This is a genomic window from Amycolatopsis sp. NPDC004079 (assembly GCF_040610415.1).
GTDB classification, from domain to species: Bacteria; Actinomycetota; Actinomycetes; order Mycobacteriales; family Pseudonocardiaceae; genus Amycolatopsis; species Amycolatopsis halotolerans.
Genome location: NZ_JBEXMH010000022.1, coordinates 56044 through 113714, shown reverse-complemented (window position 1 = coordinate 113714; position 57671 = coordinate 56044). Strand labels below are relative to the sequence as shown.

At 71.1% G+C, this 57671-nt stretch carries 49 protein-coding genes (2 of these 49 only partly in view); 41 read left to right on the top strand and 8 right to left on the bottom strand.

Annotated elements, in window-relative coordinates; genetic code table 11:
* The 8 genes from ABZX37_RS23300 to ABZX37_RS23265 form a co-directional block, all read left to right on the top strand.
* On the top strand, positions 1-599 hold the 3' portion of the coding sequence (locus ABZX37_RS23300; protein ID WP_354742707.1) for a CBS domain-containing protein. It extends 73 nt beyond the left edge of the window; 599 of the gene's 672 nt are visible here — the last part of the coding sequence; the start codon falls outside the window, past its left edge; it ends in the stop codon at positions 597-599.
* Between the two features lie 282 nt (positions 600-881).
* Positions 882-1688 carry a universal stress protein gene (locus ABZX37_RS23295; protein ID WP_354742705.1) on the top strand — a complete coding sequence of 269 codons (807 nt, stop codon included), beginning with the start codon at positions 882-884 and terminating at the stop codon, positions 1686-1688.
* Positions 1685-2269 carry a CBS domain-containing protein gene (locus ABZX37_RS23290; protein WP_354742703.1) on the top strand — a complete coding sequence of 195 codons (585 nt, stop codon included), beginning with the start codon at positions 1685-1687 and terminating at the stop codon, positions 2267-2269. Before ABZX37_RS23295 ends, ABZX37_RS23290 begins: the two co-directional genes overlap by 4 nt.
* A gap of 24 nt (positions 2270-2293) precedes the next feature.
* Entirely contained in the window at positions 2294-2584 is a 291-nt protein-coding gene (locus ABZX37_RS23285) for a DUF1918 domain-containing protein (protein WP_354742701.1), read from the top strand.
* Positions 2585-2654: 70 nt separating this feature from the next.
* Positions 2655-3263, top strand: a complete 609-nt coding sequence (locus tag ABZX37_RS23280; RefSeq protein WP_354742699.1) for a CBS domain-containing protein — start codon at positions 2655-2657, stop codon at positions 3261-3263.
* Positions 3260-4144 (top strand): universal stress protein, encoded by an 885-nt coding sequence (locus tag ABZX37_RS23275; protein WP_354742697.1) that lies wholly within the window; start codon positions 3260-3262, stop codon positions 4142-4144. Before ABZX37_RS23280 ends, ABZX37_RS23275 begins: the two co-directional genes overlap by 4 nt.
* 445 nt (positions 4145-4589) lie before the next feature.
* Positions 4590-6305 (top strand): GAF domain-containing protein, encoded by a 1716-nt coding sequence (locus tag ABZX37_RS23270; RefSeq protein WP_354742695.1) that lies wholly within the window; start codon positions 4590-4592, stop codon positions 6303-6305.
* An 87-nt stretch (positions 6306-6392) separates the two neighbouring features.
* Positions 6393-7043, top strand: a complete 651-nt coding sequence (locus ABZX37_RS23265; protein ID WP_354742693.1) for a response regulator transcription factor — start codon at positions 6393-6395, stop codon at positions 7041-7043.
* Here the strand turns inward: ABZX37_RS23265 and ABZX37_RS23260 are convergent.
* Entirely contained in the window at positions 7040-8020 is a 981-nt protein-coding gene (locus ABZX37_RS23260) for a hypothetical protein (protein WP_354742691.1), read from the bottom strand. The two genes, ABZX37_RS23265 and ABZX37_RS23260, sit on opposite strands and share 4 nt — an antisense overlap.
* A gap of 135 nt (positions 8021-8155) precedes the next feature.
* On the opposite strand from ABZX37_RS23260, the gene ABZX37_RS23255 reads away from it, so the two are divergent.
* On the top strand, positions 8156-9862 hold the full coding sequence (locus ABZX37_RS23255) for a GAF domain-containing protein (protein ID WP_354742689.1): 1707 nt from the start codon (positions 8156-8158) through the stop codon (positions 9860-9862).
* A 71-nt stretch (positions 9863-9933) separates the two neighbouring features.
* Here ABZX37_RS23255 and ABZX37_RS23250 read toward each other — a convergent pair whose 3' ends face one another.
* Complete coding sequence (locus tag ABZX37_RS23250) at positions 9934-10248, bottom strand: dsRBD fold-containing protein (protein ID WP_354742687.1); 315 nt, start codon at positions 10246-10248, stop codon at positions 9934-9936.
* A gap of 391 nt (positions 10249-10639) precedes the next feature.
* Here ABZX37_RS23250 and ABZX37_RS23245 point away from each other — a divergent pair, with 391 nt between their 5' ends.
* From ABZX37_RS23245 to ABZX37_RS23225, 5 genes are all read left to right on the top strand, one after another.
* The gene (locus ABZX37_RS23245; RefSeq protein ID WP_354742685.1) at positions 10640-11389 is read left to right on the top strand and encodes a GAF and ANTAR domain-containing protein; all 750 of its coding nucleotides are present in this window, start codon (positions 10640-10642) and stop codon (positions 11387-11389) included.
* A 79-nt stretch (positions 11390-11468) separates the two neighbouring features.
* On the top strand, positions 11469-12233 hold the full coding sequence (locus ABZX37_RS23240; protein ID WP_354742683.1) for a GAF and ANTAR domain-containing protein: 765 nt from the start codon (positions 11469-11471) through the stop codon (positions 12231-12233).
* Between the two features lie 272 nt (positions 12234-12505).
* Complete coding sequence (locus ABZX37_RS23235; RefSeq protein ID WP_354742681.1) at positions 12506-12904, top strand: hypothetical protein; 399 nt, start codon at positions 12506-12508, stop codon at positions 12902-12904.
* A gap of 906 nt (positions 12905-13810) precedes the next feature.
* Positions 13811-15442 (top strand): carboxylesterase family protein, encoded by a 1632-nt coding sequence (locus ABZX37_RS23230; protein ID WP_354742679.1) that lies wholly within the window; start codon positions 13811-13813, stop codon positions 15440-15442.
* A 399-nt stretch (positions 15443-15841) separates the two neighbouring features.
* The gene (locus ABZX37_RS23225; protein WP_354742677.1) at positions 15842-16246 is read left to right on the top strand and encodes a hypothetical protein; all 405 of its coding nucleotides are present in this window, start codon (positions 15842-15844) and stop codon (positions 16244-16246) included.
* A 390-nt stretch (positions 16247-16636) separates the two neighbouring features.
* Here the strand turns inward: ABZX37_RS23225 and ABZX37_RS23220 are convergent, their stop codons facing one another.
* Entirely contained in the window at positions 16637-17293 is a 657-nt protein-coding gene (locus ABZX37_RS23220) for an SDR family oxidoreductase (protein ID WP_354742675.1), read from the bottom strand.
* Positions 17294-17379: 86 nt separating this feature from the next.
* On the opposite strand from ABZX37_RS23220, the gene ABZX37_RS23215 reads away from it, so the two are divergent.
* The 3 genes from ABZX37_RS23215 to ABZX37_RS23205 all read left to right on the top strand — a co-directional run bounded on the left by ABZX37_RS23215 (position 17380) and on the right by ABZX37_RS23205 (position 20604).
* On the top strand, positions 17380-17748 hold the full coding sequence (locus ABZX37_RS23215) for a helix-turn-helix domain-containing protein (protein WP_354742749.1): 369 nt from the start codon (positions 17380-17382) through the stop codon (positions 17746-17748).
* A gap of 86 nt (positions 17749-17834) precedes the next feature.
* The gene (locus tag ABZX37_RS23210) at positions 17835-20396 is read left to right on the top strand and encodes a type 2 lanthipeptide synthetase LanM family protein (RefSeq protein ID WP_354742673.1); all 2562 of its coding nucleotides are present in this window, start codon (positions 17835-17837) and stop codon (positions 20394-20396) included.
* Positions 20397-20424: 28 nt separating this feature from the next.
* Positions 20425-20604, top strand: coding sequence for a hypothetical protein (locus ABZX37_RS23205; RefSeq protein ID WP_354742671.1), 180 nt, complete (start codon positions 20425-20427; stop codon positions 20602-20604).
* Positions 20605-21029: 425 nt separating this feature from the next.
* On the opposite strand, the gene ABZX37_RS23200 is transcribed toward ABZX37_RS23205, so the two are convergent.
* Positions 21030-21419 (bottom strand): DUF302 domain-containing protein, encoded by a 390-nt coding sequence (locus tag ABZX37_RS23200; protein WP_354742669.1) that lies wholly within the window; start codon positions 21417-21419, stop codon positions 21030-21032.
* Between the two features lie 14 nt (positions 21420-21433).
* The gene (locus tag ABZX37_RS23195) at positions 21434-24343 is read right to left on the bottom strand and encodes an AAA family ATPase (RefSeq protein WP_354742667.1); all 2910 of its coding nucleotides are present in this window, start codon (positions 24341-24343) and stop codon (positions 21434-21436) included.
* Positions 24344-24724: 381 nt separating this feature from the next.
* Here ABZX37_RS23195 and ABZX37_RS23190 point away from each other — a divergent pair, with 381 nt between their 5' ends.
* From ABZX37_RS23190 to ABZX37_RS23085, 22 genes are all read left to right on the top strand, one after another.
* Positions 24725-26443 carry a prenyltransferase/squalene oxidase repeat-containing protein gene (locus tag ABZX37_RS23190; protein WP_354742665.1) on the top strand — a complete coding sequence of 573 codons (1719 nt, stop codon included), beginning with the start codon at positions 24725-24727 and terminating at the stop codon, positions 26441-26443.
* Positions 26444-26513: 70 nt separating this feature from the next.
* Positions 26514-29771 (top strand): amino acid adenylation domain-containing protein, encoded by a 3258-nt coding sequence (locus tag ABZX37_RS23185; protein WP_354742663.1) that lies wholly within the window; start codon positions 26514-26516, stop codon positions 29769-29771.
* A gap of 33 nt (positions 29772-29804) precedes the next feature.
* Positions 29805-32378: an alpha/beta fold hydrolase gene (locus ABZX37_RS23180; protein WP_354742661.1), complete on the top strand. Its 2574-nt coding sequence runs from the start codon at positions 29805-29807 to the stop codon at positions 32376-32378.
* 23 nt (positions 32379-32401) lie between these two features.
* A complete protein-coding gene (locus tag ABZX37_RS23175) occupies positions 32402-33631 on the top strand; it encodes a cytochrome P450 (RefSeq protein ID WP_354742659.1) in 1230 nt (409 codons plus the stop codon).
* 40 nt (positions 33632-33671) lie between these two features.
* Positions 33672-34250: a GNAT family N-acetyltransferase gene (locus ABZX37_RS23170; protein ID WP_354742657.1), complete on the top strand. Its 579-nt coding sequence runs from the start codon at positions 33672-33674 to the stop codon at positions 34248-34250.
* Complete coding sequence (locus tag ABZX37_RS23165; RefSeq protein WP_354742655.1) at positions 34247-34792, top strand: hypothetical protein; 546 nt, start codon at positions 34247-34249, stop codon at positions 34790-34792. The genes ABZX37_RS23170 and ABZX37_RS23165 overlap by 4 nt, the downstream gene beginning before the upstream one ends.
* A 35-nt stretch (positions 34793-34827) precedes the next feature.
* The gene (locus ABZX37_RS23160; protein WP_354742653.1) at positions 34828-35874 is read left to right on the top strand and encodes a BtrH N-terminal domain-containing protein; all 1047 of its coding nucleotides are present in this window, start codon (positions 34828-34830) and stop codon (positions 35872-35874) included.
* Complete coding sequence (locus ABZX37_RS23155; RefSeq protein WP_354742651.1) at positions 35871-37121, top strand: DegT/DnrJ/EryC1/StrS family aminotransferase; 1251 nt, start codon at positions 35871-35873, stop codon at positions 37119-37121. The genes ABZX37_RS23160 and ABZX37_RS23155 overlap by 4 nt, the downstream gene beginning before the upstream one ends.
* Positions 37118-37960, top strand: a complete 843-nt coding sequence (locus ABZX37_RS23150; protein ID WP_354742649.1) for a transketolase — start codon at positions 37118-37120, stop codon at positions 37958-37960. The genes ABZX37_RS23155 and ABZX37_RS23150 overlap by 4 nt, the downstream gene beginning before the upstream one ends.
* Positions 37953-39068: a transketolase C-terminal domain-containing protein gene (locus ABZX37_RS23145; protein ID WP_354742647.1), complete on the top strand. Its 1116-nt coding sequence runs from the start codon at positions 37953-37955 to the stop codon at positions 39066-39068. Before ABZX37_RS23150 ends, ABZX37_RS23145 begins: the two co-directional genes overlap by 8 nt.
* Positions 39065-39934: a RimK family alpha-L-glutamate ligase gene (locus ABZX37_RS23140; RefSeq protein ID WP_354742645.1), complete on the top strand. Its 870-nt coding sequence runs from the start codon at positions 39065-39067 to the stop codon at positions 39932-39934. Before ABZX37_RS23145 ends, ABZX37_RS23140 begins: the two co-directional genes overlap by 4 nt.
* Positions 39931-40932: an N-acetyl-gamma-glutamyl-phosphate reductase gene (gene argC / locus ABZX37_RS23135; RefSeq protein WP_354742643.1), complete on the top strand. Its 1002-nt coding sequence runs from the start codon at positions 39931-39933 to the stop codon at positions 40930-40932. The genes ABZX37_RS23140 and argC overlap by 4 nt, the downstream gene beginning before the upstream one ends.
* A 5-nt stretch (positions 40933-40937) precedes the next feature.
* Complete coding sequence (locus tag ABZX37_RS23130) at positions 40938-41759, top strand: [LysW]-aminoadipate kinase (RefSeq protein WP_354742641.1); 822 nt, start codon at positions 40938-40940, stop codon at positions 41757-41759.
* Complete coding sequence (locus ABZX37_RS23125) at positions 41756-42844, top strand: M20/M25/M40 family metallo-hydrolase (RefSeq protein WP_354742639.1); 1089 nt, start codon at positions 41756-41758, stop codon at positions 42842-42844. The genes ABZX37_RS23130 and ABZX37_RS23125 overlap by 4 nt, the downstream gene beginning before the upstream one ends.
* The gene (locus ABZX37_RS23120; protein ID WP_354742637.1) at positions 42841-43611 is read left to right on the top strand and encodes a hypothetical protein; all 771 of its coding nucleotides are present in this window, start codon (positions 42841-42843) and stop codon (positions 43609-43611) included. The genes ABZX37_RS23125 and ABZX37_RS23120 overlap by 4 nt, the downstream gene beginning before the upstream one ends.
* Entirely contained in the window at positions 43595-44863 is a 1269-nt protein-coding gene (locus tag ABZX37_RS23115; protein WP_354742635.1) for an MFS transporter, read from the top strand. The genes ABZX37_RS23120 and ABZX37_RS23115 overlap by 17 nt, the downstream gene beginning before the upstream one ends.
* Positions 44864-44905: 42 nt before the next feature.
* Complete coding sequence (locus ABZX37_RS23110; protein ID WP_354742633.1) at positions 44906-45181, top strand: phosphopantetheine-binding protein; 276 nt, start codon at positions 44906-44908, stop codon at positions 45179-45181.
* Entirely contained in the window at positions 45178-46626 is a 1449-nt protein-coding gene (locus ABZX37_RS23105; RefSeq protein WP_354742631.1) for an AMP-binding protein, read from the top strand. Before ABZX37_RS23110 ends, ABZX37_RS23105 begins: the two co-directional genes overlap by 4 nt.
* Positions 46623-47909, top strand: a complete 1287-nt coding sequence (locus ABZX37_RS23100; protein WP_354742629.1) for a condensation domain-containing protein — start codon at positions 46623-46625, stop codon at positions 47907-47909. The genes ABZX37_RS23105 and ABZX37_RS23100 overlap by 4 nt, the downstream gene beginning before the upstream one ends.
* The gene (gene cysD / locus ABZX37_RS23095) at positions 47906-48817 is read left to right on the top strand and encodes a sulfate adenylyltransferase subunit CysD (protein WP_354742627.1); all 912 of its coding nucleotides are present in this window, start codon (positions 47906-47908) and stop codon (positions 48815-48817) included. The genes ABZX37_RS23100 and cysD overlap by 4 nt, the downstream gene beginning before the upstream one ends.
* A complete protein-coding gene (gene cysC / locus ABZX37_RS23090) occupies positions 48817-50655 on the top strand; it encodes an adenylyl-sulfate kinase (protein WP_354742625.1) in 1839 nt (612 codons plus the stop codon). Before cysD ends, cysC begins: the two co-directional genes overlap by 1 nt.
* Positions 50656-50841: 186 nt before the next feature.
* The gene (locus ABZX37_RS23085) at positions 50842-51339 is read left to right on the top strand and encodes a hypothetical protein (RefSeq protein ID WP_354742623.1); all 498 of its coding nucleotides are present in this window, start codon (positions 50842-50844) and stop codon (positions 51337-51339) included.
* Here the strand turns inward: ABZX37_RS23085 and ABZX37_RS23080 are convergent.
* Positions 51299-53380, bottom strand: coding sequence for an ATP-binding domain-containing protein (locus ABZX37_RS23080; protein WP_354742621.1), 2082 nt, complete (start codon positions 53378-53380; stop codon positions 51299-51301). The genes ABZX37_RS23085 and ABZX37_RS23080 overlap by 41 nt on opposite strands.
* Before the next feature lie 100 nt (positions 53381-53480).
* A complete protein-coding gene (locus ABZX37_RS23075; RefSeq protein ID WP_354742619.1) occupies positions 53481-54212 on the bottom strand; it encodes a helix-turn-helix domain-containing protein in 732 nt (243 codons plus the stop codon).
* 301 nt (positions 54213-54513) lie between these two features.
* Between ABZX37_RS23075 and ligA the strand changes: the two genes are divergently transcribed.
* Both ligA and ABZX37_RS23065 read left to right on the top strand, forming a co-directional pair.
* On the top strand, positions 54514-56505 hold the full coding sequence (gene ligA, locus ABZX37_RS23070; RefSeq protein WP_354742617.1) for an NAD-dependent DNA ligase LigA: 1992 nt from the start codon (positions 54514-54516) through the stop codon (positions 56503-56505).
* A gap of 113 nt (positions 56506-56618) precedes the next feature.
* Entirely contained in the window at positions 56619-57005 is a 387-nt protein-coding gene (locus ABZX37_RS23065) for a hypothetical protein (protein WP_354742615.1), read from the top strand.
* A 324-nt stretch (positions 57006-57329) separates the two neighbouring features.
* On the opposite strand, the gene ABZX37_RS23060 is transcribed toward ABZX37_RS23065, so the two are convergent.
* On the bottom strand, positions 57330-57671 hold the 3' end of the coding sequence (locus tag ABZX37_RS23060) for an ABC transporter ATP-binding protein (RefSeq protein WP_354742613.1). Its footprint extends 1380 nt past the window's final position; only the last 342 of its 1722 coding nucleotides appear in the window; its start codon lies beyond the right edge, outside the window; it ends in the stop codon at positions 57330-57332.

Sequence of the window (57671 nt, the reverse complement as noted above, 5' to 3'; positions counted from 1 at the left end):
AATCCGCCGTCGCCGTGCTGGAGCGGCGGGGCGTGCGCGGCGCGCCGGTGGTCGGCGAGGACGGCCGGGTTCTCGGCGTCGTCACGCGCGGCGATTTGGCGAGGCGGCGGTCCGGGCGTTGCTTCGGACGCCTCGCCTGGCGCGGAGCCGGTGCGGTGGCCGAGGTGATGTCGACGCCGCCGGTGACCGTCGGCGTGGACGACGACGTCGTGTGCGCGGTCCGGCGGATGAACGCCAGCCGGGTGCGCCGGCTGCCCGTGCTCGGCGTCGGCCGGAGGCTGGCCGGGATCGTCTCGCACGGCGACCTCGGGCGGGTTTTCCTGCGACCGGACGACGAGATCCGGGACGAGGTGCGCGACGAGGTCCTGGACCGGGAGCTGTGCGTCGACCCGGCGTCGCTGGACGTCGCGGTGCGCGACGGCGTCGTGTCGCTCACCGGCACGGTGGAGCGCCGCAGCGTCGTGCCGGTGATCCCGGTGCTGCTGGCGCTCGTCGGCCGCGTGGACGGCGTGGTGGCGGTGAAAGAGCATTTGCGGGTGGGAGTGGACGCCCGGATCGTCCTGGCCGACGAACCGGCCGCGGGCGCAGTGCCCGGGTGACCCCCGTTCCCCGTCGCCCGACGGGAAGAGCGGCCACTGTCCTTTGCGGACGGTGGCCGCTTCCCGTTCCGGGCGGCGATCGGCGACCGCGTCCGTCCGCCGCGGCACGGGGAACGGTCCGGCCCCCGCTCGGGACCCGGACCGGAGAGCACCCGCCTGACCGCTTCGCCGGAGATGCGCTTTCGTCCCTGTGGGAAGGGACTTCGGCCCCTGCTGGACCGCTCCCGGATAGGCCACCGTGGACCCGGTTGCCGGAACCGGCGGCGGGAAGGGGAGGCGGCGGTGTCCCGGAAGAAGCCCGGCAGCGCGGTGCTGGTCGGGGTCGACGAGTCGGAGGCCTCGCTCGCGGCGGTCCGCTGGGCAGCCGCCGAAGCGCTGCGCCGCGACTGCCTGCTGCAGCTGTTCCAAGCGGGAACCGCGGCGGCGGACCAGGAAGCGCGCGAACGGTTCGCCCGCGCGCACCGCTGGCTGAGCCGCGCCGCGCAGGTCGCGCAGGAGTCGGCGCCGGGAGTGGCGACCCAGCCGCTCGTCCGGGCCGGGCTGGCGGTCGATTTGCTCGTCGAGAGGTCGCGTTCGGTGTCGCTGGTGGTGCTCGGTTCGCACGGGCTCGGCGGGTTGCGCGGGGCGGCGATCGGCTCGGTCGCGTTGCGGGCGGCGGCGAGCACGCATTGCCCGGTGGTCGTCGTGCGCGGGCGCGCGGTGCGGGGCGGCGCGGTCGTGGTCGGGGTGGACACCGACGAGCGCGTCGGGGAATTCGCCTTCGAGGCCGCCGCGAACAGACAGGTGCCGCTCATCGCGGTGCACGCCTGGCGGTCCGAGGGGCCCGGCCGGGCCGCCGCGGAGGATCGCGCGCTGCGGGAGTGCACCGCGGCGTGGGCGGACAAGTACCCGGAGGTCTCGGTGCGGATCCGGGCGGTGCGCGAGCGTTCGCCGGGGCGGGCGCTGCTGGCCGTGGAGGGCGCGCAGTTGCTCGTGATCGGCAGCCGCGGCCGGGGTCCGGTCGCCGGCGGGCTGCTCGGGTCCACGGGGAACCGGCTGCTCGCGCACGCGGCGTGCCCGGTCGCCGTCGTCCGAGGGGCGTTCCGATGAGAGAACGAGGGAAAGCCTTGCGAGCACAGGACATCATGACCTGGCCGGTGGTCAGCGTCGGCCCGGGTTTCCCGGTCCAGGACGCCGTCGCGCTGCTGGCCGAACACGCCTTCGCGGCGCTGCCGGTAGTCGACCACGACAACCGGGTGCTCGGCCTTTTCACCGAAACGGACGCGTTGGCCGGCATCCGGACGGGCGATCCGGGACTGCGCGTGCGCACCGTCATGACCGCCCCGGTCGACCCGATAGACCTCGAAGCCGACCTCGCGACCATCGCCGTCCGCATGCTGGCCGACCGGATCCGCAGCGTCCCGGTGACCGACCGCGGCGAGCTGGCCGGGATCGTGAGCCGCCGGGACCTGCTCGCCCCGCTCGTCCGCCGGGACGACGCCATCGCGTCGCGGCTGCGCACGCTGCTGAGCGACTACGCCGGGCACCGGAACCACTGGGAGGTCTCGGTCGCGGGCGGGGCCGTCACGATCCGCGGCACGTTCTCCGACGAGGCCGAGCGGCGGCTCGTCAAAGCTCTCGCCCTGACCGCGGAAGGCGTTGTCGCGGTGGAACTTTCCCCGTCGCGGTGATCCGCCCGGACCGAGGAGGAAGCGATGCGCGCACAGCCCGGCGACTGGCTGGTGGTGAAGAGCGTCCGGGCGGAATTCCCGGACCAGCACGGCCGCATCGTCGCGGTCGGGACCCCGGACGGCGGCCCGCCGTTCACCGTCGCGTGGTTCCTCGGCGGCTACGTCTCGACGATCTACCCCGGCCCGGACGCGGTCGTGCTCACCGAGGCCGAGCGGAACGCCCCTGCGCCGAACGGCGGAGCGGCCCCGCGTCCCCGCCGCGCCGGGAACCGTCCCCGGCGCGGCACTGAGGACGTTGGTCCTTCGCGCCGGTGACTCCGGACCGGCGTGCCCGGTCCGCTCCGTCGCCTACTTTCGAGCCAGTACCAGGGAAAGGACGGGTCTGATGCGCGCACGCGATCTGATGTCCTCGCCTGCGGAGACGGTGCGTCCGTGGACCTCCGCCGACGAGGCCGCCGGGATTCTGGCCGAACGCGGCTTCCCCGCCTTGCCGGTCGTGGACGACGACGGACGGCTCGTCGGCATCGTCACCGAAGCCGACCTCGGCCGCGGCCGGGCCCAGGGACCGCCGCCGGCGGAACGGCGCCGTCCGTACCACCCCGGCGCGATCGAGACGACCGTCGGCGCGGTGATGACCTCGCCCGCCGCCGGGATGCCGCCGGGGGCCGACCTCGCCGACGTCTGCCGGGAGCTGGTGGACGCGCAGAGCCAGGCGATGCCGATCGTCGAGTCCTCCCGGGTCGTCGGGATCGTGACGCGCGGCGACGTGGTCCGCGTGCTCGCCCGCGCCGACACCGCGATCGCGGCGGACGTGCGGCACCGGCTCGAGGTCTACGGCGGGACCGGCCGCTGGAAAGTCGAGGTGCACGAAGGGATCGTGCGCATCACCGATCGGTACGACGACGAAACCGACCGCGACGTCGCGACGCTGCTGGCGCTCGCGGTGCCCGGCGTGGTGGGCGCGGGCCCGGCGAGCGACGGGACGGGCAGATGACCGGCCGGAACCGCACGGTCCTCGTCGGGATCGGCGGATGGGACGGCGCGGCCGAAGCGGTCCGGTGGGCCGCCCGGCTCGCCGCGGGCCGCGACCTCGAACTGGAGCTCGTGCACTGCCTGCAGACCGCGGTGCCCGCCGGATTCGCCGGGCCCGGCCCGCTTTTCGAGGACGCGCCGTCCGACGGCGGGCTCCTCGCGCCCGTCGGGGAGGACCTGGCGGCCGACGCGCTCCGCGTCCGCAACGAGGTCTACACCGATTCCGCGCCCGCTCTGCTGATCGACCGGTCCCGGGACGCCCGGATGGTCGTGCTCGGCCGCACCGGGACCGACGGGTTCACCGGCATGCTGGCCGGCGCGGCGACCGCGGCGGTCGTGAGCAACGCGGGCTGCCCGGTGGCGGTGGTCCGCGGCCGCCGCGGCGACGGCCCGGTCCCGCCCGACGGGCCGGTCGCGGTCGGCGTCGACACCAGCCCGAACAGCGAGGCGGCGATCGCGGCGGCGTTCGAGGAGGCCAGTTTCCGGCGGGTCCCGCTGGTCGCGGTGCACGCCTGGGCCGACGTCGTCTGCGACGCGATCGAGCGCACCGCGCGTCCGGTGCCGGAACGGGAAACCCGCCGCCAGCCGGTCGAGGAGCGGCTGCTCGCGCACCGGCTCGACGGCTGGCAGGAGAAGTACCCCGACGTCGAGGTGCACCGGAAGCTGGTCCGCGACCGGCCGCGGCAGGTGCTGCTCGACGAGTCGGAGCGGGCCCAGCTGATGGTCGTCGGCAGCCGCGGCCGGGGCGGGTTCGCCGGGATGCAGCTCGGGTCGACCGCCCAGGCGCTGATCCACCACGCCTCGTGCCCGGTCCTCGTGGTGCGGCCGGAGGCGCGGCGCTGACCGGCCCGCCGGCCTCCCGGACGCCTGGCGAAAGGACAACAGCCGCGCGAATCCGAAAAATGCCCGGACGGAGCAACCGGGGAATTCCGCCTCGGCCGCTTCGATGATCAGGACTTCCGCCGGAGGAACCATTCCGCCGCTGTTCGCGCCCGCCCGCCAGTGCGGGCCGACCACGCCGTTCGACCTTGTGGCGCACCGCCGGATGCACCGCGGCCGCCGGGCGGGCACGGCGATCGCGAAGGCCCGGCCCGGCACGTTCACGACGCTTTTCCCGCACGATTTCCCCGTGAACAGAGAACCTGGCACGCCCGTTTTCCCGTGCAGCGCCGGAAATCGCCGCCGGTCCCTTTTCGCGCGCTTGACGGCCCCTCGCACGAGCCGCAAGACTGATTTCCCAGTGGCGCCGCGCGGACGGGACGGCGGCGCCGGACGGGCAGGAGCCGGGGTGAACCAGCGGGACACACCCGAAGAACCGAGGCTGACGTTCCCCGATCAGCCGAGGATGGAACTGGACCAGCTCCTCGGCGAGCTGGTGGAGCGCGCACAGGAGGTCATCAGCACGCAGGGCAGGCTGCGCGGGCTGCTGCGCGCGACCCAGTCCATCACCGGCAGCCTCGCGCTGCCCGCGCTGCTGCGCCGGCTCGTGGAGTCCGCGTGCGAACTGGTCGGGGCGCGGTACGCGGCGCTGGGGGTGATCGGGCCGGACGGGCGGCTGTCGGAATTCGTGCACACCGGGATGGACGCCGAGGCGGTCGCGCGGATCGGCCGGCTGCCGGAGGGAAAGGGCCTGCTCGGCGCGGTCGTCGAGGACCCGCGCCCGGTGCGGCTGGACCGGCTGCAGGACGATCCCCGCTCGACCGGGTTCCCCGAGGGGCATCCGCCGATGACGAGCTTCCTCGGCGTCCCGGTCCGGGTGCGCGGCGAGGTTTTCGGCGACCTCTACCTCGCCGACGCCGAACAGGGCCGGTTCAGCGAGGAGGACGAGCAGCTGGCGCTCGCGCTCGCCGCGGCGGCGGGCAGCGCGATCGAGAACGCGCGGCTGTACGAGACCGCGCGGAACCAGCAGGAATGGCTGCGCGCGTCCGCGGCGGTCACCCGGGAACTGCTGTCGGCGGACCTCGGCGATCCGCTGGGCCGTGTCGTGGACTACGCGCGGGCGCTCGCGTCCGCGGACCTGGTTTCGGTCACCCGCAGGGCGGAGCGGGAGGGCTACCTCTTCGTCGAACGCGCGGTCGGGGCGGGCGCGGAGCAGCTGGCGGGCCGGGAACTGCTCACCGAGTCCACTGTGGCCGGCACGGTTTTCGCCAGCGGCGAGCCGAGGATCGGTTCGTGGCCGGACGAGCTGTCGCGGCTGTCGGTGCCGTCCGTGCTGAGCCTGAACCTCGATTCGGTGATGCTGGTGCCGCTCGCCGGGAACGGGACGGTGGCCGGGGTGCTGACCGTCTCCCGCCTGGCCGGGCGCCCGGCGTTCACCGCCGACGACCTGGAGATCGCGGCCTGGTTCGCCGACCAGGCGGCGGTGGCGCTCGAACTGGCGCAGGCGCGGGCCGAACGCGAGGACGCCGCGCTGCACGACGAACGGGACCGGATCGCGGCGCGGCTGCACAGCGAGATCCTGAACCGGCTCTACGCCACCGGACTGTCGCTGCAGACCACGGCCGGGCTCGCCAAGTCGGCGGTGGTCGCGACCCGGCTGCGCGAGACGATCGCCGACCTGGACGACGTGATCAATCACGTGCAGCAGACCGTTTTCCGGCTCGACGACGTCGTGGCGCCCGGCCCGGAGCCGATCCGCGACCAGGTGCTGCGGGTGCTCGCGCAGGCACGGGAGGAACTGGGGCTGGCGGTGTCCACGCAGCTGACCGGGAAACTCGACCCGGTGCCCTCGGACGTCGTGGTACCGCTGCTCGCCGACGCGTTGCGGCTGGTCGCCCGGCACGCCTCGGCCGACTCGGTGGAGGTCGAAATCCAGGCGGAAGAGGCGCGGACGACGGTGACCGTCCGGTACGAGGGCTCGGGCGACCTCGCCGTGTCCGCCGCGCCCGGGCTGGCCGCGCTGGCGGAGCAGGCCAGCCGCCGCGGCGGGACGCTGACCGTGGCGGGCGGTTCCCGGCTGAGCTGGTCCGTGCCGGTGAAAACCCAGTCGCCGCCGGGGGAATGAGGACTTCCGGCGCCGCCGGGGCGCGGCCGGCCGCCGTACCCTCGACACTCTCGACGCACGAACCAGCCCTAGGTGGGAGAAGGACCGATGCTGCGGGTATTCCTGGTGGACGATCACGAGGTGGTCCGGCGCGGGGTCGCCGACCTGCTGGAGGAGGACCCGGAGATCGCCGTGGTCGGCCAGGCGGGCGACGTTTCGCAGGCGCTGGCGCGGATTCCGGCGCTGCGCCCGGACGTCGCGGTGCTCGACGTGCGGCTGCCCGACGGCAACGGCATCGAGCTGGCCCGCGAACTGCGGTCGTGGTCGCCGGACCTGAAATGCCTGATGCTGACCTCCTACACCGACGAACAGGCGATGCTCGACGCGGTGCTGGCCGGAGCGGCCGGGTACGTGATCAAGGACATCAAGGGCCTGGACCTGATCTCGGCGGTCCGGGACGTCGGCGCGGGAAAGTCGCTGCTGGACGCGCACGCGGCGGCCGCGCTGATGGCGAAACTGCGCGACAGCGCGGAAAAACAGCGGGGCCCGTTGTCGCAACTGTCCGAACAGGAGCGCACCCTGCTGGGGCTGATCGGCGAGGGGCTGACGAACCGGCAGATCTCCGAACGGATGTTCCTGGCGGAGAAAACGGTGAAAAACTACGTGTCGCGGCTGTTGACGAAGCTCGGCATGGAGCGGCGCACGCAGGCGGCGGTGCTGGCGACGGAACTGCGGGGACGTCCGCGTCGGCCGGGTTAGACGCTGAGCGGGGACGGCGTGACGAGAACGTCCTCCAGCGCCCGTCGCGGAGTCCGCGGCACCGGGGCGCCGTAGCCGAGCCGGAGGACGATCTGCGGCCAGAGCCCGCCGCCGAGCAAATCGCGGAGTCTGGTGCGGATCGCGGGCACTTCGACCGGCTGGGAGATGAACGAGGCGTCGATTCCGCGGGCGGTGGCGGTCAGCAGGACGCGTTGCATCGCCTGCCCGGCGCGAAGCCGGTCGATCGCCAGGTCCGCGAACGTCCCGATCACGACGACCAGCGGAGCCGCGCCCGGGGCGCGCGAGCCGCCGCCGTAGTCGCGCAGGACCCAGGTGTCGTCGGCGGTCACGGCGCCTCCCGCGGCGAACGGGACGCCGTCGCGCCGGTTGCGGCCGCGGCCGGTCCAGCGCTGCCATTCGGACCGGAAGGCCGGGTCCTCCGTCTGGAGCCGGTGGCTTTCGCGGATCAGTTCCTTGAGCCCGGCGAGCTGGTCCGCGTCGAGCCGCGGCAGCCAGGCGTGTTCGACCTCGGCCGCGTGCCGCAGCGCGCCCAGCGCCCCGCCAGGCACGGGTTTCGCGGTGAACGGCGTGCGGTTGGTGTGCCGCAGCGGGATGGCCTCGGCCAGGGACGCGAGCTTGCGGTCGGTCGCGGCGGCGGCCCGCGGGCGCACGAGGGCGAGCAGGTCGGGATCGCCGCGGCGGGGGAGGTAGCTGATGGCCGGGTGCACCCCGGTCGCGTGGATCGCGGCGCGCAGGTTGAACAGCGCCGCCCCGCAGGAAAGCAGCAGTTCGCGCCGGTCCGGGTCGGCGACGGGCAGCGTGCGGTCGGCGTCGGCGTGCACCTCGATGCCCGTCGGGCCGACGCTGAACAGCCAGGGCTGGGTGTTGTGCGTGGACGGGGCGAGAGTCGCGCTGCGCAGCACCGACACCACCTGTTCGGCGCTGAGCAGGCCGGACGGCGCCACCTGAAGGGTCATCCTTCTCCCCGGGACCGCGAAACGCGGGACACTGTGTCGTGCGTGGTTCTTCGCTTCAGCATGCGTGCGCCGGGCGGGGGCGCACAGGGGCGAAAGTCATCTGTCTGAGAACGCCGAGCGCCGAAAGCGGGTCTGATGCCGGAAACCGGAAAGCTGTCCGGAACCCTGTCGCAGTTGCGGCTGCGGGAGACGCTGCGCGATCTTCAGGAGCGCATCGAGCTCTTGATCGGCACCCGCGACAAAATGGACGGCCTGCTCGAGGCGGTGCTGGCGGTCGCGTCGGGGCTGGAACTGGACGCGACGCTGCGCCGGATCGTGCGGGCCGCGGTGGAACTCGGCGAGGCGCACTACGGCGCGCTGGGCGTGCTCGGCGACGACGGCGCGCTGGCCGAGTTCGTGTACCGGGGCATCGACGCCGAGACACGGGAGCGGATCGGGCACCTTCCGGAGGGGCACGGGCTGCTCGGGCTCGTGATCGACGACGCGAAACCGTTGCGGCTGACCGAGATCTCGGCACATCCCGCGTCGGTCGGCTTCCCGGCGAACCATCCGCCGATGCACTCGTTCCTCGGCGTCCCGGTGCGCGTGCGCGACGAGGTGTTCGGCAATCTCTACCTCACCGAGAAGAAAGACGGGGCGGAATTCACCGACGACGACGAGGTGATCGTGCAGGCGCTGGCCGCCGCGGCCGGGATCGCGATCGAGAACGCGCACCTCTACGAGCAGACCCGGCTGCGGCAGCGCTGGCTCGGCGCGACCAGCGAGGTGACCACGGAACTGCTCGGCGGCACGGATCCGGTCGACGCGCTGGAGCTGATCGCGGGCCGCGCGCTGGAGCTGACCGGCTCCGACATCACGATGCTCGCGCTGCCCGGCACGGGTCGGCTCGACGTCGACGAGGACCGGGACGCCGAGCCCGCCGAGCTGACCGTCACCGTGTGCGCGGGCGGCGGCGCCGACCTGACCGGGAGCCGGATGCCCGTCGCCGGGACGGTGCCGGGCGCGGTGTTCCAGGACCGGACCCCGCGCCGGATGGCCGAGCTGAAGCTGTTCGCCGACCGCGGCCGGGGTCCGGCGCTGGTGGTGCCGCTGCGCGCGGGCGACCACACCTCCGGAGTGCTGATCGCCCTGCGGGACCCGGGATCCGCCCTGTTCGAGACCGCGCAGCTGCCGGTGCTCGCGTCGTTCGCCGACCAGGCCGCGCTGGCGCTGCAGCTCGCGTCGCAGCAGCGGGCGGCGCGGGAGCGCGACGTGCTGTCCGACCGCGACCGGATCGCCAGGGACCTGCACGACCACGTGATCCAGCGGCTGTTCGCGGTCGGGCTCGCGATGCAGAGCACGCAGCGCCGGACGAAAACGCCGGAGCTGCAGCGGCGGCTGCAGGAGAGCATCGACCAGATGCACGAGATCGTGCGCGAGATCCGCACCGCGATCTTCGACCTCCACGGCGGGGCGGCGGGCAACGTCCGGCTGCGGCACCGGCTGCACGACGCGATCGCGGAACTCACCGACGACGCGCCGCTGCACCCGACGGTCAGCATGGCGGGCCCGCTCGACGCGATTCCCGCCCAGCTCGCCGAGCACGTGGAAGCGGTCGTGCGGGAGGCGGTCAGCAACGCGGTCCGGCACGCGGGCGCGTCGGCGCTGTCGGTTTCCGTAGCGGTCCGCGACGACGTGGTGCGGATTTCGGTGACCGACGACGGAACGGGGCTGCCGGAGGACGTTTCCCCGAGCGGGCTGGGGAATCTGCGGGAGCGCGCGGAGTCGGCGGGCGGGGAGTTCGCGCTCGGGACGCGTCCGGGCGGGGGCGTGCGGCTGGACTGGTCGGCGCCGCTGAGCTGACGGCAGTCCTGGCCCGCGGTGCCGGAGGACGGAGGGGTTTGCCGGGAAGCCAGGGGAATCCGCGGCGAGGTTCAGGCGCGGAGCGCGTCCGGGCGGTGGTCCCCGGACCGGCTGGCCGGGATCGTCGCGCTGAGCTGGTTCAGTTCGGCATCGACGTCGATCACGACCGCCTCCAGCAGTTCCTGGGAAAGGTCGCACAAGGCCCGTCCGGCGGCGAGGTAACCGGCCACGTGCGTGAGCCCGCGACCTTCGGCCGCGCTGTGCGCGAGGCCCATGCCGGAGTATTCGTCCCCGTCGTCGGTCCGCAGCACCGCCCGGGCGCGGGTGTAGTGCGCGGTCCGGTCGAACGCGATGGCGAGTGTCCACTGCTGCGGGGTCTCGGTCATGTCAGCTCCGTTCCAGGTTCACCGTCGCAGGCCCCGCCGGGGAAGGAAAGGGCCGGAAGTCCTCTGCGCGCCTTCGTATTCCGCCGCGGGGACCAGCCGTTTTTCACGCCAGTGCCGATCGTGCTGCGCCGGGCGCGGGCCGGGATAGGGCCGGAGGTCACCGCCGCCCCGGCGGACGTCCGCGGCTCGGTGCCGTTCCCGCGCGGCAGATCGCGCGGCTTGAAGGTCCACTGTGGACTATTGGCGGGCCGGCAACGGCCGCTTCCCCGCTGTCCATTGCGGACGGTCGGGCCCGGCGAGGCCGCTTCGGCGGAAAGCGGGGCCGGGGGTAAGCTGGAAAAGCCGTCCGGCGGCGGTGCGGAACTCGGTTGGTTCTGGACTCGGGAAGGCGGTGAACCAGGCAGTGACCGGAGTGGGGGATTTCGCGGAATCCCTGGCCGCCTTGCTTTCGGAGCTGCTGGTCGCGCTGCGCGAAGGCCGCGACGTGACGGCTCCGCTGGCGCAGGTGTGCCGGTCGATCGTGGATTCGATGCCGGTCGACGGCGCCGCCGTTTCGCTGATGGTCGACGGAAAACACCGTGCGCTCGTGCTGGCCAGCGATCCGGTGATCGAGCACCTCGACTCGCTGCAGTTCAGCCTGGGCGAGGGCCCGTCCTTCGAGGCGTACGAGACCGGAAGGCCGGTGCTGGTGCCGGACCTCTCGCAGCGGCTTCCCGCGTCGTGGCCGGTGTTCGCCACCGAAGCGGGGGCCGCCGGGTTTTCCGGCATATTCGCGTTTCCGCTGCGGCGCGGGGCCGCCAGGATCGGTGCGGTGGACACCTACCGGCGCGCGGCCGGCTGGCTCACCGACGACGAACTCGGGACCATCCTGCGCGGAATCGACCTCGTGACCAGCGCGTTGCTGGCCGTGGCGACAGCGGGCGTTTCCGGGGAACCCGGGAACAACGTCGTCAGCGGGCTGGTCCGGGACCGGGCCACGGTGCACCAGGCCACCGGGATCGTGATCGCGGAGTTCGGGATTCCCGCCGGACAGGCACTTGCCCGGTTGCGGGCGTACGCGTACTCCGAAGACAAGTTGCTCGACGAGGTCGCGCGCGACATCGTCGAGCGCCGGCTGCACCCGAGGGAGATCGAGCGGTGAAGCCGGACACGACGCTGGGTTCCCCGCGAGGCGGGCGTGCGAACGCCGCCGGGGAGTGGAAGACGAAGGAGAGACACCGATGAGCGACGGGTTCGCCGGCACGGTCACGCCGTCCAGCGAGAACGATCTGTTGCGGGCGTTCGTGGACATGGCCGACACGCTGGTCGACGAATACGACGTGGCCGACATGCTGCACCGGCTCGCGAAATACTGCGTCGCGCTGCTCGGGGCCTCGGCCGCCGGGCTGCTGCTCGCGGATCAGCGGGGCGGCCTCGAGGTGGTCGCCTCGTCGGACGAGAGCAGCCGGATGCTGGAGCTGCTGCAGCTGCAGACCGAGCAGGGGCCGTGCCTGGACGCCTATCACAGCGGCGAGCCGGTGGTGGTCGAAGACCTGGTCGCGCAGGCCGCGCGGTGGCCGGGTTTCGTGCCGGAGGCGACCAGCGCCGGGATCCGTTCCGTGCACGCGATGCCGATGCGGTTGCGCAGGCAGGTGATCGGCACGCTGAACCTGTTCGGCCGCGGCCGGAGCCCGCTGACCGGGTCGGCGCTGAGCGTGGCCCGCGCGCTGGCGGACATCGCCACGATCGGGATCCTGCAGGAGCGCGCGATCCGGCGCGGCGAGCTGCTGACCGAGCAGTTGCAGCACGCGCTGAACAGCCGCGTCGTCATCGAGCAGGCGAAGGGCGTGCTGGCGCACGCGGGAGGGCTGGAGATGGAGGTGGCGTTCGACCGGCTCCGGGCCTACAGCCGCGGGCACAACCAGCGGCTCAGCGAAGTGGCCGAAGCGGTCGCGCGCAACGAACTCCGGCCGGACGAGATTCTCGGCGAGAGCGCCGCGGACTGACCCCGCCGGGCACGCCGCGTCACCCGGCGTGCTCGGGATTCCACCCGTAATGACGGTAACGGCCCCGCTCTGTGCACCGCCATGCTGAGCGGAAAGGCCGCGGAAGCCCTAACGGACGTCTTGGCAAGGCCCGCGAGCCGCCGTTACTGTGGGTTTCCCGGAAGGGGTCCCGACGGGGATCCCGCCTGGGAACGTGCAGATGCCCCGTGCCCTGGCCCCCGGCTTTCTGACATCTGCGACATGGAACCCGTGCCGATAGTCCGGAGTGCCTGATGTCGCTTCCGTCCCCCGAAGCAGTTTTCCGTACCCGGCGCAGGAAAACGTGCGAGCGCTGCGGCGAGCAGATCCCGCCCGGGAAACTGCAGACCGCGCTCGTCCCCGATTCCTCGCGCGTCGATCCCGCCGATTTCGCCGGTCACGGCCAGCGGCTCGTCTACGCCTGCGGCGACGAGCACATGGCCCAGCTAGTCGAGAAGGCCCGGAGCGACTGGGTCGACGAGCAGTGGTGGTTCGGCCTGCTGTGCCAGGCCAGCCGGTCCGCGGGGCAGGCGTCGCTGCCCGAACTCGCGCGCCACGCCCGGCTGTCCGACGGGCAGCTCAACGCGGCGCTGCAGTGGAACGCCGCCGCCGACCATCCGCTGCGCTGCCTGCCGGGCGGGCAATCCTGCTGACCGCGGCCTGATTCGCGCGCTCGCCGCTCGCAGCGTCCGCGCGGGTGCTTCGCTGTGCCCGGTGCGGCGCCCGGCGAACCGGACGGTCCAGCTGATCAGCAGCACCACGATCAGGAGACCGGCCGCGGACGCGACGAGCCCGCCCGCGTGCGAGAGCCAGCCGAGGAGCATTCCCAGCATTCCCGCCGCGGCGGCGGTGAACAGTTTTCGCCGTAGGTCAGGCTTGCGGAAAAAGCTCCCCGGACGGATCGCGCACACCAGGACCGCGCCGGCCGCGAGGGCCGATACCAAGGCGAACAGCCGCGCGGGCAGTGCCGGGCTGAGTGCGCACAACAGGAACACGCAGCTGCAGGCGAGACGCCATTCGATTCGAGCGGACACGGCACACCTCGGTTTGTCGGGCCTTGTCTTCGAGGTGCTGCCCACGGTAGGTACGCGCCGTTCCCGGCGGGCAGGGCCGGAGGACCCGATTCGGAGGGCCTCTCGAGCGGCGGGAGGCCCGAATCGGACAAAAAGCGGCCCGGGTCTCGGTTCGATACGCATATTCCCGCGGAATTCGTCCTCGGCGCTGTCGGATTAACCGCACTCGACAGCCGGACCCGCGACGGGCTCGCGGGACGCGGTCAGGCGGCGGAATCTCCGATCCCTGACAAAGACCATTCTGCCCGGGAATTTGACAGTTCCCGCGCGACCGAACGGAGGTTGTGCCTTTTCCCGCCGCGCCCAGACTGGAGTGCGGCGGGAACGCGCGGTCCGCGGGCGTTCTCGTGGCGGTGGCCGGGAAAACGGCCACCGGTGAGGTCGAGCCCATGCCGGCAGGTCGCCTGTTCGGTGCGTGGATGCCGCTCGTCGTGTCCCGCGTCCGCCGTCGCGCTCTCCCGGCCAGGCAGGAGCGAAGGAGGACGGATGAGACTTGACGGGAAGGCAGGCGTCGCGCTGGCGGCGGTCGCCCTCGTGGCGTCGTCGCTGGCCGGTTCGGCGTCCGTGGCGGGCGGCCGGGCCGAGGCCGCCCCGCCGCCGGCGCCGGCGTGCTCGCCCGGCACGACGGTGCCGACCGACGACGGCCCGGTGTGCGGGATCGCCGGCCCGGACGTCCGGTCGTGGGAAGGAATCCGGTTCGGCGCGCCGCCGGTGGACAATTTGCGCTGGGCGCCGCCGCAGCGGCCGGCGAAGTGGACCAAGCCGTTCGCCGCGACCGCGCCGGGCAACGCCTGCCCGCAGCCGGCCGGCCTCGGCCCGGGTTCGGAGACCGAGGACTGCCTGAACCTGAACGTCCGCGTGCCCGCCAACCCGGGGCACGGGAAGCTGCCGGTCATGGTGCAGCTGCACGGCGGCGGGTTCCTGTTGCTGCAGGCGCAGAACGCGAGCCGGCTCGTGACCGAGGGGCACGTGATCAGCGTCGAGGTCAACTACCGGCTCGGGATTTTCGGGTTCCTGGCGCACCAGGCGTTCGGCGAGCACGCGGGCGACTACGGGCTGCAGGACCAGCAGGCCGCGCTGCGCTGGGTGCAGCGCAACATCGCGAAGTTCGGCGGAGATCCGCACAACGTCACGATCTACGGCGCTTCCGCGGGCGGGTCGAGCGTCTGCGACCACACCGCGTCGCCGACCGCGGCGGGCTTGTTCCAGCGCGGCATCAGCCAGAACGGCGAGTACAACTCGTTGCTGGGCACCGACATCCAGTGGCAGCCGCAGGACTGCAAGGCGGATCTGCCCGACGAGGAGCAGGCCCAGCAGGCCGGAGCGCGGTTCGCGAAAGCGCTGGGCTGCCAGGACAATGCCGGTGCGTGCTTGCGCAAGGTGCCCGTGGCGACGCTGTTGAAACAGGCGGGCAACGGGATGAAACCGGACAGCGGCACGATCGCGCCGATCGTGAACGGGACGACGCTGCCGCTGTCTCCGGGCGAGGCGTTCGCCAAGGGCCGGGTCAACAAGGTGGCGCTGATGCACGGCGTGGCCCGCGACGAGGTCCAGCTGCCGTCGGCCTCGACGGCGGAGGACTACCGCAAACTGGTGGCGCAGCAGTACGGCGAGCACGCCAAGGAAGTCAGCGAACTGTACCCGCTGAAACGTTTCCCGAACCCGGCCCCGTTCCTCGCCTTCCGGACCATCGTGGCCGACTCCAACTCGGTCTGCCCCGCGGTCCTGAACGACGAACGGCTGTCGCGCCACATCCCGGTCTTCGCCTACGAGATGGACGACACCGACGTGCCGCCCGCGTTCTTCCTGGACCCGACCAAGCCGAACGGCGCGTACCACGTGGCGGAGGGGATGCTGTTGACGCCGCCGCCGGGAATCAAGCTGACCCCCAACCAAAAGGTGCTGTCCGACCAGTTGGTGGCCCAGTGGACCGGCTTCGCCCGCACCGGAAACCCGACCGTGGACGGCACTCCGCGCTGGGATCCCTTCACCGAACACAACCCGGTGGTGATGTCCTTGAACGCGGCCGGGGACAGCCAGCTCACCACTGAAATCCCGCGCCAGCACCGGTGCGACGGCCTCTGGAACCCTCTGTCCCCATTCATCCAGCACCGATGACCCGCCAGCGCCAGCAGAGTTTCCTCCCGCCCTAATCCCAAAAACCCGACCACAACGCGGGATCGCGTCGGCGTGCGGAGGGGCAGTGTGCACGGCCCCCGGGCCGGGCGCACTGCCCCTCCGCACGCCGACTTAAAGGCGATCCCGCCCGCGACGACGGAGTCGGCGCCATCAAACTCGGCAACACTGTCCGGGCCGCGATCCGGCTGGTGGTGTTCGTGGCGCTGTCTTTCAGCGAGTCGGGATAGGTGACCGGCGGATTGGGACTCGTCCGGTAGCCGAGGTACTTGCTGGCGCTGGTGCCGTTGTACCCAGTGCACACCAACGTGATCAACCACTGCCGCCGCGCCGTAAGGCCCGCCAACAGCTTCGGCTTCAACATGGCATTCCGGTTCCAGCTTGGCGATCACGATGTTGCTGCCGTCGCGAACCGTCGCGAGCAGGCCGGTCCCGCTGAACCCGGCCCGGCTGCGCGCGACCTGCGCGATCGGCGCGACCGCGTGGAGTGCGAAGCCGAGCTGGTCCACCGCCGATTTGTCGGTGATCGCGGACAGCTGGCTGTCGATCAGGTTCACGCAGTACGAGCTGTCCCTGGCATACGCCTGCAGCGTGTCCGGAGTGAACCGTTCGATGTCGGCGAAGTCGTCGACCGCGCTGTGCGCGCAGGCCTTGGCCTGGGTGATCGCGACCTGGTCGATGTGGTTGATGAGCTCGGTTTTGGCGGTGCTGATGGCGTCGAGGATGGCCCTGGTCGCGTCCTCGATCGAGCGTTTGTTGCCGAAGAAGTCCTTGAGGACCGAGTAGGCGGTCTGCGCCCAGGTGACGATGGTTCCGATGACCTGCGGCCGGGCGGTCGCGTTCGCCGGGGCGGCCCCGGTTCCGGCGAGCAGGGCGAGGGCCAGCGCGATCGCGGTCGCGCGGTGTGCCCACTGTCTTCGCATGTGTGCTCCTCTGTCGGGAATGGCGAAACGACCGGTGGTTCATCACCGGTCGTTCGCGGGGAATGGCCGCCCCGTACCGCGGTGGCCGGCCGAGATTATTGGACCGGTGCCCGCGTGTTGATCGCAATCCTTCGTTCGGCGCAAACCCCTTGCGGCGTCCGCGAAAGCTTGAGCAAAGACATAAGGCAGAACTGGTTTAGCCGTTTTCGCCCTTGTGTTCCCGATGCGGCTCGACGACGTTCCGGAATTGCGTTCAGGGGCGGCCGCCTTCGAGGTGGATCGTTTCGCCGGTGAGGAATTCGGCTTGCAGCATCCAGAGCACCGTGTCGGTCACGTCGGCGACCGTGCCGGTGCGGCCGACGAGGGTTCGCTGCGCGGCGTTGGCGAGGAAGTCCGCCTTGGCATCGCCCTTGGCGTCCCAGGCCCCGGAGTCGATGATCCCCGGCGACAGCGCGTTGACGCGGACCGGTGCGAGTTCGGCGGCGAGGTGCCGCGCGGCGAACGAGGCCGCACCGTTGGTCACGCCTGTCACGACGCTCCCGCGCGCCGGACGCCAGCCGACCTGGCCGGAGAACAGCAGCAGCGACCGCCGGATCGTGAAGTGCTTCGCGAGCAGCAAGGGGCCGATGACCTTGGCGGTGAAGGCGTCGACGGTCTTGTCCCGGTCGAGTTCGCGGACCGGCGCCGCGTGGGGTGCCGCGGCCGTGTTGACGAGGTGATCGACCTCCCCGAGTTCGGCGGCCGCGGCGGCGATGGTCGACTCGTCGCGCAGGTCGATGTGCAATCCGCCGGGACGGTGGGACGCGACGTGCACCTTCGCGCCCTCGGCGGTCGCGGCGTCGGCGATCGCCGTGCCCAGGTGCCGTCCGCCCAGCACCAGCACTGTGTGCCCGGCCAGCCCGTTGCCCATGGTCCTTCTCCGTTTCGTCGGTTGTCGTGGCCGAAGTAGGCTATGGAAAAGTAACCAGGTACTTCAACGTAACCGGAACCGGAGGAATCGCCGTGGGCTACAACGTCATGTCCGCGACCTGCCCGTCGCGGGTGGTGCTGCACCGGATCGGGGCGCGGTGGACGGTCTTCGTGGTCAACGCGCTCGAGGACGGCCCGCTGCGCTTCACCGTCCTGGCGGAGAAGATTCAGGGCGTCACCCCGAAAGTCCTCACCGAGACGCTGCGCGCGATGGAGGAGGACGGCCTGCTCGCCCGCGTCGACTACGCGGAACAGCCGCCCCGCGTCGAGTACGGGCTCACCGGCCTCGGCCGGTCTCTGCTCGGGCCGCTGCGCGCGGTCCGCGAATGGGCGGAAACCCATGTCCCCGAGATCCTCGAAGCCCGCGAACGCGCCCACTCGGCGCGGCAGGACTGAGACGGCTAATTTCCCCCTGGCCGGGCCGCTTTTTGGGTAGGCCGTACCCATGCGCCGCCGGCCCGCCGCGTGGCAGGCTGCGACCCATGTCGCGAGCGGGGTCCGAACCGTCCGGCGCGCAAGGGGGCGCCCGGTGCTTCCGGCCTGCGGTACAGCCGCTGGTGAGCGCCGCGTCGAGACAGCTGCGCGCCGCCGTGCCCGATGCTGACGCGGCCGAGCTCGCCGCCGTCGGCCAGGGAATGGAGGACTGGCTCAGCGACCGTCTGTGCGCCGCCTCGGCCCGGACGCTCGTCGCCAGCCTCACGTCGTTCGACTCCTTCGTGGCCAGCGACCCGCTGCCGGACGTCCTGGCCCAGCACCCGGGCCTGGCCGAGCTTCTCGACGCTCTCACGCGCAACGCCGTCTCCGCCGCTTCGGAACTGCTGACCCGGTTCGACCAGGACCGCGCCCTGGTGGCCGGTTTCCTCGGCGGCGATCCAGGACGGGTCATGGCGGTGGCGTTCGGCCGCGGCGACGCTCATTGCGGAGGCCGGACCGTCAGCGAACTCAGCTTCGCCTCCGGTGCCCGGCTGATCTACCGCCCGTGCCCGGTCGGCCTGCACGCGCGCTGGAACGACCTGCTTGCCGAGCTTGCCCCGCTTCTCGGCGGTCTCGCCCCTGGCCGGGCGGAGGTGCTGGAACGCCCCGGATACGGCTGGGTCGAGTTCATCCACGCCCGCCCCGCCGCTGATGTCGGCCAGTTCTACCGTCGGCTGGGCGCGCAACTCGCGCTGCTGCACGTTCTCGGCGCCACCGACATCCACGCGGAGAACGTCGTGGCGGCTGGCGACTGTCCGGTCGTGGTGGACGTCGAAACGCTCTTCCAGCCCCGCTGGACCCCGCACACCGACGGCGGTTCCGATCCAGCTCTGACGACGCTGGAAACCTCTGTCCTGAACACCTTTGTCTTGCCCCGCCCGGTATTCGGCCCTTACGGCCGCCTTGACCTTTCGGCGTTCGGCGGCCGTCCGGGCCGGTTCCCGCACGACCTGCCCGCATGGGCCGACGCGGGTACCGACCGGATGCGCCTGGTCCGCGGCCCCGCCCCGTACGCCGGCGGCCGGAACCTCCCGGCCCCCGACGTCGATCCGGCGGCCCACAGCAGCGCTTTCCTGGACGGCTTCCGTACTGCTTACCGGTCGCTCGCCGGAGACACCTTGCTCCGCGGCCTGGACCGGTTCGCGGATGCCGAGTTGCGGATCGTTCCCCGGGCGAGCGAGTGGTACGCGGACTTGCTGCGTGAATCGACGGAACCGGCGTTCCTGCGCGAGATCGACGGCCGCGCGAAGGCGTTCGCTCCGCTCGACGACGTCACCGCGTACCCGCACTTCGCCCGCTTCGCCGACGCGTCCCGGGCCGATCTGCTGGCGGGGGACATCCCGTACTTCGCCGCAACAGTGGGCGGACGAGAGGTCTGGACCACTGCCGGTACCCGGCTCCCGGACGTCCTGGAAACCGACGGCCTGTCCGCGGCGCGGGCCCGGATCGCCAGCCTGGGGGAGCAGGACCTTCGCGCGCAGCTGTGGTTCGTCGAGGCCTCTCTCGCCACGATGACGCCCTTCGCCGGACACCGCCTGGTACCCGGTGCCGCGGCTGGTCTCGAGGTGCCCGATCCGGCGCGCCTGCTTCAGCTGGCCGTGGACATCGGCGACGACCTGCTGCGGCGGGGGAGTGCCGATGCGGTGCGGATCAACTGGCCTTCGCTGGAGATCGCCGAGGACGGCGACTGGTGCGTCCGGCAGATGGGCGCTTCGCTGGGCAGCGGGTATTGCGGGGTGGCGCTGTTTCTCGCTGAGCTGGGGAAAATCAGCGGACAGGACCGTTTCCTCGACGCTGCGGCCCGGACGGTCCGGCCCCTGCCGGGGCTGGTCGAGTTGCTGGACGGCTACGCGTCGCTGGCGTCGGGCGTCGGGCCGGGCGCGTTCACCGGGCTGGGCGGAATCGCCTACACGGTCGCCCGGTTGGCCGACTTGCTGGCGGATTCCACGTTCGACATCCCGGCGGCCTTGCGCGCGACCGCCGCTGCCGCCCGAGCTTCCGAAGCGGCGGACGTTGCCGACGGTCTGGCCGGGGCCGTACTAGCTGTCTCGGCGGTGGCGGCTGACACTGGCCTGCCGGAAGCGGGTGCGCTCGTCGAGGAACTGGGTGCGCGGCTGGCTTCGCTTTCTCCTTTGCCTGGCGGGGGATTCCTTTTCGGCCGAGCTGGGGTGACGCACGCTCTTCGGCTGGCCGGCCGTGCTCCGACCGGCGGCGAAGCTCCGGCGACCGGGCTCGGCTGGTGCTCCGGCCTGGCCGGTCTCGTCCTCGCTTCTCCTTCTCCCCGCCTGGTCGACCGTTTTCGCGCCGCGCTGGAACAACGGCCCCCTTCGCCGGATCATTCGCTGTGCCACGGAGAACTCGGGGTCCTCGACGCGGCCAGGTCCGTCGGCGCACCGGTCCGGCTCCCGCACGGACTCGCCTGCGGAACCCCGGGCGCGGTCCCGACGCCAGGCCTGCTGCACGGCCTGTCCGGCATCGGCCACGGCCTGCTGCGGCTGGGTTTCGCCGACCGGGTCCCGGCGCTGTCCCTCCTGGAACCGGCCGCCGGGGCGGTTCCCGAACATCACTAGGAAATCCCATCGGAAAGGAGAACCGGAAATGCACGAGGACGTCCAGCCCGCACCGGAAGCCGAGGAGGACGCCGCCGAGGCCGAACAGGCCGTGCCCGCCTGGCGGCGGCAGTGGGTGCGCTCGGCGGTGCTGACCGGAATGACCGTGGGCGCGGTCGCTGTGGTCGCACTGGCGGGAGACCCGAGCACAGTCGCCGGGATGAGCTGAGACGGACAGCTCCGGCGGCGAAGGCGCTGGCTGGGCTGGTCTGGCGGTGGCGCGGAGAGGCTGACTGGATAGGCCTGGCAGTGGCGCGAAGGGGCTGATTGGGCCGGTCTGGCGGCGGCGCGAAGGGGCTGGCTGGGCCGGTCTGGCGGCGGCGCGGAGAGGCTGACCGGACAGGCCTGGCAGCAGCGCGAGGACCGGGCGGGGGTTCGGTGGGTGGCCGGGTGTCCCTTGTGGACGCTCGGCCATCCCAACGCGCCGGGACGGCGATTCGGTCCGGCGCGGCGGACTGGCACGTCACCGCCGAGCGGCCGGAGAGGGGATTCGGCTGGCGGAGCGTGACCGTTCCCCGGCGCTCGCCGGGCTTGATCCGCTGCGGCGAACCTGCGCGGCCGGAGAGCGATCGGCAGCGCTAGCCGGCAAGCCGGTTACCCATCCGCTCCCCGCGCGACGACAGCGCGCACAAGCCCCGCCATCCCCGCCGAAACAGCCTCCACCGCAGCGACGCTCCCCGGACCGAGCCCGTGCCGCTCGGCGAGCCACTCGGCGTCGTTGTAGGTCAGCCAGGTCCGGCCGGACGAATCCTCCCAAGCGAGAGCCTTCATCGGCAGGTCGAGGCCGCTCGTCTGCCGATCGAGCATCAACGGCGTCCCGCCCCGGGGATGGCCGAAGATCAGCAGTTCCGTCGGCCGGAGTGCCGTCCCGGCATTGGCCGCGTGGTCGATCCGCGCGAAAACGAGCAGACCGGCCTCGGCAACAGCAGCCTCCAGCCGGTCGATGGTCTCCCGGACCGACCAAGCGCTGGCAGCCGTGAGCATCCCGCAGCCAGTCATCAGCCCGGTGCCGAATCGCCCAGTACCGCGGTCGCGTACTCGCACAGTGTGGTCCGGTCCGGGGCTTGCGTCTTGGCCAGCAGGCTCGCCACGTGCTTCTCCACCGTCCGCACCGAGATGTGCATTCGTTGCGACAGCGCCCGGTTGCCGAGCCGCTCCGGCATCAACTGCAGCACCTCGAACTCCCGCCGTGTCACGCCGATGCCGCGCAGCTTCGGCGGGATGCGTTCGGTGCCGGAGCTGTGGTAGCGCACCGGGGTGCCCATCCGGCGCAGCAGCGAGCGGCAGGCGCCGGCCAGGACGTCGATGCTTCCGTGGAAATGGTTCTCCGCGTCGGCGAGCCACTGGCCGGGTTTGCCCCAGCTGTCGGCGAGGGCGGCTTCGGACACCAGGCGCAGCGCGAGGTGCCGTGCGGTCGGGAAGACCGACGAGGCGGCGACGGCGGTGTCCATCTCCTGCTCGGCGGCATCGGGACGGCCGGCGCGGCCGTGGTGCACCGCGCGGGCGAAGCCGAGGAATTGGCGGTTCCAGCGCATCCGGCCCACTTGGGCGCGGGCCGCCTGGTCCACTTCGGCCGGATCGCCGGTTCCGTCGACCGCGCCGAGCAAATGGACTAATCCGAAAGTACCGGAAAAGTGGAAATAGGCTTCCAGCCCGCCGTATTCCGCCATCAATTCCGCGGACAGGGTCCGGGCGCCTTCCCGGTCTTCGGTGAGCAGTGCGCAGAACAGTTCGGCCAATCCTTTAGTCAACGGGGCTTCACGAGAATTTTCGCCGCCGGCCGCGCGGAATTCCCGCAGAGCGGTACGCATCTCCTGGCACCGGCCCCGGTGGGCGGCGAGCACGGCGCGCAGCATCAGGGCGTAGCGGATCACCGAGTGCAGCCGCAGCCGTCCGCACTCGGCCAGGCTCGCGGTGAGGATCTGCTCAGCCTGGTCGTAGTCCGCGCGCAGCACCGCGGCGTAGGCGAGGTTGGCGTATACGTTGCTGGCCAAGGTGATACAGCCGGAGCGCAGCGTCTCGCGGTAGGCGTACTCGAGGGCGGAAGCGTCGCCCTCGGCGAGCCAGGCGTTCGCGCCCAGTCCGATGAGACCGTGGTTGCGCCAGGTGGTCAACTGGTGCTCGGTGCCCAGCGCCAGCGTGCGCCGGTAGCCTTCGTCGGATTCGGCCAGCGACCGGCCGCGCGTGCTGAAACCGATGGCGTACCAGGCTTTGCAGGCCGTCTCGGGATCGCCGGCCGGATCGGCGCCGCGGATCGCCCGCCGGGCCAGGGCTTCGCTGCGGCTGACGTGGTCGGCGTCGGCGCCGGTGCGGCACGAGGTGAGGTAAGCGTCGACGACGTCGATCACCGCGGTGTCGGCTTCGGAAGCCTCCGGCGGCAGCAGCGCGCGAGCGGCGGCGACCTGGCGGACGCCGTCCTCCCAGCGGCCGGCGACCTGGGCCGCCCACGCCATCCGGACCTGCTGGCGGACCTGACTTTCGTTGTCCCACAAGGGATTCCCCAGCCGCAGTTCGGCGGCCACCTCGGCGGCGCGGTCGAACTGGCCGTCTTCGGCGAGCGCGGTCAGCAGGGCTTCCAGCAGTTCCCCGCGCAGTGCGTGCCAGCGGTTTTCCTCGGACAGCATGTCGAGGGCGTTGTCGAGCACGGCGACGGCGGTCGCCGGGCCGCCCGCGTGCAATGCGCGGCGGGCCGTTTCCAGGTACAGCCGGGCGGCGGCGGGCAGGTCGCCGCCGCGGCGGTGCAGGTCGGCGGCGAGGTGGCACCAGGAGCCGGGCAGGCCGGGGTACAACTCGGCGATCGCTTGCGCGACCCGGCCGGAGAGGGTGACCTGGTCGGCCGCGGTGGTCAGCGACAGCAGGGCCTCCTCGGTCAGCGGATGTTCGAAGGAGTACCAGCCGGGAGTGCCGTCGCCGCCGGTCAGCAGGCGTTCGGCGACCGCGGCGCGGACGTGCGCGAGCAGGGTGCGGTCGTCGAGGCCGACGCAGCGTTGCACCACCGGCAAGGGAAAAGTCCGGCCGACGATCGCGGCGACCGACAGCAGCCGCATCCCGTCCGGGCCGAGCTGCAGTGCCCGCTGTTCGACCGCTTGCACGAGGCTGAGCGGCACCCGTTTTCGCTTCCCGCCCACCAGTTGCCAGCCAGCGGGACGCCGCACCAGATCCTTCATGGACACCGCGTACCGCGTGAGTTCCGCGGCAGCGAACGGATTCCCGCGGCTTTGCGAGTACAGGTGCTCGACAGCCGACGCGCTGACCTCGCCCGGCGGGCAGCCGAGGATCGAGGCGACCAGCCCGGTCACCCCGGCGCGATCGAGCCGGTCGAGTTCGACCGGGGTCGCGTCGCCGCGCTGGGCCAGGGTTTTCACCAGCTCCGCGCCGGCGGACGTGCCGACGCGGACGGTGGCCAGCACGAGCACCGGCTGCTCGCGCAGGTTCGACGCGAGATAATCCAGCACAGTCAAGGTTTCCCGGTCCGCCCAGTGCAGGTCGTCGACGACCAGCAGGCAGCCGCGGCCGCGGCCGAACCACGACGTCAGCCGCAGGATCGCCTCGGCGAGCACGAGCAGCGACGTCTCGCGCGGCTCCGGCCGCGCCCAGTCCGGCACGAGCCGCCCGAGCGCGGGCAGGTAGGGCGCGAGCAGTTCGTCGTCCGGGCTGGGCTCGGTGCGCGCCAGCGAAAGCAGCGCCTCGGCGAGCGGCCGGAACGGGATCGCCGGACCCGTCGAACTGGCCCGCCCGCGCACGGCCACCATGCCCGCCGCCCGCGCTTGTTCCGCGGCCGCCTCCGCCACGGAGGTCTTGCCGATCCCCGGTTCCCCGGTGAGCACGACCATGGCGCCGGAGGACGCTCTCGCCGCGCTCAGGAACCCGGCCAGCCCGGCCAGTTCGCTCTCCCGTCCGATGAGCATTTCCACCCCTTCAGCCGAACGGCACGCGGTCGACGGCTTTCGCCCGCTGCCGGTCTGCTCCCCCGCCGCGAAATGCTATACGCAGGCACCCGCTTTCGTGGGGGCAGAAATACCGCCGTTCCACCTTGTGGCGCAATTGTGCGCACGGCCTGAAATCGTTTAGTCACAGCCGGAAACATTTATGGGCGCCGGGAGTGGACGGACGGCGACTCTTTGGGTGCGCAGCACCCATGCGCCAGCCGCCCCGGCGGGAAAGAGTGGAGCGACCGGGAACGACCCGGTCCCGGAAGGAGGTCGCTTCGCCATGACGCTGAACCGGCTCTCCTGCAGTGAGGCCCCGCCGGGAACCCCAAAGAACCGGACAAACACGGCGGCCGCCCGATGACCGCCACGACCGCCCCCGCCGTGTTGGCCGACGGCGGACTCAGCCAAGGCGAAGCCGACCTCTCCTGCAGCTACGCCGCCGTCCGCACCCTGCGCCGACTGGGCCGCACCCCGGCCGAACCCGCTGGTATCGCGAGGTTCCTGCGGTCGCGCCGCAACAGCGACGGCGGCTACACCTGGCAGCGCGGCCTCCCGTCGGACGGCTGGGCCACCTACTGCTGCACCCGCGCGCTGCACGATCTCGGCGAGGAAATCGACGAACCCGCCCGGGTCGCGGAATGGGTGTCCGGCACCGGGACCGTCGAGGGCGGGTTCGCGATGAGCGCGGGCCGTCCGCCGGACGTGTGGGCGACCTGGTGCGCCACAAAGACTTTGGTCGAGGTCACCGGCACCGCCGCCCCGGAACCGGCGCGGCACGCCGGGTGGCTGGCCGCGTTGCAGGGTCCCGACGGCGGCCTCGCCTGGCAGCCCGGCTCGAACCTCTCGGACGCCCGTGCCTGCTACTACGGCGTCCGGGCGTGGCGAGCCGTGACCACGGCGCCGTTGCCGTGGCGGACCGGTCCGCTGGTGTCGTGGCTGTGCGAACAGCAAACCGTCGAAGGCGGATTCCGGTTCGCGCCCGGCTCGGCGGTCTGCCTCTGGGCGACGTTCCGCGCGGTGCTGACCTTGCGCGTCCTCGGCGCGCAACCGCCCGACCCGGCGGGAGCGCTCGCGTGGATCGGCGACCGGCGACTGCCCGGCGGCGGCTACGAACGCTGGCCCGGCTACGGCCGTTCCGACATCTGGGCGTGCTTCTCCGCGGTGGGCGCGCTGACCGCGCTCGGCTACGACCTTCCGGCAGCGGAAGCGGACGCGATCGCCGAAGCGGTGGCGCGCTGCCGCTTGGCGGGCAGCGGCTACACCTACCGAAGCCCCGAAGCCGCAGGCGACAGCCTCGCCACCGCGGCCGGTCTGCTCACCTCGGTGCGTTCCGGTACTCCGGCACCGGGATTGGTCCGCTGGCTTCAGGACGCGCAGCCGCCCGCGGAGGACGGCGTCGGCTACATGCCCGGCCAGACCGCGGAAGTCCGTTGCACGCAATGGGCCTTCGAAGCGTTACGGGCGAGCGGACACCGCTTGGACGAGCGTCGCCTGCGCCGCTGGATCGCGCGGCTGCAGAACCCGGACGGCGGTTTCGCGCACTGGCTCGGCCGCGCCTCCGACCTCGGCTCCACCACCGCCGCCGTCGAATTGGCCGACCGGCTGACCGGCGGCCGTCCCACCACGATCCTCGACGGCGCGCGAGCGGTCGCCTTCGTGACGCTCTGCCGCGACGGCGGCCTGGTCGACCCGGCTTCGGCCGGGACGGCCGCCGCGAGCGCTGCCGCGCAGGCCGCGCGGGTGCTGCACCTGCTCGGCGCCCGGCCGGCCGCGGCGAACCTGCACGCCGGGCTGGCCTGCTACGCCCGGGCGACCGGCGGGTACGCCGCGACCGCGCTCGGGCTTCCCGACCTCGCCACCACCTACCAGGTGGTGCGCACCGACCAATGCCTCGGCCGCGATTCCGACCGCGCGTGCGTCGCCCGCTTCCTCCTGCGGGTCGAACTGGGCGACGGGCACTACGCCTGGAGCCCGCGTTCGCCCGCGGTGGCCGGGCCGCTCGCCGACTGCCTCGGCGCGCTCCTGCGCGCGTGGCTGACCGATCCGGCGGCGCTGCTGCCGCCCTTGAACTTGTGAACGAAGGAAACCGGCCGCCGGGCGTCGGCCGGGCATCGCATTCCGCTCAGCACCGGGAAGGGAGCAACAGGTGAGTACAGTGCGCGACAGTACCGCGGAGGGCAAGAAGAAATCGCTTGCCGACATGTTGGCCCGTGCACGCGCCAAGATCACCGACGGACCGCGTCCCCGCCAGGACCGCGGCAACGTGCCGCTGTCGTATTCGCAGGACACCTTGTGGGTGGTGGACCAGCTCGCCACCGGAAAATCGACCTACAACGTCGCGTTCCTCTTCCGCCTCGAAGGCGACCTGGACGCCGACGCGCTCACCGAGTCCTTCGCGAGCATCGTCCGCCGCCACGAGGCACTGCGGACTTACGTGCTCGAGGAGAACGACGAGTTCTTCCAGGGGATCGTCGAGGATCCCGAAATCGTCGTCCCGCGGTCGTCCGCGTCGAGCGAGGCCGAGGCCCGCCGGATGCTCGACGAGCTCGCCGAGGTCGGGATGACGCTGACGGAATTCCCGCTGTGGCGCGCGGATCTGGTGGAGGTCCGGCCCGATCTGCATTACTTCGGACTGGTCGTGCACCACATCGTCTTCGACGGGGTGTCGACGGCCATCTTCTTCGACGAACTGGAGAAGGAGTACAACGCGCGCCGGGCCGGCTCGACGCCGCTGGTGGATCCTCCCGCCGTCCAGTTCGCCGATTTCAGCGAATGGCAGCGCAAGCAGATGCGCGCCGGGGCCTGGCAGGCCAGCGCCGACCATTGGGCGGAAGCGCTGCGCGACGTCGAGGTGATGGACCTCCCCGGCGACCGCCCGCTGCCGCCCGCGGTGACCTATCCCGGCCGCGCCGTGGTCCAGACCTGCGAAGGGCTGGCAACGCAGGCCAACCGGCTCGCCTCGTCGCTCACGACCACCCCGATCACCGTCTACGCCACGGTGATGGCTTGCCTGTACCACCGGTATTCCGGCTCCGGCGACGTCATCTTCGGCATGCCGAGCGCGAACCGCGCCGAGGTCGAAACCGAACGGACCCTCGGCTTCTTCATCAACATGCTGCCGCTGCGGTTCCAGCTCGACCCGGACGAGACGTTCCAGGAGACGCTCAAGCGGGTCCAGCAACGGCTGCGCGGCGCACAGGCGCACGGCTACCTGCCGCTTGAGCAGATCATCGCGAGCGCGCAGGTCCGGCGCGATCCGTCGCGGTCGACGCTGTTCCAGTACACGCTGACGATGAACGAGTGGACCGAGCCGATGCGCCTCGACGGCGTCTCGGCGACGGAGGTCGAGGTCCCCACCACGCAGGCGAAGTTCTTCCAGCAGTGGACGATCGCGCGCAGCGGCCCGGACCTCGAAGTGCACACCGTGTACAACACCGACATCTTCGACCAGGCGACGATCGAAACCATGCAGCGGGTGTTCGTCTGGCTGCTGCGCAGCGCGATCGCCGAGCCGGGCATCAGCCTGCGCGAACTGTGGGCTCACGACAGCGAATCCCGCCGGATCCAGGCCCGGCTCGGCATCGGCACGCAGGCGCCGGCACCGACCGGCAACGTCTACACGCGGTTCTGCCGGATCGCCGACGAGCACGCGGACCGGCTGGCCGTCAGCACTCCCGGAAAAGACCTGACGTACGCGGAATTGCGCCGACGGGTCGACGCACTGCGCGGCTATTTGGCCGAAGCCGGAGTCCGCGCGGGCGACCGGGTCGGCGTCGCGCTGGAACCGTCGGCCGACTTCTCGGCAACAGTCCTGGCGCTGCTGGCGATCGGCGCGGTGTACGTGCCGATCGACGCGATGAACCCGCGCGGCCGGATCGAGGCGATCATCGAAGACGCCGACCTCCGCTGCGTGGTGTGCGACGCGACGACCGCCGGGATCGCACCCGGCGCGGAATGCCGGTTGCCGGTCGACGCCCCGGTCCCGGCGAGCCTGCCCGAACCGGCGCGCGGCGGGAACGACGTCGCGTACCTGATGTACACCTCGGGCAGCACCGGCAAGCCGAAAGGCGTGCTGATCACCCACGACAACATCCTCGGCTTCATCCGGAACGTCCGGACGCTGTTCGAACTCAGCCCGGCCGACCGCGTGCTGGGCTACGCGTCCTGCGGGTTCGACGTGTCGGTCTTCGAGATGTTCGGCGCGCTGCTGAGCGGGGCGTCGCTGCACGTCGTGCCGTCGGTGATGCGGCTGAGCATGGCGGAGGTCCAGCAGTTCCTGGAGGAGCACCGGGTCACCGTGACCGACCTGCCGCCGTCGGTGATGAAGCTGCTCGACCCGGGTCCGCTGAACGACCTGCGCATCGTGTTCGTCGGCGGCGAAGCGTTCTCGCACGAGCTGGTGCGCGCGTGGGGCAAGGGCAGGCGCATTTTCAACGGCTACGGCGTCACCGAATGCACCGTCACCAGCGTCGTCGAGGAGCTCGAAGAGCCGCTGCCGGCGGCCGGGCTGCCGATCGGCGGCCCGATGGACAACCACGTCGCGTATGTGCTGGACGAGCACAACCGGCCGGTGCCGCAGGGCGTCATCGGGCAGCTGGCGCTCGGCGGGGTCGGGCTGACGCCGGGCTACTGGCGGCGCGACGAGGACAACCGGGAGAAGTTCGTCCCGGATCCGGTCGGGCCCGACCCGTCCGCGCGGGTGTATCTGACCGGGGATCTGGTGCGGCACAACGGAGACGGCCGGCTGGTGTACGTCGGGCGGCGCGACCGGCAGGTCAAGATCAACGGGGTGCGGATCGAGGTCGGCGAGATCGAGAGCGTGCTCCGCGCCGCCGAGGGCCTCCGCAACGTCTACGTGCAGGTCCGCCAGGAGGGGGAGCAGAAGCGGATCGTCGCTTACTGCGCGACCGGGGGAGCGAGGCAGGCGAGCGAAAGTTCGCTGCGGGACTACTGCCGCAAGCGGCTGGTGTCCACGATGCAACCGTCGACCTTCGTGCTGCTGGACGAACTGCCGATCAACGGCAGCGGCAAGATCGACGAACGCGCGCTGCCGGACGCCGATTTCACCGTCGAGGCCGCGCCCGCGGAGGAGCTCACCGATCTCGAACGGGCCATGCTGACCGACGCGTTCGGCCCGATCCTCGGCCGCACCGATTTCCCCAAGACGGCGAGCTTCTTCGACCTCGGCGGCACGAGTCTCCAAGCCGCGCAACTGGTTTCCAAGATCAAGAAGCTGTTCTCGGCGACGATCTCGCTCGCCGCGTTCTTCAACGATTCGAGCGTGCAGAGCATGGCGCTCGAGGTCGAACGGGCGCGGCTGGCCTCGCTGTCGGCCGAGGAACTGGAGAAGGCCATCGCCGGGATGACCGAAGAGGACGTCGCCCGGCTGCTGGCCGGCGAGTGAGCGGACGTGGAGCGCATCCGGAAAGGAGGAGAGATGGACGGTGACGGCAAACGCCTGAGCAGCTATCTCAGCGCGAGGTCGGCGGCACCGGGCGTGCCGGGACTGGTCGAGCTGAGCCGGTCGGCGCCCGGCGCGAAGGTCCTGCTGTTCGCGCATCCGGTCGGCGGCAGCCTGCTGACGTATCAGCCGCTGGTCCGCAGGTTCCCGGAGTATGCCTGCTGGGGCCTCGAATCTTCGCGGGAGGTGCTCGACGGCGGCGAGCCGACGGAGTCGATGCAGGACCTCGCCCGCCGCTACGCCGAGGTTCTCGCCGAGCACTGCCCGGACGTCGACCTGGTGTGCGGCTGGTCGTTCGGCGGCGCGCTGGCCTGGGAGATCGCCAATCTGCTCGCGGCGCGCGGGAAGCGGCCGAAGGTGGTGCTGCTCGACTCGACGTGGTCGACCATCGAGTACGAGGAGTCGACGCACGCCGAGGAACTGGAGTGGTTCGTCCGCGACGCGCTGCGCTCGGGCGGGCACGACGGCGAGTTCCTGGCGAGCACCGAGTCCGAAGCGGCCGAGATCGTCGGCATGGACGAGGAGACCTTCTCCGAACGTCTCCGGATCTTCGGCCACAACAGCCGTCTTCTCCGCAAATGGAAGCCGACGCCCGGAGACCTGGACGTCGTGATCGTGCGGGCGGCGGAGTCCTTCAAACGGGACTGGCGCACGGTGTCCTCGGGCGAGGTCGACTTCCAGGAGCTTCCCGGCGAGCATTACGGCCTGCTGCAGAACGCCGACCCGCTCGCCACTATCGAGAAGATCATCCGCAGCGCGCTGGACCTGCCCGTGAGCACGCCAGTGGTCAGCACCGGCGTCGAGCCCGACCTGCACGCGGCGTTGAAAGAGCTGGTCGACACGCCGCATTGGCGCGATCTCGTGCTGCGAGCCCGGAAAATGGAGCCGGAAGCGATCGCCGAGGCATACCGGGAACTCGGCGGGCGCGGGCTGCTGACACCGGACTGGCCGGTCGAATTCGGCGGCGCGGGCTTGCCGACGAAGACCGGGGTCGAGCTGTTCGAGCAGTTCATCGCCACCGGGCTGCCGGACCTCGTCTATGCGCTCACCGTGCAGATCGTCGGCTACTTCGTGCTGAAATCCGGCTCGGACCGGCTGAAACAGGACCTGCTCCCGCGAATCAGCCGGGGCGAGGAATTTGCCACCGTGCTGTACAGCGAGCCGCGGGCGGGCAGCGATCTCGCGTCGCTGCGCGCCCGGGCGGACCGCCGAGGCGACCGCTATGTCCTCAACGGCGTCAAGGTGTTCAGCATCTACAGCCACCTCTCCGGTTCGGCGCTGGTCGCCGCGCGCACCGGCGACGACGGTCATAAGTACGACGGCATCACGCTTTTCGTCATCGACCTGGCGGCACCGGGAGTGACGGTCGAGCTGGTCGAGACCATTCAGCCCGAGCAGATGTGCCGCGTCCGGCTAAAAGACGTCGAGGTCGAGAGCTGGCGGCGGATCGGCGAAGAGGGTCGCGGGTGGGCACTGCTCGACGGTGCCCTGGCCATCGAACGCACCGGCATCGACCACGTCGTCCGAGCGGCGCGGTGGTTGAAAGCCCTGCGGGCGGCGGCGGTCGGCTCGGATGAGCTGCAGTTGCTCGAAGGCCAGGTCGAATGCGCGACAACAGTGGCGCGCGCGGCCACGGAGGTGTTCCTCCGTCCCGATGCGACGGCGACCGACACCGCGGTGGCCAAGCTGTACACCAGCGAGACGTGCCAGCAGGTCGGGCACGAGGTGCTGCGCCGCTGGCGGACGCTCCGGACCGAGCCGCAGGACGGTCTGGTCCGCGAGGAACTGCTGTCCGGGCTCACCGAATCGCCCGGGCTCACCCTGTCGGCCGGTTCGTCGGAGATCATGCTGTCGACGCTTTCGGTGGACCTCAAGGAGGAATACGCCACCCGGTGCCGGGACATCCTGCACCGGTTCGGCGGCGAACTCGCCGACGCGGTGGTCGAGGTGCTCGAACCGGTCGGCGCCGGGATCAAGGCGAAACCGCTGTTCAGCTACTCGGCCGACCGTCGCGCCGCGCTGGCGGGAACGTTGGCGGAGCTGGGTTTCGACCAGGTGGAGACCCCCGAGGACGACGGCGGACTCGGCCTCGGCCTCGCCGTCGGCTGCTCGATCAACCTGAGCCTGGGGTACCTCGGGTTCGAGAACGCCTACCAGCCCTCCGCCGAGCCCGGAGCTCGCGAAGGCCGGGTGCGGCACGCGGCCTACGTGCTGGGCCTCGGCCTCGGACTGTTCCGCACCGCCTGGGAACACGCCGCCGGCCGCGAACAATTCGGCCGGAAGCTCGTCGACATCGACGCGCTGATGTTCCCGCTCATCCGGTCTTACGCGGAACTGCACGCGGTGAGCACCAGGCTGCAGGAAATCGCGAACACCCTGCCCGGCCTGGACGACGCGGCGCTCCGCCGGTTCGAACTCCTCGAACAGGACGTCCTGGTGCGCGCGGTCCGCGCGTCGATGCAGGTGCTGGGGGCACAGGGCATCACGGAGTGGTCGGTCGCCTCGCGGTTCTACCTGCGCTGCGCCGAGAACCTCGGGCTCGCTGCCTGACTTTCACGCAAAGGAGACGTTTCATGCTGGTCGCCCTCGAAGGTTCGCAGGAGGCTCCCGACGGGGCTTCGCCGGAGATCTACGACGAAGCGCTGTACTCCGCCCAGGACATGCACGCCGTGTGGCAACGGATGCGTGCCGAGGGCGGCCTGCACCGGCAGCGGACTCCGGACGGGCAGCAGTTCCTCGCGGCGATGCGGCACGCCGACGTCAAGGCGGTCCTGGGCGACCACAAGACGTTCTCCTCGGCCTACAGCACCATGCTCAGCGTGCGCGGCGACGGGGATGTCGCGGCGGGGGCGGCGATCCACCTCACCGACCCGCCGCTGCATTCCGAACTGAAGCGCGTCTTCACCCCGCTGATGACGGTGCAGGCGACTCAGCGGCTCCAGGTGGGGATCGAGGCGCGCATGCGCGAACTGTTCGACGCCGTCCGCGGCAAGGAGACCTTCGACTTCTGCGAAGCGATGATCACCCTGCCGATGACGATCACCGGTCCGCTGATGGGCATCCCGGAGAGCGAATGGCCGGTCACCGGCCGGGCGACGGTCCGCGCGATGGGCGGATCGGACGTCCCGCGATCCGAGCGGCAGCGCCGGTTCGACCTTTTCGAGGCGCACACGACGATCATGACCGTCCTCGGCGAAGTGCTGGAATCCGGCCCGCCCGAGGACACGGTGAGCGGCCGGTGCCCGCACGCCGCCGAAGTGGTCGGGGACCCGGACCGCGACGTGGCGCTGCTGAACGCGTACGCGTTCCTGATGGGGGCCAATCCGACGGTGCCGCAGACCATCAACCAGACCCTGATCCTGCTGGCCGGCGACGAGGACCTGTGGTCGTGGTTCGTCCGCCAGGAGCGGACGGACCAGCGCTTCGTGGACGAGGCGCTGCGCTGGGCGAGCCCGATCAACCACGTTTTGCGGCGCGCGGTCGCGAACACTACGCTCGCCGGAACCGAGGTCCGGGCGGGGGAATTGGTCACCGCCTGGCCCGCCTCGGCCAACCGGGACGAGGAGGTATTCCCGGAACCGTTCAGGTTCGTCCCCGACCGGTCCCCGAACCAGCATCTCGCCTTCGGGCTCGGCGTGCACCGGTGTGTCGGCCAGCACGTGGCCGTCGCCGGGTTGAAGACGTTTTTCGATCTGTGGCGCGAAAACGTGCGGTCCTTCTCGCTTTCGGGACCGCCGCGGCATCTCGTCTCGAACTTCCTGAACGGCGTCGTGCGCCTGCCCCTGGCAGTCGGCTGGAACTAGGCCGGGCGGGGAAACGGGGATGCCGCGAAAAGGAGGACTGATGAGCGAACTGGTGACGAGCGTGGTCGGACCGGGCGACTGGCCCGCGATCGACGAGTTCTTCGGGCCGAAAGGGCTCGTCGAATACTGCTGGTGCATGTATTTCCGGCTGGGCTCCAAGGATTACTCCGCGTGCCGCCCGGCCGCGCGCAAGGCGACGCTCGGCGAGCTGGTGCGGGACGGGGAACGGGTCGGCGTGCTCGGCACGGTCGACGGCGTGCCGGTCGGCTGGCTCGGCGCGGGCCCGCGACTCGGTTTCCCGCGATTGCAACGATCGCGGGCGGCGAAGCTGCTCCCGGGCGACGACCCGGAGCGGATCTGGTCGATCGTCTGCGTGTACCTGGAGCGCGAGCACCGGCACCGCGGCCTGCTCCGGCAGTTGATCGACCGGGCGGCCGAGTGGGCGCGAGAAGAGAAAGCCGACCTGATCGAGGCGTACCCCGAGGACGACCGCGATCCGGAGTCCGGTTTCGACCCTTACAGCTTCCACGGCCGGGTCAGCACCTTCGAGGCGTGCGGGTTCGCCGTCGTCGAGCCCCGGCTGCAGCGCAGAGCACTGGTGCGAAAGGAGTTCCGGTGACAGTCCACGAAATGCTCCCGCTCGAACCGTTCCTCAACAACCAGGCGGCGACCACGCCGGCGAACCTCGCCGACGGACGGCTGAACGTCTGGCGCAACTCGATCCCGGCGCAGCCAGGGCCGCTGGAGCGGGTCGTCGACGGCGTTCCGCTGCGCAGCACGCCGCTGGACGGGAACGGCCCGGACAACCTGGTCTGTTCGGGGCAGTGGATCGAGGTCCCGCAGCGGCGCTGGGACTGGCTGTACGTGATCGGCTGCGGCGAACGGCGCGTCCGCGACTACGTGACCTGGCATTTCGCCGACGGATCGGCGAGCCGCGACCGGTTCGAGCTCTCGGACCTGTGGGAGGGCCGGTCGGACTACGGCGAGGAATTCGCGCTGCGCACCGACACCGTCCACTATCCGCAGCACGTGCAGGAACGCATCGGCATCACCCTGTGGTGCCAGCGCGTCCCGGTCACCCGCAGGCAGCCGCTGTGCGCGCTTTCGCTGCCGGAAAACCCGGCGGTCCATTTGTTCGCGATGACGCTGCTGGGCCGCTGAACGACATTTTCTGAAAAGCCCGGAAAGGTTTCGGCATGCCACGAGAACGCGGCTGGGACGGTGCGACCGGCACCTACCCGCAATGGTACGAGGATCCGTTGAGCTGTCTCCAGACCACGGTGGGCAGCATTCTGCTGGAGCACGGCCTGCGCCCGGTCGAGGTGCTCGGCCTCGCGTGCGAATTCGCGTTCGCGCCGCGGGACACGATGTGCGAGGAGTTCTACCGTCCCGCGCAGAGCAGCCGGGGCGTGGCGGCCGATCTGTGTCCTTATCACGACGTGGAATCGGAATGGACGTCGGGAAAGAACGCCGACGACCTGATCGAGCTGATCGAAAAGCACGCGAGCGTGATCGTGGCGGTGGACAATTACCACCTCCCGTTCCGTCCCGCTTATCACGACGTCCACGCCGCGCATCTGGTCGTGGTCCCGGCCTGGCGGAAGGCCGGCGGGGAAACCGAGTTCTACGTGTCCGACGCGCAACCGCCCCGGTTCCAGGGGTGGTTGCCCGCCGAGCACCTGATGAACGCGTGGACCTCGGGCAACCCGGCCGACCACCAGGACGTGTTCTTCTCCAGCAGCGAGATCGCCGGTCGGCTGCTGACCGCTCGCGTGGGGTCGGAGCCGGGGGAGTTGACCGCGGCCGGGTTCGGCCGGGCGATCGAGGGCAATCTCGAACGCTGGAACAACGGCGCGGCCGGGGACGCGGATCGCGTGTGGACCGGCCAGGCCGGGGTGCGCCGGTTCGTGCGGCGGCTGCAGGAACACAGCGACGATCCGGCGGAACTGCGGCCCGCTTACACGTTCGGCTGGGCGATGCAGGCACAGGCGTTCCTGCACGGCCGCCTGACGCAAGAGTTCGCGCGCCGGGTGAGCCTGCCGTATCTGTCCGGGATCGCCGCTGCCGCGGACAGCGTGATGTCGGCGTGGTCGAACCTGCGGCTGCTGAGCGCGCACGCGGCGAATCTCGCGCGGGTGCCGGAATTGGTGCTGCGGCGCGGCGACGAGCTGGTGCACGCGTACGAGCAATTGGCCGTCGAATGGCGGCTCGCGGCGTCGAGAGGGTGGGCTGAGGCCAGATGAATGCCGGAGGCGGTGGCGAGCTGGCGCTCGCCGGCGGGAAGCCGGTCCTGCCGTCGCTCGCGCCGGTGGACTGGCCGAGGACGACGGACGCGGACCGGGCCGCGGTGCTCGCGGTGCTGGAGTCGAACGTCTTCGTGTCCGATCGCGCGGGACTGACCGCGGTCGAGCGGCTGGAACGGTCGTGGGCCGAGTTCCTGGGCGTGCGCCGCTGCGTCGGCGTCAGCAACGGGACCACGGCGATCGAGCTCGCGCTCCTCGCCCACGGCGTGGGCCCGGGCGACGAGGTCGTGGTCCCGGCGCTGACTTTTGTCGGGACGGCGATGGCGGTGACGCACGTCGGCGCGACGCCGGTGTACGCGGACGTCGACCCGGTCACCTTCACGATGTCGCCGCGAAGCCTGAGCGCGGCGTTCACCGAGCGCACGAAGGCGGTCATCCCGGTTCATCTGCACGGGCTCAGCGCGGACATCGCGGCCATCACCGACCTCGCTCGCAGCCGCGGTTGCGCGGTGATTGAGGACGCCGCGCAGGCGCACGGAGCCCGGTACCGCGGCGTCCCGTGCGGCGCGTTCGGCAACACGGCCACGTTCAGCCTGCAGATGACGAAGAACCTCCCGACCTGCGGCGAAGGCGGCCTCGTCGTCACCAACGACGACAGCGTCGCGGACAGCCTGGTTCAGCTGCGGCAGTTCGGCGAGCTGATCCGGCCGGACCAGCCGCGGCGTTACGTCAGTCACCGCTTGGGTTTCAACGCGAAGCTGAGCAACGTCCAGGCCGCGTACACCGGCAGCCAGTTGGAACGATTCCCGGCCTACCACGCGGCGCGGCGGAAGAATGTCGCGGCTTTCCTCGCCCGGCTGGGAAACCTGCCCGGCTTGGTGTGCCCGAGCGAGCCGGAGGGGTACGAGCACGCCTGGCACATCCTGCGCTTCGTCGTCGACCTCGACCGGCTTTTCCCGGACCTGAGCACAGCCGCGGCCCGGACGCTGCTGATGCGGGCGCTGCGCGCGGAAGGCGTGCCCGCGACCCGATACCAAATGATGCCGCTGGCCGACCAGCCCGCGTTGCGGTCGCTCTGCCAGCAGGAGCCTGCCTGGCCGGTCACCCAGGACGTCATCGACCGGAGTTTCACCATCCAGCAGCGGCATTTGCCGCCGGACGCCGGGCCGTTGCTGCAGAGGTTCGCCGACGCGATCGAGAAGGTCTGGTCGAACCTCGCCGTTCTGGAGAAAGGCGCGGTCTCGTGACGACAGCTGTGCGCAAGCCGGACCTCGAGGCGCTGGAAGCCCGCGCGGACCGCATCCGGGAGCACATCGTCGAGATGTGCTCCGGACCGGAGGGCGGCCATCTCGGCGGTTCGATGTCCTCGGTCGAGATCCTGGTCGCGCTCTTCTTCCACGTCATGAACATCAACCCCGCCGACGCCGAAGGGAAGGACCGGGACGTTTTCGTCCTGAGCAAAGGACATTCGGCGATGGCGCTGTACGCGACGCTCGCCGAACGGGGGTACTTCCCGCCGGAGGAGATCCCCGCCTTCTGCCGCCCCGGCAGCCGCTTGGCGACCCACGGCAACGTCGCGGTCCCCGGCGTCGAATTCGCCACCGGCTCGCTCGGCCACGGACTGGCCTTGGCGAACGGCGTCGCGTGGGCGCAGCGGAAAGCCGGCACCGCGAAGACTTTCGTCCTCGTCGGCGACGGCGAACTGCAGGAGGGTTCGGTCTGGGAAGCGGCGCAGGTGGGCCGGGCGTTCGACGCGGGCAACCTCGTCGTGGTCGTGGACGCGAACGACTTCCAGCAGACCGGCTCCGTGCACGAGGTGAGCGACGGCGCCCCGCCCGCGCAACGGTGGTCCGGCTTCGGCTGGCACACCGTCGAGACGGACGGCCACGACCTGCCCGGACTCTGCGCGGCGTTAGAAGACGCAGCCGCGAGCGGGGAGCCGACGGCAGTGGTGTGCCGGACGGTCAAGGGCAACGGCGCCGGGCTCCTCGCCGGCCGGGCGGTGTCGCATTTCGTCCGGCTCGACGCGGCGAAGCGCCGACGCGTCGAGGCCGGGATGCGGCGGGGAGGCCAGGGCCGTGGTTGAGACGAAGACGGAGCGCAAGAGCACCCGGGCCGCCTTCACCACCGCGTTGCCGGAGCTGGCGATACGGCACAACGTGCTCGTGGTCGACACCGACACCGGATCTGTCACGCCGACTCCCGAGATGGAATATCTCAACGTCGGCATCGCGGAATCCGCTGCTCTCGGGCTCGCCGCGGGCGCGGAGCACCTCGGCTGGCGAGCGCTCGTCTGCACCTTCGCCGCTTTCTCGGCGAGCCGGGCCTTCGAGTTCATCAAGCTCGACATCGCCTATCCGCGCCGGCGGGTGTGCATCGTCGGCACGCACGGTGGCGTCAGCGGCGGCTGGCTCGGCCCGACGCACCACTGCGCCGAAGACCTCGCGCTGATGAACGCGCTGCCGAACATGCGCGTCGTCGTCCCGGCCGACGCGCGGCAGACGGTCTCGCTGCTGGAGCAGTGCCTGGAGTACGACGGCCCGACCTACCTCCGGCTCGGGCGCAAGGATTCGCCGGTCTTCAGCGGCTTGGCGGAACCGGAACTCGGCGTGCCGCAAGAAGTCCGCGCCGGGCAGGACGTCGCATTGGTCGCCACCGGGCCCGAGATGCTGCTGACCGCGCTGGAAGTGGCGCGCGGGCTGACGGCGGAGGGCTGCCGCGCCCAGGTGATCAACGCGCACACGGTCGACCCGGAATCAGCCGCCGCGGTCAACGACCTCATCGCCGACGAATGCCGATGGCTGGTCACTTTGGAGGAGGCGTGGCCCTCCGGCGGCATGGGCGCGCAGGTCGCCGCGGCGGCCGGGGCACGCGGGATCCGCTGGCTGCCGATCGGCCTCGACGGCTTCCTGGCCCCCGGCTCGCACGCGGACCTGCTCGCGGCGGGCGGGCTCGACGCCGCCTCCGTTCTCCGCCGGGTGCTGGCTTTCACCGGAGAACTTCAACCGACAGGGAAGGGGACGCACATGACCACCGAATGCCTCAGCTGCGCCGGGGACGTCCAGATCCAGGCGGACAGCTACCCGGGCGAGATCGTCAGCTGCCCGAAATGCTCGGCGGAGCTGGAAATCTTCTCCACCGCGCCGCTGAAGCTCGCGATCGCGCCCGAGTCCGAAGAGGATTGGGGCGAATGAACGCCGCAGCGCTGGGGATCTTGCTGTCGGTGGTCCGGTACGAGGAACGCCGCCTGCTGTCCGAAATGGACGATCGCGGCCTCTCCGTGCACCGCCTGGACCCCCGCGCGGTGTCGTTCGCTCCGGAGCAGATCGCCCAGTTGCCGGGCATGACGGTGCTCAACCGCGAGATCTCCGCACAGCGCGCGCTGTTGATGGCCGAGACGCTCGAAGCCTTCGGCGCGTTCCCGGTCAACGACGCGGCGGCGAGCCGGATCTGCGGCAGCAAATGGTCGACGTACCTGCAGCTCCGCCAGTCCGGGATCCCGACGCCGACGACCCTGCTCGCGCAAACCCCGGAGGCCGGGCTGCTGGCGATCGAAGCGATCGGCTACCCGGCGGTCGTCAAACCGCTCGGTTCGTCGTGGGGCAAGCGGGTCAGCCTGATCACCGACCGCTACGCCGCCGAGGCCGTGCTGGAGCACTGCGCGGAACTGCCGTCGGCGGCGATGCGGACCGCGATCGTCCAGGAGGCGGTCCGGCCCGGTTCGCCGGACCTCCGGGGCATCGTGGTCGACGGCGATTTCCTCGGCGCGATCGTCCGCTCGGGTACCGACTGGCGCAACAACGTGGCCCGGGGCGCGGCGGTCGAGCTGCTCGCACCCGACGACGAGGTACGCCGGTTGTGCCTCGAAGCGACGGCCGCGGTCGGCGCGCGGGTGGCGAGCGTGGACCTGGTCGAAGGCGCGGACGGCCGTCGATTGGTGCTGGAAGTGAACTCCCGGCCCGAGTTCCGCGGTTTCGAGAGCGCGACCGGCGTGGACGTCGCGGCCCGGATTGTCGACCTGTGCGCCGGCGGCGTACTCGAAGAGAAGGAATCGGCGTGAAACGGATCGCGGTGGTAGGCGGCCGGGGCTTCGTCGGCGGCGAGCTGCTCCGGCTGCTCGTCCACCATCCGGGAGTCGAGGTCGTCGCCGTCACCTCGGACACCCAGGCGGGCCGGGCCGTGGAAACCGCGCACCCGCCGCTGCGCGGGGGCGGCCTGCGGTACCGGCGGCGCGCGGACCTGGAGCCGGTCGACCTCGTGTTCCTGGCGGGCGTGCACGGTTCCACCAGCGAGATCCTCGACGAGGTCAGCGCGTTCGCCCCGAAGATCGTCGACCTGACCGCGGACTTCCGGATCGAGGACGCCGCGCTCATGCGGCGGTACTACGGCTGGGATCGCGAGGGCGGCCCCGCGTTCGTCCGCGGCCTGCCGGAGCTGCACCGCAAGCAGATCGTGGACGCGGACCGCGTCGCGGTTCCCGGGTGCATGGCCACCTGCGCGATTCTCAGCCTCGCACCGTTGGCTCAGCGCGGTCTCCTCGAGGCAGCGCAGATCGACGCACGGACGGGCAGCAGCGGTTCCGGAGCCTCCGCCGACACGTCGAACTCCCACGCACTGCGGAGCGGGGTGCTGCGGGTGTTCGCCCCGTTCGGCCACCGGCACGAAGCGGAGGTGACCGAAGCGCTCGGCGTGGAGTCCTCGATGACGGTCACCGCCACACCGCAGGTCCGCGGCGTCCAGACGCTGGCGCGCGTGGCAGTGGACTTGAGCGAGCGCGAGCTGATCCGGCTGTACCAGGAGGACTACGGCTCGGAACCGTTCGTCCGCCTGCTCACCAGCCCGCGCGGCGCGTTCCGCTACCCGGACCCGAAGGTGCTGCTCGGCTCGAATTACTGCGACATCGCCGTCGCGGTGGACAACCGGGGCAGCGCGCTCGTGATGGCCAGCCTCGACAACCTCGTGAAGGGAGCGGCCGGCGGCGCCGTGCAATGCATGAACCTCCTGCTCGGCCTCCCCGAGACCAGCGGGCTGGCCTTCCCCGGATTGCACCCGGTGTGAGCGCGATGAGAATTGTCGTGAAGTGGGGCGGCAGCCTCCAGGAGAGCGGGACCGGCATCGCCGACGATCTCGCGGCGCTGTGGCGCACGCACCGGATCACCGTGGTGCACGGCGGATCCCGGGACATCGACCAGACCATCGGCGAACTCGGCCTGCCGCGCCGCACCCTGCGGTCCCCGGACGGCATGCGGACCAGATACACCGACGCGGCCACCCTCACCGCCGTGATGATGGCCCTGCGCGGCCGGACCCAAGCGCGGCTGATCTCGGCGTTGCGGCAGCGCGGGGTCCCGGCGGTCGGACTGTCCGGAATGGACGGAGGACTCGTCCGCACCGAACGCAAAGCGGCGATCCGCGCGGTGTCCGACGGCCGGACCCGGGTGGTGCGCGACAACCTGGCGGGCCGCGTCGTCAGCGTGAACCCGAGCCTTCTGGACGCCGTCCACGGCCTGGGGATGGTGCCGGTCGTCTGCCCGCCGGGCATGACCGCCGACGGCCAGCCGACCAATGTGGACGCCGACCGGATGGCCTGCGAGATCGCGGCCGCCTGGCAGGCGGACCGGTTGCTGCTGTTCACCGACACCGCCGGGTTGCTGGCTCGCCCGGACGATCCGTCGTCCACCGTCGCGGAGCTGAGCGCGGCCGACGCCGAGGAGCTGATCCCGACGCTGAGCGGGGGCATGCGGATGAAGATCGCCGCCGCGACGGAAGCACTCGGCAAGGGTCTGCGGGCGGTGCAGATCTGCGACGGACGCGGGGGAGCGCCCCTGACGGAAGCACTCGGCGGAAGCGGAACCTTGATCGGGAAGGGGCTGGGCCCGGCATGACGATTCAGGACTTCAGCACGCGGGAGGGCGAGCTGGTCGACAGCGCGGCGGTCGCGCTGCTGGCCGAGGCGGTGTCGATCCCGTCCGTCTCCGGCGAGGAGCGGCGGCTGGCCGAGCGGTTGCGCGAAATCGCGGCCGGCTTCGGCGCGGAGAGTTTTCTCGACGACGTGGGAAATGCGCACGCGATCGTCGGAAGCGGCGCGCGGACGGTCGTGCTGCTGAGCCACCTCGACACCGTTCCCGGCGAAGTGCCCTTCGAACACGGCGAGACCCACATTCGCGGCCGCGGCGCGGTCGACGCCAAGGGACCGCTGATCGCGATGCTCGTCGCCGCGCTCACCAGCCGCGACCTCGGCCTCCGCGTCCACTGGATCGGCGTGGTCGAGGAGGAAGCGTTGTCCTCGCGCGGCGCCGAGCACGTCCGCGAGACCGTGCCCGTGCCGGACGCGGTGCTGGTGGGGGAGCCGAGCGGGTCCTCGACGGTCACGGTGGGCTACAAGGGAATGGTCCAGCTCGACGTCCGGTGCGAGGTCACGCGGACGCACACCGCGACCCCCGAGCTGAAGTCGAGCGAGACGCTGATCGCCGCGCTGGCCCGGCTGCTCGACGTCTTCTCGACCCGCGGCAACGCGAACTTCGCCGACGTCGGCATGGTCGTCAAGAACGGCAACTTCGAGCCGTTCTCCAGCCGGTGCTCGCTGTCCTTCCGAACCCCGCCGCACACGTCTCCCGAGGAATTGCGGCACCAAGTCGCCGCGATCCTGGGCGAGCACGTAGCGGTGACTCTGAGATACGAGGTGCCGCCGGTGGTAGTGCCACGAAGCTCGCCGTGCGTCCGCGCGCTGTCCCGCGCCATCGCCATCGAAGGGCGAAAACCCCGGTACAGCCTCAAAACCGGCACCAGCGACATGAACACGCTGAGCCGCACCTGGACCGTCCCGATGGCCACCTACGGCCCCGGCGACCCGTATCAGAACCACACCGACGGGGAGCACATCGCGATCGCGGAGTACCTCGCGGGCGTCCGGATCCTGCGGACGGCCCTGCGGGAACTGGACAACTCGCTGCTGGAGGTGAAGCCGTGACCGAACTGCTGGCGTTGTGGTGCGTGCCGCGGTCGCGCTCGACCGCGTTCGAGCGCGCGATGTACGAGCGCGGCGATTTCCTGGTGGTCCACGAACCGTTCTCGCGCGTGTGCGATTTCGGCGCCGCGGAGGTCGACGGCCGGACCTGCGCGAGCCAGGACGAGGTGATGGCCGCGCTCCTCGAAGTCTCGGCGACGCGGCCGGTGTTTTTCAAGGACACCACGGACTTTCCCATCGACCGCCTCGGCGCGAACCCGGATTTCGTGCACCGCTGCCGGCACGCGGCGATGATCCGGAACCCGCGCGACACCGTGCGTTCGCATCTCGTGATGCAGGCCGACGCGACGTCGCGGGCGATGGGATTCCGGAACCTCTGGGACATCGTGGCCACCGTCCGCGCCGCCGGAATGCCGATGCACCTGGTCGACGGCGACCGGATGGTGCGCGACCCGGAGCAGGAGATGACGGCGTACTGCGCGGCGATGGGCATCCCGTTCGTGCCCGGTTCGCTGGCGTTCCGGAAGGAGCCGCCGCCGAGCTGGGGGACCACCGGACGCTGGCACGCCGGGGCGAGCGCGTCGACCGCGCTGGGCGTCGCGGCGCGCACCCGGGAAGAACTGCCCGCCGCGCTTCGGCCCGTCGCGGAGAGATACGAACGCGACCAGCTGCCGTACCACGACCGCATCAGGGCGGCGCTGAATCCGGAGCAGAGGGAACCAGCCAGCGGGCAAGGAACGCAGAGGAGTGCACATGAGTTTGGGGCGTAGCTTCACCCGCCTGTGGATGTCGCAGGTCCTGTCCAACTTGGCCGACGGCCTGGTGATCGCCGCCGTGCCCCTGCTCGCCGTGGTGGTGACCAGGGACCCGCTGCTGATCGGCGGGCTCACCGTGGCGCAGTTCCTGCCGTGGCTGCTGTTCACCCTGCCGGCCGGCGCGCTCGCCGACCGGGTCGACCGGCGGTTCATCATGGTCTGGGGCAACGTGGTCCGCGCGGCGGGTTTCCTGTTGCTGGTGCTGATGCTGGTCGCGCAGTTGCACAGCATCGCGATCCTCTACCTGGCGGTCTTCCTGACCGGCGTCGCCGAAACACTGGTGGACAACGCCGCGCTGACCGTCCCGCCGCGGCTGGTCGAGCGCAAGGACCTGGAACGGGCGAACGGCCGGCTGTTCGCCACCCAGTCGGCGATCCACAGCTTCATCGGCCCGCCGGCGGGTGCGGCGCTGTTCGCGATGTCGGCGGTGCTGGTGTTTTCCACCAGCGCCGGGCTTTTCGCACTCGCCGCGCTGGCGTTGGTGACCCTGCCGAGGATGCTGCCCACCGCGCACGACACCAGCGGCAGCACGCATTCGGCGGGCGACGTCGTGCGCAGCATCAAGGAAGGCTGGTCGTACTTCTGGGAACACCGGCTGCTGCGCCGGGTCGCGTTCATCTCCGCCTCGATCAACTTCTTCTCCTCCGCCACGGCCAGCCTCCTCGTGCTGCTCGCGACAGGTCCGCTCGGCGTGACGACGTCCTGGTACGGCTTCTTCATCGCGGTGCCCGCGGTGGGCGCGATCCTCGGTTCGCTGATCGCGGCCAAGGCGGTGCCGCTGCTCGGCGGCGGCCCGGTGACCTGGCTCGCCGCGCTCGTGCCCGCCGCGAGTTACGCGGCACTCGGCCTCACCCACAGCGTCGTCCTGGTCGAGATCCTCATGTTCCTGAGCGCCATCGCGACAGCGCTGAACCAGATCGTGGTCAGCACGCTCCGGCAGGCCGCCGTGCCGGACGAGCTGCTGGGCCGGGTCACCGCGGCGTACCGGCTGATCGTGCTCGGCGTCGTGCCGGTGGGCGCGCTGCTCGGCGGCGCGCTGGCGCGGTGGCAGGGGACGGCCGCGACCTTCATCGCGGCGGCGATCGGGCTGACGCTCTCCGCGTTCGTGTTCGCGTCGCGTGTGACGACGCGGGGGCTGAAGGAAGCCGAGGAGGCCGGGCACACCCCGAAGGCCGCCCCGCTGGAGCCGATCCCCGGAACGGACTGAGTCTCGCGTTTTGCCCCGAAAGTGCTGCGAAGAGGAGTTCCCGTGCCCGAAAGCCGTGTTGCCCTGTCGCCCGCGGAGTACGAACATCCCGCCGACGAACTGGAGGAGCGCGTCGCCGCGATCATGGCGGCGGTGCTGGACGTCGACCTGGTCGGGCGGCGCGACAGTTTCTACGACCTCGGCGGCGGATCGCTCGCGGCGATCCGGATCTGCGCCCGCATCGCGGGCAAGATCGGCTGCCGGCTCGACCCGACGGTGCTGCTCGAACACGACGAGCTGGCCGATTTCGTCGAGCAGATCCGGCAGGGCGCGCCGTGAGCGTGCACGCCGCGGTGGCCCGGCACGACGGCGACGCGACCGCGCTCGTGCACGGCGGCGAACGGGTCAGCTACCGGACCCTGGTCGCGGCGGGGAAAGCCGTGGCGCACCGGCTGTCCTCGGAAGGGGTGCGGCCGGGCGACATCGTCCCGCTGGTGCTGCCGCGCGGTGCGCAGCTGATCGCCGTCCAGCTCGGCGTGCTGATGGCCGGGGCGGGCTACGCGGTGCTCGACCCGCGCTGGCCGGAAAGCCGGATCGCGTCGATCCTGGCGCAGCTGGACGACCCGGTCGTGGTCGGCCGTCCGGGGGTTGGCTTGGGCATTACCTGCCCGCTTGAGCCGGTGCCGCTGGCCGAGCTCGCCTCGGGCACCCAGGCCGCACCGGTGCTGTCCGGTCCCGAGGACATCGCGATGGTGTTCTTCACTTCCGGCAGCACCGGCGTCCCGAAGGGCGTTCTGGTGCCGCATCGCGCCGTAACCCGGATGTTCGGCCCGGACGGCTTGCCGGGCTTCGGGCCCGGACACGTCACGCCGCAGGTCGCGCCGGGGGCCTGGGACATGTACGCGTTCGAGCTGTGGGGTCAGCTGACCACCGGCGGTACGTCAGTGGTGGTCGAGGAAAGCCACCTGATGCCGAGCCGGTTGCGCGACCTCGTCGCCGAGGAGGGCGTGGACACGGTCTGGCTGACGACCTCGCTGTTCAACCTGATCGTCGACGAGGATCTCGATGCTTTCAAAGGCGTCCGGGAGCTTTACGTCGGGGGAGAGAAACAATCGCCCCGGCACGTCGGGATCTTCCTTGACCGCTTCCCGGAAATCCCGCTCTGGAACGGTTTCGGCCCGGCGGAGAACGGGATGCTGACGACCGTGCACCGGATGCGGCCGTCCGATGTGGACGTTCCCGGCGGAATCCCGGCCGGTGTCCCGGTGCCGGGAACCGAGGTCGTCGTCCTGCGCGACGACGGTTCCCCCGCGCCCGCCGGCGAACCGGGCGAGATCGTCGCGCTCGGTTCCGGAGTCGCGCTGGGATATCTCGGCGACGAACGGCTGTCGCGCGAACGATTCCCGCGACCGGGGACGTACCGCACCGGCGACGTCGGATTGCTGGACGCTGCCGGAATCCTGCACTACCGCGGCCGCCGGGACCGGCAGGTCAAGCTCAACGGCAACCGCATCGAACTCGGCGACGTCGAGGCCGCCGCGGCCGCCGTCCCGCGGATCCGCACCTGCGCCGCGGTCGCCCGGACGGACGCGGACGGCCGGGTCGCGCAGATCGCCCTGGTCTACACCCTGGCCGACGGCGCCCGGCTGTCCCCGCAAGAGGCACGCAAGGAACTCGGCGCGCTGCTTCCCGCCTACGCGGTCCCGACAAGATTCGAACTGGTCGAGGAACTGCCCCGGCGGGAGAACGGCAAAGTCGACCTGTCCGCGCTGGAGAGCCGATGACGGACGTCTTTCCGCAGACCTTCGAACAGGAAGCGATCTGGATCGCCGACCAGTTCGCGGGCAGCCCGTCGCCGTTTCTCGAAACCTGGGCCCAGCGGATTTCCGGCCCCCTTGATGTCCCGGCGCTGGAACGCGCGCTACGGGCCCTGGTGGGCCGGAACGCCGCGTTCCGCACGAGGTTCACCCTCGACGAGACCGGCCCGATCCAGCTCATCGATCCGGTCGGCGCCCTGCCTTTCGAACGGTTGCCATGGCCCGGGGGAGACCTGCACGAGGTGCTGCGCCGCGCTGGGCAGCGACCGCTGGACCTGACGTCGGCACCGGCGCGGATGACGCTGTACGACTACGGGCCGGACGAATACGTCCTGCTGCTGCAGATCCACCACGTCATCGTGGACGACGCCTCGCTTGTGCTGATCGACCGCGAGTTGTCCGCGCTGTACTCGGAGCAGGTCGTCGACGCCCCGGCTTTTACCCTGGGAGAGCACGCAGTCCGTCAGCGCGCGGCCGGGATCGCGGACGAAGACCTCACCTTCTGGTCCTCATATCTCAACGGCGCCCGCGCGATGTCCCACCTGCCGCCGCACCCGCGCCAACTGCCTGCCCGACGGGGAACCGAGTGCGCCTGTGTCCGCGGCACCGTCCCCGCTGAATTGAGCGACGCGGTGCGCTCAGCTGCCCGTTCCCTGCGCACTACCGCGAACGTGCTGATGAGCGTCTGCCTGGCTTTTGTCGCGGCCGCGGTGAACGACGACGACATCGTCCTCGGGACCCCCATGTCCCGTCGCGGCGACCCGGACCTCGACGACGTGATCGGCTGCCTGACCGATCTGCTGCCGGTGCGCTACCAGGTTTCCGCCGACGCCACGGTCGGCGAGGTCTGCGCCGCCGCGAAACGCACGTCTTTAGCGGTATTGCGGCACCGAAACGTGCCGTATGCGCTGCTCGGCGGAGGCGTCACGCGTGAGCGCGGAGTGCTGTCCGGTTCGCACCTGGGCCGGATCTGCTTGGTTCTCGACGAGGCGCCGAGCCACCTCGAGCTTCCGGGCCTGCGCTGCGAACGGGTGTACGTCGCGGGCGCGGCGGCGAAGTTCGACTGGCTGCAATACGTGGTCGCGGACGGCAAAAGCTGGCAGGTCCGAGCCGACTACGCCACCGACTACTTCACCGCCGACGAAGCGCATGCCGTGCTGAAGCAATGGCTGACCGCGCTGTCGCTCGTCTCGGGCGACCTCGACCTTCCCGTGCGCACCCTGCTCGACCAGCTGGAGGCCCGCAGATGACCGCGCCGTCGTACGAACTGACCCATCCGCAAGCCCTCGAAGCCGAAGCCGTGCACATCTTCCGCGAGGTCGCGGCCACCTTCGCCCGCCCCGCGCTGCTGTTCTCCGGCGGCAAGGACTCCGTGGTGATGCTGCACCTGGCGCGCAAGGCGTTCTGGCCCGCGCCGGTGCCGTTCCCGCTCGTGCACATCGACACCGGCCACAACTTCGACGAGGTGATCGAGTACCGGGACGAGGTCGTCGCCCGCCTCGGCGTACGGCTCGTCGTCGGCCGCGTCCAGGACGACATCGACAACGGCCGCGTCACGGAAGACCTGCGCGCGGGCCGAAACCGGCTCCAGACCACAACTTTGCTGCGGACAATCAACGACCAAGGCTTCGACGCGGTTTTCGGGGGAGCGCGCCGCGACGAGGAAAAAGCCCGCGCCAAGGAACGCGTATTCAGCTTCCGCGACGAATTCGGCCAATGGGACCCGCGCAATCAGCAACCGGAACTCTGGCGGCTGTACAACGGCCGCCACCGCAAAGGCGAGCACATCCGGGTCTTCCCGCTGTCGAATTGGACCGAACTGGACATCTGGACCTACATCGAGGCCGAGAACATCGACCTGCCGCCGCTCTACTACGCGCACCGCCGCCCGGTCGTCCGCCGCGACGGCATGCTGCTCGCCGACACCCGCTTCCTCCACCGCCGCCCGGACGACGAAGAACCGTTCACCGCGACCGTCCGCTTCCGCACCGTCGGCGACGCCACCTGCACCGGCTGCGTCGAATCGACCGCGGCCACTCCCGCGGCGGTCGTCGCCGAGGTCGCCGCCACCCGCGTGACCGAACGCGGCGCCACCCGCGCGGACGACCGGATCTCCGAAACCGGCATGGAGGACCGAAAGAAGGAGGGGTACTTCTGATGAGCCACCTCGTCCGGCTGGCCACCGCGGGCAGCGTCGACGACGGAAAGTCGACGCTGATCGGACGCCTGCTGTATGACTCGAAAGCGATCTTCGAAGACCAGCTCGCCGCCGTCGAACGCACCAGCGCGCAACGCGGCGACGCCCACACCGACCTGGCCCTGCTCACCGACGGCCTGCGCGCCGAACGCGAACAAGGCATCACCATCGACGTCGCCTATCGCTATTTCGCCACGCCGCGGCGGAAATTCATCATCGCCGACACTCCCGGCCACATCCAATACACCCGCAACATGGTCACCGGCGCCTCCACCGCCGATGTCGCGCTCATTCTCGTCGACGCGGAAAAAGGCGTGCTGGAACAGTCGCGCCGGCACGCCTTCATCGCCAGTCTGCTCGGCGTCCCGCACTTGATCGTGTGCGTGAACAAAATGGACCTGGTCGACTACGCGCAGGAACGATTCGCCGAGATCGTCGAAGAATTCCGCCGCTTTGCCGCGAAACTGGACGTCCACGACCTGGCCTTCGTGCCGGTTTCCGCCCTGCACGGCGACAACATCGTCAACCGCAGCGCCGAAATGCCGTGGTACGAAGGCCCCGCGCTGCTGCACCGGCTCGAAGAAGTGCACGTCGCGTCGGACCGCAACCTCATCGACGCGCGCCTGCCGGTGCAATACGTCATCCGCGCCCACGGTTTCGCCGAGGGCCAAGGCTTCCGCGGCTACGCCGGCACCATCGCAGGCGGCGTCTTCAAACCCGGCGACGAGGTCACTGTCCTGCCGTCCGGCTTCGGCACCACCATCGCCGCCGTCCGCGGCCCCGGCGGCACCGCGATCGAAGAAGCCTTCGCAGGCCAAGCCGTGACCGTCGAACTGTCGGATGAAATCGACATCGTCCGCGGCGACCTGATTTGCCGCCCGAACAACCGCCCGCACGTCGCCGCCGACGTCGACGCCATGGTCTGCTGGCTGACCGAACACAGCTCCCTGTCGGTCGGTGCCCGATACACCGTCCACCACACGACGCGCGAGGTCCCCGCCACCGTCGGCCAGCTGGACTACCGCCTCGACATCAACACCCTGCACCGCGACCAGGCCGCCGATTCGCTGTCCCTGAACGAAATCGGCCGCCTCCGGCTGCGCACGCGACGGCCGCTGCACTTCGACCCGTACCGCCGCAACCGCGACACCGGCAGCTTCGTGCTCGTCGACGAGGTCAGCAAGAAAACGGTCGCCGCCGGGATGATCATCGGCCCGGCGGAAACCGCGCCCGCCGTCGTCTGGCACGAACCAGCCGTGACCCGTGCAAGGCGCGCCACCTCGGGAATGACCGTGTGGCTGACCGGTTTGTCGGCGTCGGGAAAGTCCACGGTAGGCGCCGAGCTGGAGCGTCGGCTGGTCGCCTCCGGCCGCCCCGCCTACCTGCTGGACGGAGACAACCTGCGCCACGGCGTCAACGCCGGGCTGGGCTTCTCCGCCGAAGACCGCCAGGAGAACGTCCGCCGAACCGGAGAGATCGCGAAGCTGTTCGCCGACGCGGGCACCGTGGCCGTGGTGACGCTGATCAGCCCGTACCGCGCCGACCGGGACGCCGTCCGCCGCAGTCACGAGGAAGCAGGCTTGCGATTCGTGGAGGTCTTTGTCGACACCCCGCTGGAGACTTGCGCGGCTCGCGACCCGAAGGGCCTGTACGCGAAGGCCCGGCGGGGCGAGATCGTCGGCTTCACCGGAGTGGACGACCCGTACGAGGTGCCCCGAAGCCCGGACGTCGTCCTGCGCCCGGACGACGGTGCTCCTTCCGCACAGGCAGCGATCCTGCTGGAGTGGCTGGCGCGGTGATCGCTGCGGCCCGCCTCGCCAAGATCTCCGCCTGTCTCGCCGGTGTGGACGGCCCGCGCACCGGTGGAATCCTCCTGTCGGCGAAAATCCCGTCACCCACCGCGATCCGGCGCGCATAGCCTCCAGGAACCGCCAGGTCGTGCTCGCCGGCGGAACCCAGTGCCGAGCAGGGAAAGGCGGCGGATCGTGACGCTGCGGGAAAAGGTCGAGAGCCGCCTCGCCGGAGAGTTCGTGCCCGGAGAGCGCGTGCTGAACGCGCTGGTCGCATTCCGCACGGGCGGTGTGCGGAAAACGATGGTCGCCGGCGCGGCGGGCATCGCCGGGCTCGCGGGCGCGGCCGGGATGGCGCTCGCCGCGCGGCGCGGGCAGACCGAAGCCCCGCAGGTGCCGATCGCGACGCCGGGCCGGTTCGTCTTTTCGCTCACCTCGCACCGCGTGGCGCTGTTCACCGTCGGCGGCATCGTCCGGGCCGCACCCGGGAAACCGCTGCGGTCGTGGCCGCTCGACCAGCTCGCCTGGGTCTCGGAACCCGAACTGAACTCCGGCGTGGCACAGGCGCTGCGCGGCCAGATCGGCGTCACCGGCGAAGGCGTCCTCGGCTACGAATTCGCCCGCCTCCAGGTCGACGAGGGCCGGTCCATGATCAAGCGCCTGGCCCGCGCCCTGAAGGAACTCGACACCTGAGCTCCCGGATCCCCGCCAGCTCGTCCGGCACCGGTCCGAAATGGACGATCCCCAGCCACCGCGTCGCGCGCGTCATCGCGACGTAGAGATCGTTGCGGCCCAGGGGAGCGTCGAGAATCCGGGCCGGATCGACGATCAGCACCGAATCGAACTCCAGCCCCTTCGCCTCCCCAGGCGTCAGCACCGTCGCGGCGCACCCCTCCCGCAACGCGGCGACATGACACGCCGGAGCAATGACCAGCTCACCAGCAAGAGCACCGACTTCAGCAAGCGTGCCCTGCCGACGCCACGGCGATTCACCAGCAGCCCGCACAGACCGCGGCGGCTGAAGCCCAGGGTGCTGCGCAGCGAACACCTCGCCCGCAGCCGCCATGATCTCCGACGGCGTCCGGTAATTGACGCTCAACTCCGCCAACCGCCAGCGATCCGCCACATGCGGCGCCAGCACCTGCTCCCACGACGTCGCCCCCGCCGGATCGCTGGTCTGCGCGAGATCGCCGACGACCGTCATCGACTTGGCCGGACAGCGCCGCATCACCATCCGCCACGCCATCGCGGACAGTTCCTGCGCCTCGTCGACCACCACGTGCCCGAACGTCCGCGCTGATGCGCCGAGCACCGCGGAAGCCTCGTCCAGCAACGGAATATCCGCCGCACTCCAGCCCTCGCCCGGCGCCTCATCTTTTCCCGCACGGGTTTCGCCGATCGCCTCATCCGCCGACTGGACGTTGCCCAGTTCTCCGAACACCTCCGCCACCACCTCCTCCGCGGTCAGCGCGGGCCACAGGTCGTCCAGCACCCCGCACACCGCGACGTCGGCCAGCAACGCCTTGCGCAGGTCAGCGACGTCAACCTCGTCCAGCAACCGCCGGGGCCCGTCGTCCTGATCCGGCCCCAGCACCACCCCCGCCGCGGCCAATGCCCGCAGATCCGCCGCACTGAGCCGACCGTCCGCGCTCCCGCCGTCGATGGCCTCGCCGCTCTCGGTGAACACCACGTTCTCCAGCCGATCGGCCAACCTCCGCGCGAGAAGTTCCACCATCCGCTGCTGGAATACCAACCGCGCCTGCTGGTACGGCAACCCGCTGCCGGAAGCGAACTCCGCCGCACCCCGCCATTCGGCGAGCTCCAGCCGCACCGCTTGGTGCTCGAATTCCACCTCGACCGCCTCGCCGGACGCACCCGCCCGGCCCCACACCGCCGCGGCGATCCGATCCGCCGCCTCCGCCCGTCCCTTGACCTCCGCGACCCCGGCCGGATCCACCCGGCTGACCTCGACGTCCGGCCGCAACCGGGCGATCGTCGCGGTCACCGCGGCGTGCTCGCCCAGCCCCGGCAGCACCTGCCCGATGTAGTCGAGAAAGACGTCGCTGGGCCCGATCACCAGCACACCCCGCGTGCGCAACCGCGGACGCGTGTACATCAGATACGCCAGCCGATGCAGCGCCACCGCGGTCTTCCCGGTCCCCGGCCCGCCCTGCACCACCAGCACTCCCGCGTGCCCGTCACGGACGATCCGGTCCTGCTCGGCCTGCAGCGTCGTGACGATGTCGCCCATCCGCCCGGTCCGGTCCGCCGTGAGCGCCGCCATCAACGCGGCCTCGCCGACGAGAGTCCCGGTCCCGGCGGCGTCGGGATCGAGCAACTCGTCGTCGAGCGCTGTCACGACCCGTCCGCGGGTGGTGATCCGCCGCCGCCCCCGAACACCGTGCGCCTCCGCCATGGTCGCGGTGTAGAACGGCTGCGCCGCCGGAGCCCGCCAGTCGAGCAGCAACGGCTCGTCCGCCCCGTCCCGGAACAACCCCGCCCGGCCGATGTACCTCCGGCTCCCGTCGTGCATCTCCAGCCGCCCGAAGCAGAGCCCGTCCTCGACGGCCTCCAGGCGCGCCAACTCCGCCTTCCAGCGCGCCGCCGCCTCCGGGTCCTCGCTTTCGCAACCGCTCGCCGCCTGCTCGCGCAACGCGTCGAGCCTGCCGTACAAGGCGGTCACGTACTCCTGCTCGAGAACAAGCTCACGATCGACGTCGTTTTCGGTCGGCACCCCGGAACTCCCCGCTGTCGGGTGAACGATGGCACCGAGGGTGCGCGGCATTCCGAGGAAATAACAGTCTTGTCTTTCGCGGCGGCGTCAGCCGGGCGGCTCAAGGCCGCGCAGACCCGGAGGACGGGACCCGGGCGAGATTCGCGCTGGCCAGGTTCGCCGCCCGCCGCACCGCGTCCGCCAGCGACGGCAGCCTCCGCTGGTCCAGCGCGACCGCGCCGACCGCCGCGACGACCTCGCCCGACGCCGACCGCACCGGCGCGGCCACGCAGCACAACGGCGAAACCCCGTCGCTGTAATCGAATGCCACACCCCGTTCCCGGGCGCCGGCAAGCAGCTTCCTCCATTCCCGCCCCGAATACTTTTCGGGCGGCTCGGTATGCGGCCCGGAAGCAGTAAGAATTATTTCGGCCGCGGCCCCCGACGGCAGCACCCAACCGGCACGCATCGCGCAGATCTCATCGGCCTCGCCGCGGATTCCGCAGCCGATCAGGACCCGCCCGGAATCAGCGGCGGGCACGCCGACGCTCACGCTCGTCCGACGAGCCGCCGCGGCCAGCTGTCGCAGCGGCGGTCCGACCGCGGCCCGCAGCACCCGGGCCGGTTCCCACGCTTGGCCCAGCCGGAACAGTTGCGGCCCAACGCGATAACGACCGGCATTCCGCTGGACCGCGCCGACGCCGACAAGCTGATCGAGCAACCGGTGCGCGGTCGCCTTGTGCAGTCCGGTCGCGGCCGCCAGCTGGGTCGGCCCGGCCTCGCCGCTTCGCGCCAGCTCCTCCAACAGCAGAAAAGCGCCCTCCAGCACCCCGCGGCCTGCTTTACGCTTCATCGGCGTCCCCCTCCGGATTCCACGCGCCGCCTTCTCGCGGTTTCATCGCCGGATCCGCGCCTTTTGTGACACAGCGCTCCGACTGATTCCCGAAACCGGATTACCGACCGCCGGAGCGAGTATTCCGGAATGGTGCGCGAAGAATATTCCCGGCCGAACCGGTGCCGCGGGCGGTGGGTCCGGCCCGCGCAGAACCGCAGGGCCGTCCCGGCGGGGTCCGGGGGATGGTGACTGCGGTCCTGACCGGCAGGCTTGCGTCGCAGCCGGGTTTTGTCGGTGGTGCCAGGTAGCGTTCCGGTTCGTGGACGTTCGGGAACGTATTCAGGAGCTCGCTGATCAGGTCGTGGTGCTGCGCGACGCGTACTACCGGGGTTCGCCGGCGGTGGCGGACGCGGAGTACGACGCGATCGAGGACGAGCTGCGCGGGTTGATCGAGGCGAGCCCGGAGCTGGCCCCGGACCCGAATCCGCTGGACCAGGTGGGCGGGCCGGCGGTGCTGCACGCGCCGATCCGGCATTCGCGGCCGATGCTGTCGCTGGAGAAGGCGACGCGGCCGGAGCAGGTCGAGGCGTTCTTCGACCGGTTCCCCGGCCAGCCGGTGGTCGTGATGCCCAAGCTCGACGGCCTGTCGCTCGCCCTGGTGTACGAGGACGGCCGCCTGGCCCGCGCGGTCACCCGCGGCGACGGGACCACAGGCGACGACGTGACCATGCTGGTCAAGGCGCTGGCGGACGGCATCCCGCACCAGGTCAGCGCCCCGGGCCGGGTCGAGGTCCGCGGCGAGGCCGTGATGCTGCGCTCGACGTTCGCCGCCTACAACACCGCGCACCCGGACAAACCGCTGATCAACCCCCGCAACGCCGCCGCGGGCACCCTGCGCGCGAAAGACCCGGCCGCGGTCGCCGAGCGCCGACTGCGGTTCTTCGCCTTCGACCTGGACACCGAGCCCGGCAGTACGGAAACCGACCTGGGCAGCGGCCTGCTGGCGCTCGGGTTCACCGCGGCGGACATGCGCCGCTGCGCCGACGCGGCCTCCGCGCAGGAGGTGATCACCACGATCGAACAGCAGCGCAACGACCTGGACTACGACATCGACGGCGCCGTCCTGCGCCTCGCTGACCGTGCCGCGTACGCCGCCGCGGGCACCCGTTCGAGTTCGCCGCGCGGGGCGCTGGCATACAAGTTCGCCGCCGAGGAGAAGACGACCGTGCTGTCCGATGTGGTCTGGGACGTCGGCAAGACCGGCAAGATCGCGCCCGTCGCCTGGCTGGAGCCAGTGTTCGTCGGCGGGACCACGGTCACGCGCGCGACGCTGGCCAATCAGGAGGTCATCCGCGCCCGCGGCATCAAGATCGGCGACACCGTGCTGGTGCGCCGGGCGGGCGACGTGATCCCGTTCGTCGCCGGGGTGCTCGACGAGTCGAAACGGACCGGCGCGGAACAGGAGATCGTGCCGCCCTCGACGTGCCCGTCGTGCGAGCAGCCGCTCACCGAACAGGGCAACAGCCGGGAACTGTTCTGCACCAACGTTTCCTGCCCCGCGCAGACCGTGCGGCGGCTGATCCACTGGGCGTCCAGGGCGGCCGCGGACATCGACGCGATCGGCGGCGTGTGGATCGAACGGCTCGCCGAGGCCGGAATCCTGGAGCACCCGTCGGACTTCTACCGGCTGACCAAGGAACGCCTGCTGGAATTCGACCGCATCGGCGAGGTCTCGGCGACGCGCATGATCGAGTCGATCGACGCCAGCCGCCAGGTCGGGCTGCGCCGGGCGCTCATCGGGCTCGCGATCCCGATGGCGTCGGAAGGCACCGCCGCGCGGCTGTGCCGGGCCGGATTCGCTTCGCTGGAAGCAGTGCTCGACGCGGGCGTCGACGGCCTGGTGGCGGTCGAGGACATCGGCCCCAAGGTCGCCGCCTCGCTGGTGGAACACCTCACCCGGCTGCGCCCGGAACTCGAACGCCTGCGGGAACGCGGGGTGTCCCTGGACGTCCTGGAAGAAGACCTCCCGCCCGCGGTCGTCGCGGGCGCGCCGCTGGAAGGCAAGACCGTGGTGGTCACCGGCGCGATCAGCGACCCGCGATCGGGGGAGAAGGTGCCGCGCCCCACCTTCCAGCGCCTGTGCGAGACCGCGGGCGCGACCACCGCGTCGTCCGTCTCGGCGAGCACCGACCTGCTCATCACCGGTGCCGACGTCGGCGCCAGCAAGCTGACGAAGGCCGAGAAGCTCGGTGTCGAGGTAGTGGACCAGGGGGTGATCTGGGAACAGCTGATCGCGGCCGGAGTGGTCTGACTCGCCCCAGCACGAGACCGGCGGTGCCGCAGGACTTCACGCGTAATCCCGCGCCGCACGCCGCGGCCGCGTACGATTCCGCCCAGAATCGGCCATCTCTGGGGGGAATCGCCATGAAACGCGTCGCCATCGCTCTTGTCCTGTCCGCGGTCGCCGCACTCGGCGGTGCAGGCGTCGCGGACGCGGCGGGCCACCCGACGTCGGACTTCGGCGGCGACATCATCGGCGGCCGCACCGGCGGCACGCTGACCTGGTACAACCGCGCTGTCGGCGTCAGCGGATTCGTCATTGACGACCCCAGCGCGGGCAGCACCACGGTCACCTTCGAGTTCCGGCAGGCGGGCACGCTCTTCGACATCCAGACCCGCACCGCCTCCGACGCCCCGAAGACCTACGGCTGGACCGAACCCGGTCCGTCCGGCGGCTTCAGCAAGGTGGACATCTATCTGGGCCGCAACGGAAGCAAGGTCCTCATCGCTTCGGTGCCGCGCAAGGTCTGAGCGGAGCCGCCGCCGGCGGCAGAGGTCGCCGGGACGTTTGCGAGACGTGCTGCGGTGTCCGCCGCAGGACAGGCGAATCGCTCACTGACAGCAGGCAGTGCGGCACCGAGCCCCGCTGTCGCTGAGGCCTCTCAAAACCTCGGCCGCCACGCTCAGTCGCGCTGCCTTTGCCGGACCTCGGCTGCTCCACCTTGACTGGTGAGGCCTGGCACGCGGTGCTTGATGCCGGGTGCCGGCCTCCGTCACGGGCCTGGCGGCGGAGCAGGCGTTCAGGCGGCTGGTTCTTCCCCGGGGCGATGGGCGGAGCCTGCTGACCGGCGTCATTCAACTGGCTTCGAGCCGTGACCCAGCCTGCTCCGGGAGCCAGGCCCGCATCATCTCGGCATACCGCGGAGAGGCTGCGAGCAGTTCGTCGTGACGGCCCAGCAGCGTTTCCTGGCCGTCCATCAGCAGCACGCGCCGCGCCCGGACCGCGGACGACAGCCGGTGTGCGATCACCACGAGCGAGCCTCCCCGGGCGGCGAAAGCGCGCTCCGCGTGGATCTCCGCCGCCGGGTCCAAAGTGGACGTCGCCTCGTCCAGGACGACGACTCCTGCTGGCGAGGCATAGGCTCTCGCCAGGGCGAGGAGTTGGGCTTCCCCGGCGGACAGGCCCTCCGCGCCGTG

Excerpts from the sequence above, each read along its gene's own strand:
- ABZX37_RS23115 (WP_354742635.1), top strand. The coding sequence starts at position 43,595 with ATGAGTTTGGGGCGTAGCTTCACCCGCCTGTGGATGTCGCAGGTCCTG.
- ABZX37_RS23255 (WP_354742689.1), top strand. The coding sequence starts at position 8,156 with ATGCCGGAAACCGGAAAGCTGTCCGGAACCCTGTCGCAGTTGCGGCTG.
- ABZX37_RS23155 (WP_354742651.1), top strand. The coding sequence starts at position 35,871 with ATGAATGCCGGAGGCGGTGGCGAGCTGGCGCTCGCCGGCGGGAAGCCG.
- ABZX37_RS23200 (WP_354742669.1), bottom strand. The coding sequence starts at position 21,419 with ATGCTCACGGCTGCCAGCGCTTGGTCGGTCCGGGAGACCATCGACCGG.
- ABZX37_RS23100 (WP_354742629.1), top strand. The coding sequence starts at position 46,623 with ATGACGGACGTCTTTCCGCAGACCTTCGAACAGGAAGCGATCTGGATC.
- ABZX37_RS23170 (WP_354742657.1), top strand. The coding sequence starts at position 33,672 with ATGAGCGAACTGGTGACGAGCGTGGTCGGACCGGGCGACTGGCCCGCG.
- ABZX37_RS23290 (WP_354742703.1), top strand. The coding sequence starts at position 1,685 with ATGAGAGAACGAGGGAAAGCCTTGCGAGCACAGGACATCATGACCTGG.
- ABZX37_RS23280 (WP_354742699.1), top strand. The coding sequence starts at position 2,655 with ATGCGCGCACGCGATCTGATGTCCTCGCCTGCGGAGACGGTGCGTCCG.
- ABZX37_RS23130 (WP_354742641.1), top strand. The coding sequence starts at position 40,938 with ATGAGAATTGTCGTGAAGTGGGGCGGCAGCCTCCAGGAGAGCGGGACC.
- ABZX37_RS23180 (WP_354742661.1), top strand. The coding sequence starts at position 29,805 with ATGGACGGTGACGGCAAACGCCTGAGCAGCTATCTCAGCGCGAGGTCG.
- ABZX37_RS23075 (WP_354742619.1), bottom strand. The coding sequence starts at position 54,212 with ATGAAGCGTAAAGCAGGCCGCGGGGTGCTGGAGGGCGCTTTTCTGCTG.
- ABZX37_RS23285 (WP_354742701.1), top strand. The coding sequence starts at position 2,294 with ATGCGCGCACAGCCCGGCGACTGGCTGGTGGTGAAGAGCGTCCGGGCG.
- ABZX37_RS23260 (WP_354742691.1), bottom strand. The coding sequence starts at position 8,020 with ATGACCCTTCAGGTGGCGCCGTCCGGCCTGCTCAGCGCCGAACAGGTG.
- ABZX37_RS23160 (WP_354742653.1), top strand. The coding sequence starts at position 34,828 with ATGCCACGAGAACGCGGCTGGGACGGTGCGACCGGCACCTACCCGCAA.
- ABZX37_RS23210 (WP_354742673.1), top strand. The coding sequence starts at position 17,835 with ATGTCGCGAGCGGGGTCCGAACCGTCCGGCGCGCAAGGGGGCGCCCGG.
- ABZX37_RS23220 (WP_354742675.1), bottom strand. The coding sequence starts at position 17,293 with ATGGGCAACGGGCTGGCCGGGCACACAGTGCTGGTGCTGGGCGGACGG.
- ABZX37_RS23250 (WP_354742687.1), bottom strand. The coding sequence starts at position 10,248 with ATGACCGAGACCCCGCAGCAGTGGACACTCGCCATCGCGTTCGACCGG.
- ABZX37_RS23190 (WP_354742665.1), top strand. The coding sequence starts at position 24,725 with ATGACCGCCACGACCGCCCCCGCCGTGTTGGCCGACGGCGGACTCAGC.
- ABZX37_RS23175 (WP_354742659.1), top strand. The coding sequence starts at position 32,402 with ATGCTGGTCGCCCTCGAAGGTTCGCAGGAGGCTCCCGACGGGGCTTCG.
- ABZX37_RS23235 (WP_354742681.1), top strand. The coding sequence starts at position 12,506 with ATGTCGCTTCCGTCCCCCGAAGCAGTTTTCCGTACCCGGCGCAGGAAA.
- ABZX37_RS23065 (WP_354742615.1), top strand. The coding sequence starts at position 56,619 with ATGAAACGCGTCGCCATCGCTCTTGTCCTGTCCGCGGTCGCCGCACTC.
- ABZX37_RS23140 (WP_354742645.1), top strand. The coding sequence starts at position 39,065 with ATGAACGCCGCAGCGCTGGGGATCTTGCTGTCGGTGGTCCGGTACGAG.
- ABZX37_RS23275 (WP_354742697.1), top strand. The coding sequence starts at position 3,260 with ATGACCGGCCGGAACCGCACGGTCCTCGTCGGGATCGGCGGATGGGAC.
- ABZX37_RS23125 (WP_354742639.1), top strand. The coding sequence starts at position 41,756 with ATGACGATTCAGGACTTCAGCACGCGGGAGGGCGAGCTGGTCGACAGC.
- ABZX37_RS23195 (WP_354742667.1), bottom strand. The coding sequence starts at position 24,343 with ATGCTCATCGGACGGGAGAGCGAACTGGCCGGGCTGGCCGGGTTCCTG.
- ABZX37_RS23230 (WP_354742679.1), top strand. The coding sequence starts at position 13,811 with ATGAGACTTGACGGGAAGGCAGGCGTCGCGCTGGCGGCGGTCGCCCTC.
- ABZX37_RS23205 (WP_354742671.1), top strand. The coding sequence starts at position 20,425 with ATGCACGAGGACGTCCAGCCCGCACCGGAAGCCGAGGAGGACGCCGCC.
- ABZX37_RS23265 (WP_354742693.1), top strand. The coding sequence starts at position 6,393 with ATGCTGCGGGTATTCCTGGTGGACGATCACGAGGTGGTCCGGCGCGGG.
- cysD (WP_354742627.1), top strand. The coding sequence starts at position 47,906 with ATGACCGCGCCGTCGTACGAACTGACCCATCCGCAAGCCCTCGAAGCC.
- ABZX37_RS23240 (WP_354742683.1), top strand. The coding sequence starts at position 11,469 with ATGAGCGACGGGTTCGCCGGCACGGTCACGCCGTCCAGCGAGAACGAT.
- cysC (WP_354742625.1), top strand. The coding sequence starts at position 48,817 with ATGAGCCACCTCGTCCGGCTGGCCACCGCGGGCAGCGTCGACGACGGA.